The following is a 54,844-nucleotide window of genomic DNA, read 5'->3' as shown; positions in this document are numbered from 1 at the left end:
CAGGTTGGCGCTGTCGACCGGCGATGCGGAGAAGTCGGTCAGCTGGTTGTTCAGCATGATGCCGCGGCTCATGTGGTACGAGCCGAGCGTGGATTCGACCGTGGTCGTCATGGTGACGACGTTGCCTTCCTTGTCGACGATGGTCAGGTGCGTGGTGCCGTGCTCGACCGTGGTATCGATGCCTTGCGGAATCGCGCCCAGCGCGCCGGCCTGCGCCACGCCCATGCTCTTCGAGAAGTCGATGAGGCTGGCACGCGAGCGCATGTACGTCTTGTTGAGCAGCGTGTCGGCGCTGCCGCCGGGCAGCGGCACGTAGTCGGTATCGGCCACGTACTTGTCGCGGTCGGCATAGGCCAGGCGCTCGGCTTCGGACACCAGATGCACGCCCTGAACGGTCGGCTTGCCGCCTTCCAGGTCGATTGCGGTCGGCACGTGGAGAGACATGTTGAAGTTCTCCAGGATGCCAAGCGTCGAGAGCACGCCGATACCACCCGACGACGGCGGCGACATGCTGCAGACGTAATAGGCGCGGTATGTCGTGCAGACCGGTTCGCGGCGCAGTGCCTTGTAGCCCTGGAGGTCGGCCAGCGTGGTCTTGCCGGGCGTGATCACCGAGCCGTCGGCTCCGGTGGTGATGTTGATCTTGGCGACGATGTCGGCGGCGATCGGACCGGTGTACATCGCGTTGGCGCCCTGCGAGGCGAGCGCCCGGAGCACTTCGGCATAGGCCGGGTTGGTGATCTTGGTGCCCAGCGGCTTCGGATTGCCGGCCGCGTCGAGGAAGTAGGCGGCGGCTTCGGCATCGCGCTTCAGGTTGGAGGCCGACGACGCGATGGCGTTGGCCATGCGGCCACCGATGGTGAAACCTTCTGCCGCGAGCCTGGTGCCGTCGCCGAAAAGGTCCTTCCATGCCAGCTTTCCGTGATCGCCCTGCGCGAGTTCGAGCATCCGCATCACGCCCGGCGTGCCGATCGAGCGGCCGCTGGCGCGAGCGCTGGGCACGGGCGTCGTGAGGTTGGAGGCGTCGTCGATGTAGCGCAGGTAATTGGCGGTCGCTGCTGCGGGCGCGGTCTCGCGGCCGTCATAAGCCTGGACCTTCTTGGTCCTGGCATCGAAATAAAGCATGAATGCGCCGCCTGCCAGGCTGCTCGATTGCGGTTCGACCAGGCCGAGCACGGCCTGCACGGCGACCGCCGCATCGGCCGCGCTGCCGCCGGCCTTGAGGATGTCGCAGCCGGCCTTGGTGGCGAGCGGATGGTTGGCGACGACCATGTACGACTTCGCGGTCACGACCTTGTGGCCGAGGATGTAGCCCGATGCGGGTTCCGGTGCGGCCGGGTCGCCAGCGAGGCCGGAGCCCACGACGACCTGCGCGCCGGTCGACGTGGTCGTCAGGCAGCTGTTGTCGACGACGACGGGCGGTGTCACGACGGGTGGCGTGGTGACGACAGGAGTGGAGTCCGAATCCGAACTGCCGCCGCAGCCGGCAAGTGCCAGCGAAAGGGCGAGCGGCGTGAAGAGCCACCAATTAGGTTTGTTTTGCATTGCTGAGAGTTGTTGACCAGGTCGAAATGTGTCGTGGCGCTGGTGCGCCGGACACATTTGTGGAGCATATGTCATGCCAGCGGGGGCGGTAGCGGGGGCGGTATCGGGTGATTCGCGACGCGCGACAATCCCGGCCATGTCCGAAGTGCACTCCGATCAACTGCTCAGCGAAGTCGCGGCCCTGCCGCAATTACCCGGCGTCTACCGCTATTTCGATGCCGCCGGTGCCGTGCTCTACGTGGGCAAGGCCCGCAACCTGAAAAGGCGCGTCGCCAACTACTTCCAGAAGAGCCACGGCGGCACGCGCATCGGCCACATGATCAGCAAGATCGTGCGGATGGAGACCACGGTGGTCCGCTCCGAGGCCGAGGCACTGCTGCTCGAGAACAACCTCATCAAGAGCCTGAAGCCGCGCTACAACATCCTGTTCCGCGACGACAAGAGCTACCCGTACCTGAAGATTGCCGCGCACACCTTTCCGCGGCTGGCCTACTACCGCGGATCGACCGATCGCAAACACCGCTACTTCGGGCCGTACCCGAGCGCCTGGGCGGTGAAGGAGTCGATCCAGCTGCTGCAGAAGGTCTTCAAGCTGCGCACCTGCGAAGACACGGTCTATGCCAACCGCACGCGGCCGTGCCTTCTCTATCAGATCAAGCGCTGCACCGGGCCCTGCGTCGGCTACATCACGCCTGAGGCCTATGCGCACGATGTCGCGAATGCCGAAGCTTTCCTGATGGGCGACACGCAGGCCGTCCTGCACGAGCTGGAAGCACGCATGACGTCGCATGCCGAGAAGCTCGAGTTCGAGCAGGCGGCCGAGCTTCGCAACCAGATGTCGGCGCTCTCGCGCGTGCTGCACCAGCAGACGATCGAGATCGCCTCCGACAAGGACGTCGACATCCTGGCCGTGCTGGTTCAGGGCGGCAAGGCCTGCGTCAATCTGGCGATGGTTCGCGGCGGCCGGCACCTGGGCGACCGCGCGTACTTCCCGGTGCATGTCGAAGACGCCGCTCAGATCTACGAGAGCGAGCAGGCGCTGGAGGCATCGGACGGCGCAGAAGTGGCTGCGCCAGCAGCTTTCGATTCGATCGAGGTCCAGGTCCTCGAAGCCTTCATCGCCCAGCACTACATCGACGTGCCGGCGCCGGCCACGCTGGTGCTGAGCGAGCAGGTGAGTCGCGAACTGATCGCGGCCGTGGCGCAGCAGACCGGCATCCGAATCACGGCGGTGTTCCAGCCGCGCGAGCAACGCCGCCACTGGCTGGAAATGGCGCAGAAGAACGCCGGCCTCCAATTGGCGCGGTTGCTGGCCGAAGAAGGATCGCAGCAGGCGCGCACGCGGGCGCTGGTCGACGCGCTGGAGCTGGCGCCGGACGACCTCGACAACTTCCGCATCGAGTGCTTCGACATCTCGCACACGGCGGGCGAGGCGACGCAGGCGTCCTGTGTCGTCTTCGAGCACCACGCGATGCAGAACCGCGAATACCGCCGCTACAACATCGAAGGCATCACGCCGGGCGACGATTACGCCGCGATGCGCCAGGTGCTGCAGCGCCGCTACGGCAAGCTGGCCGAAGCGATGGCGGCCGAGACGACCGCGCCACCGGCAGGCGATGCGGAAGGCGCCGGTGCCGATGCACCGCCCGCGACGAAGTCGGCACGCATGCCCGAACTGGTGCTGGTCGACGGCGGCAAGGGCCAGGTGTCGATGGCCCGCGAAGTCTTCAGCCAGTTGGGTCTGCCGCTGTCGCTGATCGTCGGCGTGGAGAAGGGCGAGGGCCGCAAGGTCGGTCTGGAAGAGCTGGTGTTCGCCGACGGCCGGGAGAAGGTCTATCTGGGCCGCGATTCGGCCGCGCTGATGCTGGTCGCTCAGATCCGCGACGAGGCGCATCGATTCGCGATCACCGGCATGCGGGCCAAGCGGGCCAAGGTGCGGGTCGGCGGCAGCCAGCTGGAAGACATTCCCGGCATCGGGCCGAAGCGCCGTGCGCGGCTGCTGCAGCGTTTCGGCGGCATCCGCGGCGTGGCTGCGGCGAGCGTGCAGGACATCGCGTCGGTCGACGGGATCGCATCGGATCTTGCAGAGGAAATCTATCGGGCGTTGCACTAGGCCCTTGTGTGTCGGGGAGGTCATTTCCGTCATGCACAATCGATGCATGTTCTGGACCCTGCCGACCATCATGACCTGGACGCGCATCGTCGCGATCCCTTTGATCGTGGGTGTGTTCTATCTTCCGATCGCCGAGCCGATGCGCAACCTGATCGCCACGATCATGTTCGTCGCCTTCGCCGCCACCGACTGGCTCGACGGCTACCTTGCCCGCAAGCTCAACCAGACATCGGCCTTCGGCGCCTTCCTCGATCCGGTCGCCGACAAGTTCCTGGTCTGCGCATCGCTGCTGGTGCTGGTGCATCTCAACCGGGCCGACGTGTTCGTCGCGCTGATCATCATCGGTCGCGAGATCGCGATCTCGGCGCTGCGCGAATGGATGGCGCAGATCGGCGCCGGCAAGAGCGTGGCCGTACACATGCTCGGCAAGGTCAAGACGGTCGTGCAGATGGTGGCGATACCCTTTCTTCTCTACGACGCCGTGCTGTTCGATGTGGTCGATACCGGCTTCTGGGGCCAGTGGCTGATCTGGATATCGGCGGTGCTCACGGTGTGGTCGATGGTCTATTACCTTCAGAAAGCCATACCGGAGATCCGGGCCCGCGCGAAATGACGGCGGTCGCCGGTGGGCGCGACACGGGCGGCACGGTCGGTTGGCTGCGTGCGATGCCGGCGCTGTTCGTGCTGGTCTGGAGCACCGGATTCATCGTGGCGCGCTATGGCATGCCCTATGCGCCGCCCCTCAAATTCCTCCTGGTCCGCTATGCGCTGAGCTTTCTGTGCTTCGGCGTCTGGGCCTTGCTGGCGCGGGCGACCCTGCCGGCAGGACGATCGCAGTGGGGACATCTGGCCGTCACCGGCGTGCTGATGAGCGCGGGCTATCTCGGCGGCGTCTGGGCTGCGGTGCATGCGGGCATGGGCGCAGGGCTGATTGCGCTGATGGTCGGCGTGCAGCCGGTGCTCACCGCTGTCTGGCTTTCCGCGCGAGGTGGCGCGGTGTCGCGCAGGCAATGGGCCGGACTCGCGCTCGGCTTTGCAGGACTTGTACTGGTGGTGTTCCGCAAGCTGCTGCAGGGCGGCGAAGTCAGCCCGGTGACGATGGGTTTGGCGATAGCGGCGCTGCTGTCGATCACGGCCGGCACGCTGTACCAGAAGCGCTTCGTCGAATCCGGTGACGTGCGCAGCGCGAACATGGTTCAGCAAGGTGCGGCTTTCCTGGTGACGCTGCCGTTTGCATTGATGGAAACGGCATCGATCCAGTGGAACGCCTATTCCACAGGCGCCATGGCCTGGTCGGTGCTGGTGCTGACGCTGGGCGGCAGTTCGCTGTTCTACCTGCTCATCCAGCGCGGAACGACGACGGCCGTGACCAGCCTGCTGTACCTCGTGCCGCCGTGCACGGCGGTGATGGCATGGCTGCTGTTCGGCGAGCCGATCACCGCATTGACGCTGCTCGGCACCGCGATGACTGCAGCGGGTGTCGGCCTGGTCGTCAGCGAGGGCAGGACGGCACCGGTCCGGTCTTAGCGGACTCGGAACTCGGGGTTTCGAGCCGTCACGGTTTCCAGGGTTCGGAGCCGAAACGCGCTGCCAGGAAGTCCACCAGCAGGCGCACCCGTTTCGGCGTCTTCGGACGCCAGGGCGCGACCCAGTGGATGTCTGCGTCCGGCATCGCATGCTGCTTCAGAACCCGGATCAGCTCGCCGCTTTCCAGTTGCGCCGCGATGTCCCACAGGCTGCGCAGCATGATGCCCCGGCCGGCAAGGCACCAGTCGCGCACCAGTTCCCCCGAATTGCTCGACAGCGGCCCGGCGACGCGCACGCGCACCACGCCGCCTTCCTTTTCGTGCTCCAGCACCCAGTGCGCATGCTGTCGCGCGGCGGGTGCTTCGTTCTCCAGCACGGCAAGACAGGCGTGCTGCGCCAGGTCGGAAGGCGTTCCCGGCGTCCCGTGCTTCTCCAGATAGGCGGGCGCGGCGACCAGAACCCGCTGGTTGCGTGCCAGCCGCCGCGATGTCCATTGCGAGGCGCGCGCGCCTTGCACCGACCAGAGCCAGACGGCGCCGTCATAGCTCTCGGCGCTCAGGTCGGGCAGATGTTCGGTCAGTTGCAGCTGGATCTGCAGCGCAGGATGCAATGTCTGGAAGTCGGCCAGCGCCGGGCCGAGCCAGCGACGTCCGAAGCCGAGTGTCGCGGCAAGCCGCAGCACGCCACCCAGTTCGCTCTGTCGTTCGCTGAGATCCGCCTCCATTGCCGCAAAACCTTCGAGCAGCTTCTCCGCATGCGCGCAGACCGCGTCGCCTTCCGCTGTCGGGCTCACGCGGCGGGTGGTGCGATCGAACAGGCGCTGGCCGATGCGCGTTTCGATCGCAGCCAGGCGCTTGGTCACGACGGACGGCGCGAGGTCCAGCGCATTTGCCGCTGCAGTCATGCTTCCACGTTGCCGGATGGCCAGGATCAGGGTCAGGTCGTCGCGTTCCATTCATGCCTTGGCGGAAATAATCGATTGCCCGATTGTTTCTTGATTCGAGTCGAAGCGCCATGCACACTCTGGCCGTGCTGAAAGATTTCAATTCATTCGATGTCGTGCGCGACGGCGTGACGCTCCATGGCCGCATCGCCGGCCAGGGCAGGCCGCTGCTCCTGCTGCACGGCCATCCGCAGACCCATGTCATCTGGCATTGCGTGGCACCGGCGCTTGCAGCGCACTTCACGGTCGTGCTGATGGACCTGCGCGGTTACGGCGATTCGGGTCGTCCGCCGGCCGAGGAGGCGCATCGCAACTACAGCAAGCGCGAGATGGCGCTCGATGCGCTGGCCGTCATGCGACACCACGGCTTCGAGCGGTTCCAGGTGTTGGCGCACGACCGCGGCGCGCGGGTGGCGCATCGACTGGCCGCCGACCATGCGTCCCAGGTCGAGCGGCTGATGCTGCTCGACATCGCACCGACGCTCTCGATGTATGGCAATACCTCCGAAGCCTTCGCCCGCGCCTACTGGCACTGGTTCTTTCTCATCCAGCCGCCGCCGCTGCCCGAAGCGTTGCTCGATGCCGATCCGGCGCGCTATGTGCGCAGCGTGATGGGCGGCCGCCATGCCGGCCTCGCGCCGTTCGCGCCCGAGGCGCTGGCCGAGTACGAGCGCTGCGCCGCCATTCCGGGGACATCGATGGCGATCTGCGAGGACTATCGCGCTTCCGCATCGATCGATCTCGATCACGACCGCGAAGACGTTGCCGCAGGCCGTCGCCTGGCGCAGCCGCTGCGCGTGCTGTGGGGTGCGCACGGAGCGGTCGGCAAATGCTTCGACGTGCTGGCGCTCTGGCGCGAGCGCGCGGACGACGTGTCGGGCCGGCCGGTCGATTGCGGCCATTACGTTCCCGAAGAAGCACCCGACGAGATCGTGCGCGAGGCGCTCGGCTTCTTCCGTTACTGAAATAGTTTTCACCTCCTCCATTCCATAAAGAAGGACAACCATGAGCAAGAAAAGAATCGCAGTCATCGCAGGTGACGGCATCGGCAAGGAAACCATGCCCGAGGGCATCCGCGTGATGGAAGCCGCAGCGACGAAGTTCGGCATCGATCTGCAGTTCGACCACTTCGATTTCTCGAGCTGGGACTACTGCGAGAAGCACGGAAAGATGCTGCCCGACAACTGGAAGGACCAGATCGGCGGCCACGACGCGATCTACTTCGGTGCCGTCGGCTGGCCCGAGAAGATCGCCGATCATGTGTCGCTGTGGGGCTCGCTGCTGCTGTTCCGTCGCGAGTTCGACCAGTACATCAACCTGCGTCCGGCTCGCCTGATGCCCGGCATCATCGCGCCGGTGGTGCGCCGCGACGGCACGCCGCGCCAGCCCGGCGAGATCGACATGTACATCGTGCGCGAGAACACCGAAGGCGAATATTCGAGCATCGGCGGACGCATGTACGAAGGTACGCCGCGCGAGATCGTGATGCAGGAAACCGTGATGTCGCGCGTCGGCGTCGACCGGGTGCTGAAATTCGCCTTCGAACTCGCCCAGTCGCGCCCGAAGAAGCACCTGACCAGCGCCACCAAGTCGAACGGCATCTCGATCACGATGCCGTACTGGGACGAGCGCGTCGCTGAAATGGCGAAGAACTATCCGGGCATCACGCTCGACAAGTTCCACATCGACATCCTGACCGCGCATTTCGTGCAGCGCCCGGATTTCTTCGACGTGGTGGTGGCCAGCAACCTGTTCGGCGACATCCTTTCGGACCTCGGCCCGGCCTGCACCGGCACCATCGGCATCGCTCCGAGCGCCAACCTGAACCCGGAACGCACCACGCCGTCGCTCTTCGAGCCGGTGCACGGTTCGGCGCCGGACATCGCCGGCAAGGGCATCGCCAACCCGATCGGCCAGATCTGGTGCGGCGCGATGATGCTGGAGTTTCTCGGCCACAAGGATGCGCACGACGCGATCCTGTCGACGATCGAGAAGGTGCTTGCGCCGAAGAGCGGTGCGCCGCGTACGCCCGACATCGGCGGCACGGCATCGACATCCGACCTCGGACGTGCAATCGCAGAGGCGCTCTGAAAACCGGGTTCGCGAAACACCTCTAAAATCGCGCTCCCCGCTGGGTTGCGCGAAAAAGGCGTCTTGTTGACACCCCGTAGACCAGTGGTTGTAATCATTGCCGGCAGCCTGCTGCCGACACGTCAGAACTGTCATTCTTCCCCCCTTGCGCCGCACGTCCCATCATGGGCTCGGCCATGGCCTGACGACCATCGATCAACCTTTCCCTATGAGGCCCTTGTGAACAAGACCGAACTGATTGAGCACATCGCGAAGAACGCCGATATTTCCAAAGCAGCCGCCACACGCGCACTCGAATCCACCATCGGCGCCATTCGCACCACGCTCAAGAAGGGCAATTCCGTGTCGCTCGTCGGTTTCGGTACATTTGCGGTCGGCAAGCGCGCCGCACGCACCGGCCGGAATCCGCGCACCGGCGAGGCGATTAAAATCAAGGCTGCCAAGATTCCGAAGTTCCGTCCAGGCAAGGCGCTCAAAGACGCGCTGAACTGAATTTCCGTTTTATTCGGGGGTGCTTAGCTCAGTTGGTAGAGCGGCGCCTTTACACGGCGTAGGTCGGGGGTTCGAGCCCCTCAGCACCCACCACCCCGACAAAAAGGCGAACACGTGTTCGCCTTTTCTGTTTGCATCCCGCCGTCGTCACAGAGAGAGTGTCCCAGCATGTTTGAATTTTTCCGCAAGCACACCAAGGTGGTCATGGGACTCTTGTTCTTGCTGATCATTCCGTCGTTCGTGCTGTTCGGCGTGGATCGGTATCAGGGCGATGCCAAGGGCGAGAAGGTTGCTCGCGTGGACGGCCAGGACATCACCCGGCCCGAGTGGGATGCGCAGCACCGCAACGAAGTCGAGCGCATCCGAAGCCAGATGCCCAGCGTTAATCCTGCGTTGCTCGACAGCGATGCCGCCCGTTATGCGACCCTGGAGCGGCTCGTTCACGACCGCGTGCTGGCAGCCGCGTCGGCAAAAGCGCACATGAACGTCTCGGAAGAACGGCTTGCCCGCATGTTCTCCGAAGACACCGGGCTGGCTGCTTTCCGTACGCCGGACGGCAAGTTCGATCGTCAGCGCTTCATGCTCGCGACCGGCCGCACGCCGGAGCAATACGAAGCTTCGGTACGCGCCCAGCTGGCCACGCAGCAGGTGCTTCTGGGCGTCTCAGGCACGGCCTTCGCCACGCCTGCACAAGCAAAGGTCGCGCTCGATGCGTTCTACGACCGCCGCGAAATCCAGGTCGCACGCTTCGAGCCGGCCGCATTTGCCGCAAAGGTGGCTGTGACCGATGCCGACATCGAGGCCTATTACAAGAGCAACGAGGCGCAGTTCCAGGCGCCCGAGCAGGCGAGCATCGAGTATCTCGTGCTCGACCTGGAAGCCGCCAAGAAGAACATCACCGTCAGCGATGCCGACCTGCGCTCTTATTACGAGCAGAATCGCGCCCGTTTCGGCACGCCCGAAGAGCGGCGCGCAAGTCACATCCTCATCACCGCGCCGGCGGACGCCCCGGCGGCCGATCGGGCGAAAGCACGCGCCAAGGCCGTCGAGTTGCTGGCTGAAGTCCGCAAGGCACCGACGACCTTCGCCGCCGTCGCGCGAAAGAATTCGCAGGACCCGGGTTCTGCCGAAAAGGGTGGCGATCTCGATTTCGTGACCCGCGGTGCGATGGTCAAGTCTTTCGACGATGCGATGTTCGGCCTGAAGAAGGGCGATATCAGCGATGTGGTCGAAAGCGACTTCGGCTATCACATCATTCAGCTCAACGACATCAAGCCGGGCATCGTCCAGCCTTTCGAACAAGTGCGCGCAGCGATCGAGAACGATGTCCGCGGCCAGCAGGCGACACAGGAGTTCGCCAAGGCGGCCGAAACATTCACGGACGCGGTCTATCAGCAGCCGGACAGCCTTCAGCCCGCCGCCGAAAAATTGAAGCTGACCATCCAGAAAGCGAGCAATGTTGCGCGAACACCGATTCCAGGCGCGACGGGCGCTCTCGCCAGCCGGAATTTCCTGAATGCGCTGTTTGCACCCGAATCGCTGCAACGCAAGCAAAACACCGAAGCCATCGAGATCGGACCGAACCAGCTTGCTGCGGGACGAATTGCGCAATACGCGCCCGCCCGCACCGTGCCGCTCCCGGAAATCAAGGAAAAGGTCCGCGCGCAGCTGGTGAATGAGCGTTCCTCGGCGCTGGCCAAGGCGGAGGGCGAATCGAAACTCGCGGCCTGGACCGCAAATCCGACGGGTGCGTCTTTCGGTGCTCCCGTGACGATCTCTCGCCTCGAATCCCAGTCGCAGCCAGCGCCGGTCATCGAAGGTGCGTTGCGCAGCGATGCATCGAAGTTGCCGACGCTGGTCGGCGTCGATTTGGGTGCAGCCGGTTTTGCAGTCGTGCGGGTCGTCAAATCGGTACCGCGTCCAGCGCCGGCACCGGATGCGGCAAAGCAGGAAGGCGAACAGTTCGCGCAAGCTGTCTCGGCTGCGGAAAACGCTGCGTACTACGCGTTGTTGAAGCAGCGTTTCAAGGCTGAAATTCTTGTGCCACGTCCGATCGACGCGACGCAGGCGATCGTTCGCTGAATTTTGCCGCTATAATTTGAGGCTCTATGGTGGCTGTAGCTCAGCTGGTAGAGTCCCAGATTGTGATTCTGGTCGTCGTGGGTTCGAGTCCCATCAGCCACCCCAACAACTCTTCAATCAAAACAGGCACTTCGGTGCCTGTTTTGCTTTGTGCTTCTGAAGATTTGCGTCGATCGGCATTTGCGATGCAACTTTTTTACAATGATTCGGCTCACAGGCCATCGCTTCAAGCTTTCTCCTACCTTTTGTATTAATACGTTGGTGGCGACGTGGCGAGAGCATTAAGCGCATCACTTTCGCATTTCATGCGATAGCCCAGGCGTTCAAGACGACATTTTCTTCGATGAACGTCTCCTGAATGACTACATTCCGGTCACAAATTTTCGCGTCGATCAACCTGGCTTTGAGTTCCGCGAAAACCGGTTTTTCAGCTGCTTGCAGATTTTTCTTCGAATTCTTTGCAAGGCTATTGCGTTCTGAATTAGAATTTTGTCTTTCAAACAATCCAAACAGGATCCCTGAATGGCCTCGACCCTCGCTGACATCAATTCCCAGATCCAAAAAAATGAGGAGCACATCGCTCAATTGCGCAAGCAAGCCGAGGAGCTTCGCAATCACGAACGTGCTGGCGTGATCGAAGAGGTCCGCAAGAAGATCGCCGAATACGGATTGACCGCCAGCGACCTGAAGCTTGCAGCAGGTGGTCGTGGCGGCGCTGTTTCCAAGCGCAGCGTCAGCGCAGCTCCTGCAAAGGCGGCTGCCAAATACCGCAGCGAAAGCGGCGAGACCTGGTCTGGTGGTCGTGGTCGCAAGCCACGTTGGGTGACGGAGGCACTTGCTGCCGGCAAGTCCCTCACCGATTACGAAATCAAGTAAGCCGTCTGTACCGTGGCAGCCGAGCTGCCATGGACGTCGACTCAAAGAAAAAGGCCCGCAGATTTGCATCTGCGGGCCTTTTTCATTGAGCGGTCTTCAGTTCACCATGACCAGCTTTCCTTTCACGCCGCGCGAACCCATGTGGGCATAGGCAGCCTTCAATTCGGACATTGGCATGGTTTGATCGATGACGGGTTTGATCTTTCCCTGCGCATACCATCCGGACAACTCGGCCATCATGTCGGCATTGGCTTCCGGCTCGCGGCGCGCAAAATCTCCCCAGAACACGCCAACCAGCGATGCGCCCTTGAGCAGCGTCAGATTGAGTGGCAGTGCAGGAATGCCGCCCGCGGCAAAACCAACCACCAGATAGCGTCCGCGCCACGCAATCGAACGAAATGCAGGTTCGGCAAAATCGCCACCGATCGGGTCGTAGATCACATCGGGTCCATTGCCGCCGGTTGCAGCCTTGATTGCGTCGCGGAACGGGCCCGGCAGCGGATGCGCGGTGTAATTGATTGTCACGTCGGCGCCGATCGATTTGCACAGCGCGCATTTTTCGTCGCTCGATGCAGCTGCAATCACGGTGGCACCTGCGGCTTTGGCAATCTGTATGGCGGCAGTTCCTACACCTCCCGCTGCGCCCAATACCAGTACCGTCTCGCCGGCTTTCAATTGACCGCGGTCGATCAGCGCATGCCATGAAGTTGCATAGATCATGATGAATGCCGCTGCATCGACATAGCTGAATCCATCGGGCAAGACCATGCACCGCGAAGCGGGCGCAATCACATGCGTGCCGAAGCCGCCGGTACCCGACAGGCAGGCTACGTCCTGCCCGACCTTCGGGTGTACGACGCCTTCTCCGACAGCGCTCACGACACCTGCGTATTCGGATCCCGGCACGAACGGCAATGCAGGCTTGTGCTGGTATTTGTTTTGAACGATGAGCAAGTCTGGAAAATTGAGACTCGCGGCCCTGATCTCGATCAACACTTCCCCCGGACCCGGCAGCGGCGTCGGCAATTCGGTCCAATTGAGGGCATCGACCCCGGTAGGGTTCTCGCAAAGCCAGGCGTGCATGAGGCGTCTCCTTTTAGGTAGATTGATCGCGGGTCATGGTAGGGGTCGGCCGGAGCTGTCGTTGTCACAGCCGGGACCAAGCTGCCGCCTACAATCCGCCGATTCCGAGACGCCAATGAAGATACTTATTTCCAACGACGACGGTTTCCAGGCACCCGGCATCGTCGCGCTGCATGAAGCGCTTAAGGACATCGCCGATGTCGAGGTGATCGCACCAGAGCACAACAACAGCGCCAAATCGAACGCGCTCACGCTTTCGGCGCCGCTGTACGTACATGATGCCCATAACGGGTTCCGCTACGTCACCGGAACTCCCGCCGACTGCGTGCACATCGCGCTGAAGGGCTTGCTCGACTACCGTCCCGATCTGGTGGTCTCCGGCATCAATAACGGAGCGAACATGGGCGACGACACGATCTATTCCGGCACGGTCGGTGCTGCGATGGAGGCTTACCTGTTCGGAGTCCCGGCAATCGCTTTTTCGCAGACGGAAAAAGGCTGGGGTCATGTCGATTCAGCGGCTCGCGTCGCACGTCGACTGGTACAGCAGATCGAACGCGAGCGCATGACGGAAGGGCCGGCCTGGCTTCTGAACGTCAATATCCCGAACCTGCCGTTCGATGAACTGAAGCCGGTCCAGGTCTGCCGCCTGGGTCGTCGACATGCATCGGAGAAAGTCATCGTTCAGGAGAGCCCTCGCGGCGATAAGATGTACTGGATCGCCGGCGCCGGTGGTGCGAAGGACGGCAGCGAGGGCACCGACTTTCATGCGACGGCGGCGGGTCATGTCGCACTGACGCCGCTGCAGATCGATCTGACCGACCATGCCAATCTCGGTCAGTGGCGCGCGACGGTGGCGCGTCCTCTGGGATGAGCACCCGCCCGGGCTTCCCAGTCAGGCTGACGCCGATCGCTTCCGCCGCCACGCGCGGAAAACTGCCGGCGACGCCGAGCACACCGCTTGTTCACTCCACACCGTCGATGGCGTCGGCCGCCGTCAGGAAGCGCATGGTCGACCGCCTGGCCGCACAAGGCGTCGTCGATGCCCGCGTGTTGCACGCCATGAACACGGTGGAGCGACATCTTTTCGTCGACAGCGCACTGATGAATCAGGCCTACGAAGACACCAGCCTGCCGATCGGACTCGGGCAGACGATTTCCAAGCCCAACGTCGTCGCCCGGATGATCGAGCTGCTGCTCGATGCGCCCGCGCTGGCGAACCAGCCGGAAGGGCGCCTGGGTCGGGTACTCGAAATCGGCACAGGCTGCGGTTATCAGGCGACGTTGCTGAGCCACGTCGCGACCGAGGTCTACAGCATCGAGCGGCTGCGCGGTCTGCACGAGCGAGCACGCGCCAACTTGCGGCATTTCCGCCTCGCGACGGTGCATCTGCTGCTCGGCGACGGAATGCTGGGTTTTCCAAAAGGTGCGCCTTACGCGGGAATCATCGCGGCGGCGGGTGGCGACGCCGTTCCGCAGACCTGGATCGACCAGCTCGCCGTGGGCGGTCGCATCGTCGCTCCGACCCGGAACGCCGACGGCGGACAGGTGCTGGTGGTGATCGACAAAAGTGCCTCGGGCGTGCAGCGCCGCGTCCTGGAGGCAGTTTACTTTGTCCCTCTAAAATCGGGGATTGCTTGAAGGATGAACACATGCAGGGTATCGGGAATCGGAGCTGGCTTGCCGGCGTGACGCTGGCGTTGACGCTCGCGATTGCGGGATGTACCGCACCTCCCAGAGGTCCTGCGCCGGTCGAGGACCGCGGCACCATGACCCGCGCTCCAGGTGCATCGACGGCCATGCCGGGCGCATCCGGAGTTTCGCCGCTCACGGTCGACGCCTCGGGCAAGCCGTTGCCGGGCATCGAGAACTACGGCAAGCCCGGTTATTACGCAGTGCGGCCCGGCGATACGATCCGTCGCATCGGCAACGAAACCGGCCAGACCTGGCAGAACATCGTCCGCTGGAACAACCTTGAGAACGCCGACCTGATCGAGGTCGGTCAGGTCTTGCGCGTGATTCCGCCGGGCGAAACGGGCAGTGTGGTCGCCCGACCTGTGACGCCGCAACCCGCAATCGTTCCTGCTGTTCCTGCTGTTCCGGCTGTTCCGGGCACTCCCGGCGCGTCCGGTAATGGTGCCGTGGTCGCGGCGACGCCGTCCGCTCCTGCCAAATCTCCGGTCGCTGCCGGCGGCGATGAAGAACTCGGCTGGATCTGGCCGGCACGCGGTGCGCTGATCGCGGGCTTCGACGAAGCCAAGAACAAGGGCTACGACATCGGCGGCAAGGCCGGCGATCCCGTGATCGCCGCGGCGGACGGTCGTGTCGTGTATGCCGGCGCCGGATTGCGCGGTTACGGCAACCTGATCATCCTGAAACACAACAACACCTACCTCACGGCGTATGCGCACAACCAGTCGCTGCTCGTCAAAGAGGACCAGTCGGTGCAGAAGGGTCAGAAGATCGCCGAAATGGGCAGCAGCGACGCCGATCGCGTAAAGCTGCATTTCGAGATTCGCCGTCAGGGCAAGCCTGTTGATCCGTCGCGCTATCTGCCGTCGCGCTGATCCGGTCTTTCACCGTTCTTTCCTTCCTTTTTTGACAAGGCCTGCGCGGTTGCGCAGGCCTTGCGCATTCCACGGCCCGCAAACATCCGATCCGCCGCATGACGAAAACGAGACATTCCAAGAGAAGAGCGGCGCCGCTGCCGCCGGCCAGCGACGAATGGCTCACGATCGAGTCGCTCGATCTCGAAGCCCAGGGCGTCGCGCGCAAGCCGGACGGCATGGTGGTCTTCATCGAGGGCGCGCTGCCCTTCGAGGAAGTGCAATACGACGCCCAACGCAGCAAGAACAACTGGGAGCAGGGCACCTTGCGCGCCATCCGCCGCGAATCGTCGCAACGCGTGAAACCCGGCTGCCCGCATTTCGGGCTGCACCCCGGCGCCTGCGGCGGTTGCAAGATGCAGCATCTGGACGCATCCGCGCAGGTCGCGGTCAAGCAGCGGGTTCTCGAAGACAACCTGTGGCATCTGGGCAAGATGCGTCCCGATGCATTGCTGCGACCGCTGGAAGGCCCGACCTGGAACTACCGCTACCGTGCGCGGCTTTCGGTGCGCTACGTCGCCAAGAAGGGCACCGTGCTGATCGGCTTCCACGAACGCAAGAGCCAGTACCTGGCCGACATGAAGGTCTGCCCGGTACTGCCGGCTACCGTCAGCGCGATGCTGATGCCGCTTCGCGCGCTGATCGGCTCGCTCGAGGCACGCGACACCTGCCCGCAGATCGAGCTGGCCTGCGGCGATGCGCCCGACGATGCCGGTATCGCTCGGCTGGGCGTGATCGCACTGGTGCTTAGGCATCTTCAGCCGCTTTCGGATGCGGACCTGCAACGTTTGCGTGATTTCGCCGCGCAGCATGCCGGCGTGCAGTGGTGGCTCCAGTCCAAAGGGCCTGACACGGTCAAGCTGCTCGACGAAAGCGGTCCGGTGCTGTCTTACGAACTGCCCGAATTCGGCATATCGATGCCGTTCAGGCCGACCGATTTCACGCAGGTCAACCCGCACATCAACCGGGTCCTGGTCGGGCGCGCGCTGCGGCTGCTCGACGTGCAGCCGCACGAACGCGTGATCGACTGGTTCTGCGGCCTCGGCAATTTCACGCTGCCGCTGGCGACGCGCGCGCGCGAAGTGCTCGGCATCGAAGGCAGCGACACGCTGGTGGAGCGGGCCACGGCCAATTTCGAGCGCAACCGGGAAGCCCGGAGCGGCCATCGCACTTTGTCACCGACACGCTTCGTGGTGCGCGATCTGTTCGAGATGACGCCGTCGATGCTGGTCGCCGACGGTATTGCCGAAAAATGGCTGGTCGATCCGCCGCGCGAAGGCGCTTTCGCGCTGGCCAAGGCGCTGGCCGACCTGCATGCGCAGCAGACCGGTGGCGAGATGCAGGGCGAGCCGGTCGAAGAGATCGGCGAGTGGCGCTTGCCGAGCCGCATTGTCTACGTCAGCTGCAACCCGTCGACCTTGGCGCGCGACGCCGGTCTGCTGGTCAATCACGCCGGCTATGTATGCACGTTCGCCGGTGTGGTGAACATGTTCCCGCACACGGCGCACGTCGAATCGATCGCCGTATTCGACCGGCTGGAGACTGTCCAGGCGGTTTGAATGCAGTGCTGAACAGATGCGATGAACAAACCAAAAAAAAAAAAAGGGCCCGCGTGGGCCCTTTCTCTCGAGCGATGCAGCACCGCCGCATCGTGTCGTTCGATATCAGTCGCGCTGACCGCCGGCGATACCCAGCAGGGCCAGCAGACCCTGGAACACATTGAACAGGTCGAGGTACAGGGCGAGCGTGGCGCTGATGTAGTTGGTCTCGCCGCCGTCCATGATGCGCTTCAGGTCGTACAGCATGAATGCCGAGAAGATCGCGATCGTCGCGACCGAGATCGCCATCATGCCTGCGGTCGAGCCGACGAAGACATTGATGATCGCGCCGACCATCAGCACCAGTGCACCGACCATCAGGAACTTGCCCATGCCCGACAGGTCGCGCTTGATGATCGTCGCCAGCGAAGCCATCACCAGGAACACGCCGGCGGTACCGCCGAATGCCGTCATGACCAGTTCGGCGCCGTTCGAGTAGCCGAGCACCATCGCGATCATGCGCGACAGCATCAGACCCATGAAGAACGTGAAGCCCAGCAGCACCGGAACGCCGGCTGCCGAATTCTTGGTCTTTTCGATCGCGAACATGAAGCCGAACGCGCCGGCGAGAAAGACGATCATGCCCATGCCGCCGGTAAGCGCACGAGTGATGCCGGTTTCGACGCCGATCCAGGCGCCGAGCACGGTAGGCAGCAGGCTCAGCGACAGGAGCCAGTAGGTGTTGCGCAGAACGCGATTGCGCTCGGCCTGCGGCAGCACCTGGCCGTAGCCAGTGGAAGTGTCGAGGGTGGTAACGCGATCGTTCATAAGACAAAACTCCTGAAGTAGGTCTGCTGTCAATGCTGCAGATCGGGTCATTCTAGGGTTGCGCAAGCGCCACGCGTGACAAAAACCGCATTGCGTGTTCCGGTATTAAAAGGTAGTGACGCAAGTGGGTCGACAAAACAGCGGCGGGGGTGGGCGGTATGCTCGGCGCTTTACCAGGAACCACGAACAGGTCACTCATGAAGACAAAGTCCTTTCTCGAACTCGCCGATGTCAAGCTCGTCGCCGCCGCTGCCGAGGCCGAAGCGCTCCAGAACAACTGGGCCGTGACGATCGCGATAACCGACGATGCAGGCAATCTGCTCTGGCTGCAGCGTCTGGACGGCGCCGCTGCGCTGTCTTCGCATATCGCGCCGGCAAAGGCGCACACGGCTGCGATGGGCCGCCGTGAAAGCAAGGGCTACGAGGACGTCATCAACGGCGGTCGCACGGCTTTCCTGACAGCTCCCGGTATTCAGGGCCTGCTCGAAGGCGGCGTACCGATCGTGAAAGACGGTCACGTGATCGGTGCCGTCGGCGTCAGCGGCGTCAAATCGAACGAAGATGCGCAGATCGCCAAGGCCGGAATCACGGCATTGGGACTCTGATCTGCAAGCCGACGACGAAAGTCGTCGCAATGCAAAACGCCGACTCGAGGGTCGGCGTTTTCGTTTGGCAGGATCGGTGTGGAAAAAAGTGCTTGGCTAGTCGGCGAACCGTTGGCTAGCAAAAAACGACTTTCGGAGAGTGATCTCCTCGGTCGCCCCACGATGAAACCTTGAAATTAGGGAATGCTTCGGCTGACTTGCTTACTTGGTGAGGATCAATTTGCCGAGCTTGGTCGTCTGAAGACGATAAAGCGAGCCGTTGTGTCTGATGCTGATCGACTTGCCGCCGCGCAGCAATTCGATGCTTTCCACCTGGTTGTCGGCACGCGCATCCGATGCTGCCGCCTGGCCAGTGCCCGCCTGGTCGAGCGACGGATGGCTCAGCACGGAAGAGACGTTTGGTTTGGGTTGCTGCATTTCGGATCCTTTGGAAGAAGCGTTGATGTAATGATAATGATTCGCAATTAAAAGTCAATCGTCGCGATCGATTTTTTTGATTGGCGATTCATTTCATTGCGGGCTACTTCGCTGCGTCCGGTTCCGTGATGAAGCCGATCTTGCGCACGCCGGCCTCGCGCGCAGCCGACATGGCCTGCGCGACGCGCTCGTACCGCACGGCCTTGTCGCCACGGATGTGCAATTCAGGTTGCGGATCCTTGGCGGCTTCGGCGGCGAGCATCGGCTTCAGCGCCGTGTCGTCGATCCTGTTTTCGTTCCAGTAGTAGCTGCCGTCGGCGGCTATCGTGAAAAGAACGTTCTGCGGCTTGCTCTGCTCCGGCTCGCTCGTTGCCTGGGGCAGGTCGATGTTCACCGCGTGCTTCATCACCGGCACGGTGATGATGAAGATGATCAGCAAGACCAGCATGACGTCGACCAGCGGCGTCATGTTGATCTCGTTCATCACCTCATCGGGCTCGTCTTGGGTTCCGAAAGCCATGGCGTTCAGCCTTTCTTCAAGGGCACGATGGTGGCGTCGGTCGATTGGACGCGTGCGCCGGTCACGAAGTAGGCATGCAGGTCGTGCGCGAAGCTGTTGAGCTTGGTCAGCACGAACTTGTTGCCGCGCACCAGTGCGTTGTAGCCCAGCACGGCCGGAATCGCGACTGCCAGACCCAGCGCCGTCATGATCAGCGCCTCGCCGATGGGACCGGCGACCTTGTCGATCGTGGCCTGGCCAGCGGAGCCGATGCTCATCAGCGCGTGATAGATGCCCCACACCGTGCCGAACAGTCCGATGAACGGTGCGGTCGAACCGACGGACGCCAAGACGGCCAGGCCGGTTTGCAGACGTGCGGTGAATTCGTCGATGCCGTTGCGCAGTGCGCGCGTGATCCAGTCGCTCACATCCAGTGCGTCATGCAGGTGCACCTTGGTGTTGCGGTGATGCGCGGCGGCTTCGCGGCCTTCGAGCGCCAATGCGCGAAACGGATTGGCGTCGTCCTTGCCGAGCTTGTTGAGCGCGGTGGCGAAGTCTTCGCTGTGCCAGAAGTCTTGCGAGTTGCGCGCCATGCGCTTGTACTTGATGACGTCCAGCGCCTTGATGAAGATGACGATCCAGGACGCGAGTGACATGCCGACCAGCAGGACGGCGACGAACTTGGTGACGAAGTCACCCTGACTCCACACGTTCATCAGGCCAAATTGGGATTCCATACGAAGCTGCTCCAGAGAAAAATTAATTGAGAACCCAGTTGATCGGCACGTTGAACTCCATCGGTTCCACGACCCCGTTGCGTTTGCCCGGCACGTAGCGCCAGCTCATGACGGCGACTCGCGCCGCTTCGTCGAGCCGGTCGAAACCGCTCGACTGCCGGATGCTGGCGCTCTGCGGCATGCCGTCGATGCCGATCAGCACCCGGACGATGGTCTTGCCTTGTTCGCCGAGGCGCTTGCTCATCGCCGGATAGACCGGCTTCGGATTGTTGAGGTAGTCCGCGTTCGACGACGGCAGCTGCACCGCGGGCGGTGCCGGAGGTGCGGGTGGGGGCGCCGGCGGAGCGGGTGGTGCAGGAGGCGCGGGCGGCGTCAGCGGTGGCGCGGGCGGCTGCGGTTCGGTCACGCCGACCGGCGCGTTGGGCGCGGGTGCAGGCGTCCGAACGGCCATCGGGCGCGGCGGCGGAGGCGCCTTCGTTTCTTTCGGGCGCGGTGCCGGCGGCGGTGGCGGCGGAGGAGGGGGCGTTTCCTTCGGCTTGGGCGGATCGATGAACTCGCTCAGGATCTGCACCGGAATCACCACTTCGGCGGCCTTGCGTATCAGCCCGCTCTGGAGCGCCCAGAGCGCTGCGACGTGGAAGAGGACGACACTGCCGGCAATCACCGCGTTGCGGGACAGCCCCATCACGGAGGTGGGGGGTGAAGAAAAGCGGTCAGACACGGTTCACCATTCGAATGCAGGTTCGTGCGGTGACGACCCTCCCAGCAGCAAAGACCGTGGGTTACTTATGAAAAATCCACCAGACCGAGCCGGTGACGAAGATCAGACTGCCCGCGAGTGCCGAGAAGAGTTCCATGCTTTGCTGTCCTGGATGGAGTTGGCAAGCTGGATGGTCATCGCGCCGTCTTCGCGGTGAAGTGCCGCGACGGGATGCGATGCGCTGCACTGGGCAACGACGTCTCTGGCGCAACCTTCGCAACGTCCGCACTGAGTGGCGACACCCAGTTCGAACTGCACTTCGTCGAAGGTCATTCCGGCACGCGCGTGGCGGGCAATGTCTCGGTCTGACACTCGGCGGCACACGCAAACGATCATGGCGGAACGGCTTTGGCTGGCTGGTTGATGATGCGTGATTATAAATACGAATTTGTCGCATTTGCAATAACTATCGGCCACCTACGGTCATCGGGCACGTTTCTGGTGCAGTCCCCGAAAAAAAAGACGCAAAAAAAACGGGACCGATGTCCCGCTTCGATTCGATGGTGGAAGCCGAATTATTCGATCTCGCCCATCTGCGACTGCAGGTAATTCTGCAGTCCGACCTTGCCGACCAGATCAATCTGGGTCTCCAGGAAGTCGATGTGCTCTTCGGTGTCGTCGAGGATCTTTTGGAGCAGGTCACGCGAAACATAGTCGCGGACCACCTCGCAGTGCGCCATGCCTGCCTTGATCGTCGCCTGGGCGCCGTATTCCAGCCCCAGATCGCACGTCAGGATCTCCGGGACGTCCTCGCCGACATTGAGCTTCGCAAGGTCCTGCAGGTTGGGCAGGCCGTCGAGCATGAAGATGCGGTCCATCAGCCAGTCGGCATGCTTCATCTCGCCGATCGATTCGGCGTATTCCTTCTTCGCCAGCTTGTCCAGGCCCCAGTGCTTGAGCATCCGGTAATGGAGGAAGTACTGGTTGATTGCAGTCAGCTCGTTCTTGAGCTGCGCCTGCAGGTGTTCGATGACTTGTGGGTCGCCCTTCATGATTTCTTCCTTATTCTTAAAAACGCGATTGTCCGTGTCGCGACAAGGGTCGTGCAAGCAATCCCCATGCTCGGTCGGTCTGCATGCGTGTGAGGGTGATAGGCGTTCGCAATGGCGATCGCTTTTTCGCCTGTGTTCGAAGGGATGTCATCCTCTGAGATGACATCCGGGCCATTGCCCTGGCGGAGACTCCGGTGCATTCGCAAACCCCGTTCCTGCCTTTGGAGAGACATCGATGCTTCGCCGAAAACTGCTTGCACTTCCGCTCACCGCAGCCATCGCTGCAGCGTTGCCCTTCGCGTCGTTTGCCGAATCGACCACCTTCCCGGACCGGCAGATCCGGTTGATCGTTGGTTTCCCGGCAGGCACCGGTCCCGATGTCGTCGCGCGCACCGTCGGCCTGAAGCTCGCGGACATCCTTAAGCAGCCAGTTGTGGTCGACAACCGCGCCGGTGCCGGCGGGCAGATCGGCGCGCAGGCGGTCGCGAAAAGCCAGCCGGACGGCTACACGCTGCTGCTCGGCGAAGTCGGCTCGATCAGCATCGCGCCGGCGTCGTATTCGAAGCTTTCCTACGACCCGGCGCGCGAGCTGGTTGCGGTTTCGGAGCTGGTGCGTTCCGACTTCATTCTCGTGGTGCCTGTGACTTCGCCGTATCGCAGCGTGAAGGAACTGGTCGCAGGTGCCGCGGGCAAGGGCGATCGCGTGAACTTCGGAACTTTCGGCGCCGGCACGCCGGGACATTTCGGCGCCGAGATGTTTGCCAGCGAGGCCGGATTGAAGATCGAGCCGGTGCACTACCGCGCGACGGGCGACGCCATCACGGCGCTGGTTGCCGGCGACGTGCAGGCCGCCTTCGTAACCACGGCGCTGGCTGCGCCGCAGATCAGAGGCGGCAAGCTGCGTGCCCTCGCGACCACCGGAGCCGTGCGCTCGGCGCTGCTGTCCGACGTGGAGACCATGACCGAGGCCGGCTTTCCGAAAGTCGATTTTTCGGCATGGTTTGCGCTGTTCGCGCCGGCCGGTACGCCTGTTGCCACGCTGGACCTGCTCAACAAGGCTGCCGTCGCCGCGATGCAGACGACGGAGGTCAAACGCGTACTGCAGGATGCCGGCTTCGCGCTGTCGGGCACTGGCCGTACCGACAGCGAGCGGATGGTGAAAGCCGAAGCCGTGCGCTGGGCGGCGGTGGTCAAGGCCTCAGGATTCAAGGCCGATTGACGAAGATCAGGCGTGCGTCGGCGCGACGAACAGCGCGAAGAGCTCACTCTTGAAATGGATGTCCAGCCGCTCGAATGCGCGGGCGCGGTAGGTTTTCACTGTGCAGACGCTCAGCTGCATGTCCGCGGCGATGCCGTCGTAGGTGATGCCCTTCAGCAGGCGCTCCAGTACGTCGAGTTCGCGATCGGTCAGGGCGGGGCAGCGGTTCCGCAACGCGTCGCGCGTGCTCGGCGGCGGTGCGGCCACCGCTGCAGCCGTCCATTCGACATGCCGGGCCACAACGGCGATCAGTGTCGATGCGATGTCGCCGAAGCGTTCGGCCATCGCCTCGCCGGAGCAGCGCGCGGCATCGTGGCTGTAGGCGTTGACGGCGAGCAGCGAACCGTCGGCTTCCGCCCGGGCGACCGACACGCGCTCGACCATGCCGTGGTTGCGGTAGATGGCGTCGCGATGCTCGGTGTTCGGTGCTTCTTCGGCCCGCATGTGCAGCATCACCGCTCGGCCGGTGACGCCGTCGCGCCGCACCGCCTCGAAACTCGAATCGCGCAGGTAGAGCCGGCGGTCGCGGTAGATGGAGAAGCATTCGCCGGTCGTGTCCACCAGATCCCGGCTCGCCGACAGATGCATCACCGGCGGACGGTCGCGCCAGAGACGGTAGACCGACCACGATCCGATGCCCATCGCGCGCGAAAGGCTTGCGAGCGCGCTGGACGCGAAGTGGTCGCGTCCCATCGCGTCGATCACGTCCGCCATGGCGGCATGCGCATCGTGCGTCGAGGTGCGGGTGGCCGGTTCGAGGCCCCGGAAATTCATCTTTTTGTGTCTCCAGCCGAGGTGCAGGCGCCTGAAGGCACTCTTTTTCGAGCTTAAACCCGTGTTTCCGGGCGCCGGCTAGCGCTAACCCTGAACCCTCAACCCTGAATCCGGGACGTCAGGTCAGCCGATACACGTCGAGCAGCACGCGCGTCGCCTCGCGCGTTCCGCGGGCGATGGCCATGGTCGCGTTCAGATGCTTCCAGCGTTCGGCGCCGGTGGTGAAGCGGATCAGGGTGCGGAAAAAATAGGCTTCGGCGGGCACCGCTTCGCCTCGGGCGAGGCGCGCCATCACCTCGGGCGGTCCGTGGCGCAGACCGCTGCTGACGACTTCCACCAGTGCGCCGTCGTCCAGGCGCAGCACGTAGTGCGCCTCGATCTCCAGCACGCCGTCGGCGCGCAGCAGTTGCCAGTCGACGCCGCCCTCGACCAGCCGGCCGTTCAATTCCGGCCCATGTACCGTGCCGCCGCCGAGCGGCACGTAGCGACGCTCGCCGCGCGGTGCAGCGCCCAGGGTTGTCAGCGGACCGACCTCGCACACGATCTTCGTCATCGGCAGCAGGGCGGGCGGCATCGGGGAAAAAGCTTCGGGTCCGGCGCGATGGTTCATGGCGTGACGATACGTCGTCCGGCAGCAGGCTCGCGTCCCCCCAGAGGATGACAGGCAGTGCTGTCAACCTCTGGGATGACATGCCGAGGTGCCTCGCGGGGTCACACTTCTCCCAGGATCCACAGGAGTCGACATATATGAAGGTACTGATCGCGGGGGCCGGCATCGCCGGACTGGTGCTGGCGCTGAAACTCCAGCGCATGGGCATCGAGGTGGAGGTGTTCGAGACGTCGCGCGAGATGCGCCCGCTCGGCGTCGGCATCAACCTGCTGCCGCATGCGGTGGCGGTGATCGAGTCGATCGGGCTGCGCGATGCGGTCGGCGAGAAAGCGATCGAAACCTCGTCGCTGCACTATTTCAACAAGTTCGGTCAGCCGATCTGGAGCGAGCCGCGCGGGTTGGCTGCCGGTTATCCGGTGCCGCAGTTCTCGGTGCATCGCGGTGAATTCCAGATGCTGCTCTACCAGACCGCGCTGGAGCGCCTGGGCGTCGGTGCCATCCGGCTCGGCCATTCGTTCATCGGTTTCGTCCAGGACGCCGGCGGCGTCACGGTCACTCTGCGACGGGAGGACGGTTCCACCGTCGAAGCGCGTGGCGACGTGCTGGTCGGCGCCGACGGCATCCATTCGGCGGTGCGCAAGTTCCTCTACCCTGAAGACGCGCCCAACCGCTTTGCCGGCCGCATGCTCTGGCGCGGCGTGACCGAAGCGCCGCCTTTCCTCGACGGCCGGACGATGTTCATGGCGGGTCATCAGGACCAGAAGTTCGTCTGCTACCCGATCTCGGAACCGTTGCGCCGCGAAGGCCGCTCGCGCATCAACTGGATCGCCGAGCTTCGTGTGCCGGGCGACACGCCCGCACGCAGCGACTGGAACAGGAAGGTCGATAAATCCGTCTTCGCTGGTGCTTTCGCAGACTGGAAGTGGGACTGGATCGACATTCCGGCGGTGATCGAAGGCGCCGCTGCGGTTTACGAGTTCCCGCTGGTCGACCGCGACACGCTTCCCAGGTGGACTTTCGGCCGAGTTACGCTGATGGGCGACGCCGCGCACGCCATGTATCCGATCGGCTCTAACGGGAGCGCGCAAGCGATCATCGATGCGGCGTACTTCGCGGAATGCCTGGGGCTGCTTCACGAGAAGCGCTTGAGTTCGATCGAGCACGCGCTGCTCGAATACGAGGCCGACCGCCTGCCAAAGACCACAGGCATCGTGCTGCGCAACCGCCTCAACGGCCCCGAGCAGGTGATGCAGGTCTCTGAAGAGCGCGCGCCGCACGGCTTTTCAAAAGTCGAGGATGTGATTTCCCGAGCGGAGCTGGAAGAGATCGCTGCGCGCTACAAGCGGGTGGCCGGCTTCGACGTGGAGCGCCTGCGAACCTGAACACGTCCGGAAGGACGTTGAAATCTCTATAGGTATGACCAATGCAATTGATAGCTTTTGGCTATCTCACATTACATATTGGTAGTTATACTAATGGCTCGCACTTATCTTTCATGCTGTGTTTTCAGCGCAGCAAGCCAACCCAGGGGATCCAATGTCCGTCATCAACACCGCAATCAAGCCTTTCAAAGCCAGCGCCTATCGCAACGGCAAGTTTATCGAAGTGTCGAGCGACGACCTGAAGGGCAAGTGGGCTGTGTTCTTCTTCTACCCGGCCGACTTCACTTTCGTCTGCCCGACCGAACTCGGTGACGTGGCCGACCATTACGAGTCGTTCCAGAAGATGGGCGTCGAGATCTACTCGGTCTCCACCGACACGCATTTCACCCACAAGGCATGGCACGACTCGTCGGAAACCATCGGCAAGATCACCTACACGATGATCGGCGACCCGACCGGCACCATCACGCGCAATTTCGAAGTCATGCGCGAAGCTGAAGGCCTGGCAGACCGCGGCACCTTCATCGTCGATCCGCAAGGCGTGATCCAGGCGATCGAAATCACCGCCGAAGGCATCGGCCGCGACGCCAGCGACCTCGTCCGCAAGGTCAAGGCCGCCCAGTATGTCGCTGCCCACCCGGGCGAAGTCTGCCCGGCCAAGTGGAACGAAGGCGGCGAGACGCTCAAGCCATCGTTCGACCTCGTCGGCAAGATCTAAGCGCCCAGGCGCTGCACCAGCGCTGTAGAGCTACAGCGCTGTGCCCAAGGCCCGGGCGGGTTCGTCCGGGCCTTTTTTTCTTCAAATTCTCAAGGTGAATCACATGCTCGACGCCGGCACCAAAGCACAACTCAAAAGCTATCTCGACCGCATTTCGCAACCGATCGAAATTCTCGCGTCGCTCGACGACACCAAGGCGTCCAGCGACGTGCTCGCGCTGCTGAAGGATGTGGCCGAATCGTCGCCGCTGGTGAAGCTCACCGAGAGCCGCGAAGACATCTTTCGCAAACCTTCTTTCTCCATCAACCGTCCCAACGAAAATCACGGCCCGCGCTTCGCCGGCCTGCCGATGGGTCATGAATTCACGTCGCTGATCCTCGCGCTGCTGCAGGTCGGCGGCTATCCGCCGAAGGTCGACCAGGCCGTGATCGATCAGATCCGCGCACTCGACGGCGATTTCGAGTTCGAGATCTACGTCTCGCTTACCTGCCACAACTGTCCGGACGTGGTCCAGGCGCTGAACGTGATGGCGGTCCAGAACCCGCGCATCAAGGCCACGATGATCGAAGGCGGCACTTTCCAGGACGAGATCAAGGAACGCCAGATCATGGCCGTGCCGACCGTGTTCCTGAACGGTACCGAGTTCGGCCAGGGCCGCATGAGCCTGGAAGAAATCCTGGCCAAGATCGACACCAGCGGCGTCGAGCGTGAAGCAAAGAAGATTGACCAGAAGGCACCGTTCGACGTGCTGATCGTCGGCGGCGGTCCCGCAGGTGCGGCGGCCGCGGTTTACGCGGCGCGCAAGGGCATCCGCACGGGCGTGGCGTCGGAGCGTTTCGGCGGCCAGGTGCTCGACACGCTGGGCATCGAGAACTTCATATCGATCAAGGAAACCGAAGGGCCGAAGTTCGCGATCGCGCTCGAAGAACACGTGCGCCACTACGACGTCGACATCATGAATCTTCAGCGCGCATCGGCCCTCGTGCCGGGCGCCGAGTACATCGAGGTCAAGCTGGAAAGCGGCCCCACGATCAAGAGCCGCACGGTCATCATCTCGACCGGCGCGCGCTGGAGGAACGTCAACGTTCCGGGCGAACAGGAATACAAGAACAAGGGCGTGGCGTACTGCCCGCATTGCGACGGCCCGCTGTTCAAGGGCAAGCGCGTCGCGGTGATCGGCGGCGGCAACTCGGGCGTCGAAGCGGCGATCGATCTGGCCGGCCTGGTCGGTCATGTGACGCTGATCGAGTTCGACAAGCAATTGCGTGCCGATGCCGTGCTGCAGCGCAAGCTCCTGAGCCTGCCGAACGTCACGGTGCACCTGAATGCGCAGACGACCGAAATCACCGGCGATGGCCAGAAGGTGAACGGACTGGTCTACAAGGACCGTGTCGGCGGCGAAAGCGTCAACGTACCGCTGGAAGGCGTGTTCGTGCAGATCGGTCTGGTGCCGAACACCGACTGGCTCAAGGGCACGGTCGCGCTGTCGAAGCACGGCGAAATCGAAGTCGATGCGCGCGGCCAGACGTCGGTGCCGGGCGTGTTCGCTGCCGGCGATGCGACGACAGTGCCGTTCAAGCAGATCATCATCGCGGCCGGCGACGGCGCGAAGGCGGCACTCGGTGCGTTCGATCACCTGATCCGCACGCCGGCACCGGTCGCCGAACCGGCAGAGGCAAAAGAAGAAGCCGTCGCTGCCTGAGTGGCGGTCTAGATGAGAATTATTCTCATATAATCGGCGGCCCGGGCAGCAGTCCGGCAACCGCCAGCCAGATGCCATGCGCAGCCACAGCAGCCGCGCGACAGGCAAGTCCAGCGAGCAGTTCTATTCAACTGTTTCCTGGACTTCGCCTTGGCTCATCTCTCGCTCCTTCCTCCTCGACTCTCTTCACTGCCGCCGTTCGCGCGCTGCAGCGTGTCCGCCGCCTGGCTGATCGCAGCCGGCGTGGGTCTGACGACGCCTGCGTATGCGCAGTCTTCGGCGGCGGGTGCCACGCGCGTTGCTGCGCTCGGCGAAGTGGTCGTGAGCGGTTCGCGCACGGAGCAGAAGAAGGACGATCTGGCCGCCAGCATCGAGCTGATCGACCGCGAGACGATCGAGTCGAAGCAGATCAACGACATCCGCGATGCCGTGCGCGACCTGCCGAACGTTTCGGTCAAGCGAGCGCCGGCACGCTTCGGGCTCGCTTCCGGCAACACCGGGCGCGACGGTAACGCCGGCTTCAACATCCGGGGGCTCGACGGCAATCGCGTGCTGCTGCTGACCGACGGCATCCGCAGTCCGCGCAGCTACGTCTTCAGCGCAAACGCCTTCGGACGCGACTATTTCGACATCGGCTTGGTCGAGCGGATCGAGATCGTCAAGGGGCCTGCTTCCGCGCTTTATGGGTCCGATGGATTGGCCGGTCTGGTGAACTTCATCACGCGCGAGCCGGCTTCGTTTCTGCAGGACGGCAAAAGCTTCGGCGGCAGCGCCAGCGCTGGCTACAGCGGCGACGACAACGGCTGGCACACGGGCGTCACGCTGGCCGGGAAGGCGAGCGATACGGTGCAATGGCTGATTTCGGCCAACGCGAATCGCAGCAGCGAGCTGGAAAACAAGGGCAAGAATCTCTCCGCCAACACCGACCGCACCGCGCCCAACCCCGAGCGCGACCGTGGCAACTCATTGCTGGGCAAGGTCATCCTGACGCCCAACGCCGACCAGAAACACACCTTCACCTTCGAGCATGTCGAGAAGACCGCGCGCTACGACCTGCTCTCGGGCATCGCCAAGCCGCCGTACGCCGCCGCGTCGGTCATCGGCCTCGATGCCAAGACCGACCAGCAACGCGACCGCCTGACCTGGGACGGCCGGCTGCGGGTGAACAGTGCGCTGGCCGACAACCTGCAGGCCGTGATCAGTTACCAGAAAGCGAGCTCGCGCGAATACATCGCCGAAGACCGCTTCACCTCTGCCGACCGTGTGCGCGACGTCACCTACGACGAGAACACCTTGCAGCTCGGACTGATGGCCGACAAGACATTGCGCTTGAACAATGACTGGTCGCAGCGCATCACCTACGGCGTCGACTACACGCTGGCGAAGATAGAAAACCTGCAGACCGGCGTGGTGCCGCCTGCCGGCGAAACCTATCCGCTCAAGCGCTTTCCCGATACACGCGAGCGCACCAGCGCGCTCTATGTACAGGACGAATTCATCCACGACCGCTGGAGCATCACGCCCGGCGTGCGAATCGATCACTTCAGCATCGACGCCGACCAGGCCGGCTTCAACGCCACGGCCGTGTCGCTGTCGGACTCGGCGGTCTCGCCCAAACTGGGCGTTCTGTTCCGTGCCACGCCGCAGTGGAGCGTCTACGGCAACTACGCCGCGGGCTTCAAGGCGCCCAACGCGTTCCAGGTCAACAACTTCTTCGAGAACGTGACCTCCGGCTACAAGACGATTCCTAACCCGAACCTCAAGCCGGAGAAGAGCCAGAACTTCGAGCTCGGCGTGCGCGGGCGCACCGGTATCCTGAACTTCGACGTTGCGGCCTTCACCGGCGACTACAAGAACCTGATCGAGAACGACCGTCTGGTGAGCGGCAGCGGCATTCCGCGCATCGATCCGCTGATCTACCAGTCGGTGAACATCGGCCGCGCGCGCATCAGCGGCTTCGAGTTCAAGGGCGAGTTGGACTGGACAGAGAACGGCACCGGCTTCTCGCTTCCCTTCGCCTACGGCCAGACACGCGGACGCGACCGCACCGCCGACGTGGCGTTGAATTCCGTCGATCCGCAGAAACTCTACGCCGGCATCAAGTACCAGGCGCCGTTGTGGAGCCTGCGTCTGGACGCCGTGCGCCATTCGGCGAAGAAGGGCTCGGACATCGACAACAGCGAGATCGTCGCCGCCACGCGCGTCGCTTCGGCCACCCAGTTCGCGACGCCCGCATCGACCACTTTCGACCTGAGCGCGCAATGGCGCATCCGCAAGAACCTGCGGCTGAACGCGTCGATCGTGAACCTGACCGACAGGAAGTACTGGATGTGGAGCGATGTACGCGGTGTGGCGACGAGTTCGATCACCCGCGACGCCTACACCCAGCCGGGGCGCCACTTCAACGTGTCGCTCGTGGCCGATTTCTGATCCCCACTGCACAAGGACCGCACCGATGAACATCACCGACATTCCGACCCGTTTCGCCGCCCTGCGCGCCGGTGGCCAGCGCCACAAGGATGCGGCCGAGTCGCTCGGCCTGAGCGAAGGCGCAGCCATTGCCGCACACACCGGAACGCATCCGCACGCCTTGAGGGCGACGCCGTTGCGCGGACCCTGGCTGGCGCTGCTGCAGGCGCTGGAGTTCTGCGGGCCGTTGCTGGCGCTGACCCGCAACGCATCGACCGTTCACGAGAAGACCGGGGTCTACCAGAAGCTCTCCGGCGGCGACGCGATGGGCCTGGCGTTGGGAGAAGACATCGACCTGCGGCTGTTCTTCAGCAAGTGGCACGCCGGCTTCGCGGTCAGCGAAGCGGCCGCCAATCCCGGCCTGCCGCCTTCGATGAGCCTGCAGTTCTTCGATGTCCACGGCGTGGCCGTGCACAAGATTTTTACGCGCGAGACCACCGACCGCGAAGCGCTGCAGGCCGTCATCGACGCACATGCCGACGCATCGCTGACGCCGGTTTTCGACGCGCCGGAACCCACGAAAGCGCCTCGTTCGGATTCGGAAATCGACGCCGACGCCTTCTGCACCGCCTGGAGCGCGATGCAGGACACGCACGAATTTTTCGGCCTGCTCAAGAACTTCGGCGTCGAGCGCCAGCAGGCGTTCCGCCTGGCCGAAGGCCGCTTCACGCACCGCGCGCCGACGAGCACCGTTCGCAATCTGCTGAATGCCGCTTCGTTCGACGGCGTGCCGATCATGGTGTTCGTGGGCAATCCGGGCTGCATCCAGATCCACACCGGCACGGTGATGCGCATCGAGCCGATGGAGATTCGCGGCATGCAGTGGCTCAACGTGCTCGATCCGAACTTCAACCTGCACCTGCGCGAAGACCTGATCGACGCGGTCTGGATCGTCGAGAAGCCGACCAGCGATGGCATCGTGACATCGGTCGAAGCCTTCGACCGCGAGGGCGGCGTGATGGCGATGTTCTTCGGTGCCCGCAAGCCCGGCGCGCCGGAGCGCGAGGCATGGCGCGCAGTGGTGCGGACGCTCGAACGCATCGGCGTGTCGACGGAGGCGTCGGCATGACGCGTCCCGATCGGCTGGCAGGGCGCCGTACCGCGCTGCGGCTGATATCGGCGTCGGCGCTCGGGTACGCAGGATCGACGCTGGCGCAGGGCAAATCGTCGGCGCCGCGGCTGGTCACCATCAGCGGCGCCATCACCGAAGTCGCCTATCTGCTCGGCGCAGAGTCGCAGCTGGTCGGTACCGACACCACCAGCCTGTATCCGGCTGCGGCGCAGAGGACGCCGAAGGTCGGCTACATGCGCCAGCTTTCCGCCGAGGGTCTGCTGTCGCTGCGACCCGATGCGGTGATTGCGACGACCGAATCCGGCCCGCCGGTGGTGCTCGACCAGTTGCGCTCGGCCGGCGTCAAGGTCGAGCTGATCGAGGCGGACCACAGCTGGGGCGAAGTGCAGCGCAAGGTCGACGCCGTCGGCCGGCTCGCCGCGCGCGAAACGCAGGCCCGCGCGCTGAGGCTGCGCCTCGATGCCGAATGGGCGACGCTGCAGCAGCAGATCGCCGCCGCGACATCGGGCGCGGGTACGGTCGGTCGCAAGCCGCGCGTGCTTTTCGTGATGGCGCAAGCGGCCAGTCCGCAGGTGGCCGGCGAAAAGACCGCGGCGCATGCCGTGATCGGTTTCGCCGGCGGCGTGAACTGCATGGGCGGCTTCAACGGCTACCGGCCCATGACGGCCGAAGCGTTGGCCAAGGCCGCACCGGACGTGATCGTGACGACCACGCAGAGCATCGAGGCGCAGGGCGGCGTCGACCGCTTCTGGCAACGTCCCGAACTGGCGCTCACGCCCGCCTTCGGCAAACGCGCGCTGATCGTGCAGGACGCGATGCTGCTGCTCGGCTTCGGCCCGCGTCTGCCGGAAGCCATCCGCACGCTGCACGCGCAACTGCGCGCGGCGTGAGTCGGTCGATGCGGTCGACCCGTTCTCGCTGGTCCGGACGTTCGGTGATCGGTGCGGGCGTCGGCTTGCTGATCGTGACTTTCGTCGTTGCTGCTTCGTCCGGCGCTTATGCGATCAGCACATCGCAACTGCTCGGCGTGGCCGGCGATCTCTGGCGCGGCACCGACAGGCCGTCGCCCGAGCACATGGTTTTCGTCAACATCCGGTTGCCGCGACTGCTGCTCGGTGTGGCCGCCGGCGCGGGGCTCGGACTTTCGGGCGCGCTGATGCAGGGGCTGTTCCGCAATCCGCTGGCCGATCCCGGACTGATCGGCATCAGCAGCGGCGCCGCGCTTGCGGCAGGCGTGACGATCGTGCTCGGCGCGGCGTTCCTCCCTGCGCTGCCGCGCACGCTCGGCAGCTGGACGCTGGTGGCGACGGCGTTCGGCGGCGGCTTTCTCGTGACGATGCTGATCTACGGTCTGTCGCAGGGCGGCGGCGGTACGCGCATGGCGCTGATGCTGCTCGCCGGCATCGCGATCAACGCGCTGGCCGGTGCCGGGCTCGGCTTTTTAAGCGTGATGGCGACCGACGAACAGTTGCGCAGCCTGCAGTTCTGGTTGCTCGGCAGCCTCGGCGGCGCGCGCTGGAGCGCGGTGGCGCTGGTCGGGGCTGTGGTCGCGCTCGCGCTGGTCGCCGGCATGGCGCTCGCGCGACCGCTGAATGCCATCGCGCTGGGCGAATCGCAGGCGTCGCTGCTGGGCGTCGACGTGGAGCGAACCAAGCGGAGGGCGGTTCTGGTGACGGCTTTTGCAGTCGGTGCGGTGACGGCGACGACCGGCATCATCGGTTTCGTCGGCCTGATCGCGCCGCATTGGGTGCGCATGCTGGCCGGGCCGGACCATCGCATCGTGCTGCCGGCTTCTGCGCTGCTGGGCGCGGCGCTGATCCTCGCGGCCGACACGGTCGCGCGAACCGCGATGGCCCCAGCCGAACTGCCGCTGGGCGTACTGACGGCTTTCATCGGCGCGCCGATGTTCCTGCTGATGCTTCGGCACTTTCGGGGACGGATGTGAGTCGGGCGCTCGAATGCGTCGGCGTTTCGGTCTGCATGGCCGACAAGGTATTGCTTGCATCGACGACCGCGTCATTCCAGCCCGGCCGTTTTGCCGCCATCCTCGGGCCGAACGGCGCAGGCAAATCGACGCTGCTTTCCGTGCTCGCCGGGCAGCGCGTGCCGACGCAGGGCGAAGCGCGGCTCGACGGCCGGCCGCTCGCCGATCACGCACTGGTTGCGCTGGCGCGACGCCGCGCACTGATGCCGCAGGAGAGCGCAGTGGCGTTCGATTTCACTGCCGGGGAAATCGTGGCGCTGGGGCGCTACCCGCACCGGGGATTCCAGAGCATTCCGGCACAGGACGACGATGCCATCGTCGCCGCAGCGATGACGCTGACCGACGTTTCGGCGCTGGCCGATCGCGTCCTCAACAGCCTTTCAGGCGGCGAGAAGGCCCGCGTCCACCTTGCACGTGCGCTCGCGCAACTCTGGGCGTCGCTTCCCGACGGCGCCGTGCGCTGGCTATTGCTCGACGAACCGACCGCCGCCCTCGATCTTGCGCACCAGCATGCCGCCATGCGACTGCTGCGAGACCGCAGCCGTGAAGGAATGGGCGTGATCGCAGTGCTGCATGACCTGAATCTGGCCCGCAGGTATGCCGATGAGGTGCTGATACTCGACGGCCAAGGCGGCATGCACCGAGGCGCCGCATCCGAACTGCTCCAGCCGCCGCTGATCGAGCAGATCTGGCGCATGCCCTGCCAGCAGGTCGAAAGCGCCGACGGAACGCCGCAATTCCTGTTCGGTTGAAGAAGCAGTTGCACTCTGCTCATAAAACACCGCGGAACGGGCTTTGCCCGGCCGCTGGTGTTGCCCCCGGCAGGGGGTAGGCGAAGGCGACACGCAGTGCGCCGCAGCCTGGGGGCGAGCCTAGTAAGTCAGGCGCTGCGGTTGCAGTTCCTGGAGGATCGTCGTCGCGATTTCCTCGATCGACTTGGTCGTCGTCGACAACCACCGGATGCCCGCGCGCCGCATCATCGCTTCGGCTTCGCTGACCTCGTTGCGGCAATTCGCCAGGCTGGCGTAGCGCGAATCGGGCCGGCGTTCGTTGCGGATCTCGCTCAGGCGCTCCGGAAGGATCGTGAGGCCGAAGATCTTCTTGCGATGCGGCAGCAATGCCGGCGGCAACTGGCGACGGTCGAAATCCTCGGGGATCAACGGATAGTTGGCCGCCTTCAGGCCATGCTGCATCGCCAGATAAAGCGAAGTCGGCGTCTTGCCGCTCCGGCTCACGCCCACCAGGATCACGTCGGCGCCGGCCAGGTCGCGGTTGCTCTGGCCGTCGTCATGCGCAAGGCTGAAATCGATCGCCGCGATGCGCGCGTTGTACTCCTTGCTCTTGCTGACGTCGCTGAAGCGGCCGATGCGGTGGTTCGACTTCATCGCCAGTTCGATTTCGAGCGGGCGCACGAAGGTGCCGAACATGTCGAGCAGCATTCCCTTGCAGCCGGTTTCGATCACGGCCAGCACTTCCATGTTGGCCAGTGTCGTGAAGACGATCGGGCGCTGGCCCTCGACTTCGGCCGTGTGGTTGATCTGCCGCACCGCCTGATGGGCCTTGTCGACGGTGTCGGTAAAGGGCAGCCTGATGTGGCGCGGCTTGATCTCGAATTGGGCCAGCACGGCATTGCCGAAGGTTTCGGCGGTGATGCCGGTGCCGTCGGAGACGAAGAATACGGAGCGAATGGTCATGTCTGGCGGCCTTGTCCTTCGACGCGAAAACCGGTGTCGCGCCTACAATTCCGCACATTATCGGGAATTCGGAATGGTCCTAATCGGTCTTTCCGACAATCGATCTGTCTAATTCTGTCCGATGCAAGCCGCCCCCGCACCCAGAGCAACGACAACGATCGTGCCGCGCCGCCTGCATCCGACACCGTTTTTAACTTCTGGAGCTTTCCCATGTCTGCACTCTTCGAAGCGACCGCCCTGGTCGTACCGTTCGAAAACCTGAGGATGACCGACGTCGAGTCGGTCGGCGGCAAGAACGCCAGCCTCGGCGAAATGATTTCCCAGCTGCCGCAGGGCGTTCGCGTACCGACCGGCTTCGCGACCACGGCGCATGCGTTCCGCCAGTTCCTGGCACACGACGGCCTGGCCGATCGCATCAGCAAGCGCCTCGCCGTGCTGGATACGGAAGACGTCCGTGCCCTCGCCGTCGCCGGTGCCGAGATTCGCACCATGGTCGAAGCGCAGCCGTTTCCGGCCGATCTGCAGGCAGCCATCGGCGAAGCATTCGCCACCCTGAGCGCCGGCAACCCGGCCGCCTCGTTCGCCGTGCGCTCGTCGGCCACCGCCGAAGACTTGCCGGACGCCTCGTTCGCCGGTCAGCAGGAAACCTTCCTCAACGTGGTCGGCATCGACGACGTGCTGCACAAGATGAAGGAAGTCTTCGCATCGCTGTACAACGATCGAGCCATCAGCTACCGCGTCCACAAGGGCTTCGAGCACGATATCGTCGCGCTGTCGGCTGGCGTGCAGCGCATGGTCCGTTCCGACCTCGGAGCTGCCGGCGTGATGTTCACGATCGACACTGAGTCTGGCTTCGAAGACGTGGTCTTCATCACCTCCAGCTACGGCCTGGGCGAGACGGTGGTGCAGGGCGCGGTCAATCCTGACGAGTTCTACGTCCACAAGCCGATGCTTCGCGCGGGCAACCGTGCCGTCATCCGCCGCAATCTGGGTTCCAAGCTGATCCAGATGGAATTCGCGACGCCGGAAGAAAAGGCTGCGAGCGGCAAGCTGGTGAAGACCACCGACGTGCCGACCGAGCAGCGCAACCGGTACTCGCTGTCCGACGAAGATGTCGAATTGTTGGCCAAGTACGCCCTGGTGATCGAAGAGCATTACGGCCGCCCGATGGACATCGAGTGGGGCAAGGACGGCACCGACGGCCATCTCTACATCCTGCAGGCTCGCCCCGAGACGGTGAAGAGCCAGCAGCAGGGCAAGGCCGAGCAGCGCTACAAGCTGCTGGGTCGCGGTTCGGTGCTGGCCGAAGGCCGCGCGATCGGCCAGAAGATCGGCACCGGCCCGGTCCGCCTGGTCTACAACATCAGCGAAATGGACAAGGTCCAGGCCGGCGATGTGCTCGTGACCGACATGACCGACCCGAACTGGGAACCGGTGATGAAGCGCGCGGCCGCCATCGTGACCAACCGCGGCGGGCGCACCTGCCACGCGGCCATCATCGCGCGCGAACTGGGTATTCCTGCCGTCGTCGGTTGCGGCGATGCGACCGATCTGCTGAAGGAGGGCACGCTCGTGACCGTGAGCTGCGCCGAAGGCGACACCGGCTTCATCTACGACGGTCTGCTCGAAACCGAAGTGACGGAAGTCGAACGCGGCGAAATGCCATCCGTCGACCTCAAGATCATGATGAACGTCGGCAATCCGCAGCTGGCTTTCGACTTCGCGCAGTTGCCGAACCACGGCGTGGGTCTGGCGCGGCTCGAATTCATCATCAACAACAACATCGGCGTGCATCCGAAGGCAATCCTCGACTACCCGAACGTCGATGCCGACCTGAAGAAGGCGGTCGAATCGGTGGCCCGTGGCCATGCCTCGCCGCGCGCGTTCTACGTCGACAAGGTGGCTGAAGGCATCGCCACCATCGCTGCGGCTTTCTGGCCGAAGCCGGTGATCGTGCGTCTCTCGGACTTCAAGTCCAACGAGTACCGCAAGCTGATCGGCGGCAGCCGCTACGAGCCGGAAGAAGAGAACCCGATGCTGGGCTTCCGCGGTGCCGCACGCTACATCAGCGCCGAGTTCCGCGAAGCATTCCTGATGGAATGCGAAGCGCTCAAGCGTGTCCGCAACGACATGGGCTTGACCAACGTGCAGATCATGGTGCCGTTCGTGCGGACGCTGAAGCAGGCGGAGCGCGTGACCGGTCTGCTGGCCGCAGAAGGCCTGAAGCGCGGCGAGAACGAACTCAAGATCATCATGATGTGCGAAGTGCCGAGCAACGCGATCCTGGCGGACGAGTTCCTCGAATTCTTCGACGGCTTCTCGATCGGTTCCAACGACCTGACGCAGCTCACGCTAGGTCTGGACCGCGATTCCGGCCTCGAGTTGCTGGCTGCCGATTTCGACGAGCGCGATCCTGCTGTCAAGGCCATGCTGAGCCGCGCAATCACGGCCTGCAAGAGCAAGGGCAAATACGTCGGCATCTGCGGCCAGGGCCCGAGCGACCATCCGGACTTCGCGCTGTGGCTGGCGGAGCAGGGCATCGAGTCGATCTCGCTGAACCCCGACAGCGTCATCGACACCTGGAAGCAGCTTTCGGCACGTTGAGACAGCAGCGAACACGGGCGGCAAACGCCTCTCGTGTTCGCAACGATAAATTTGCGACAAACGCGGGTTTATAAGTATCAAGAAGACGCATTTGCAACAAATTGCAATTTTGGTGTCCAATTTGGTGATCCAGGCTTTCACGCCGGTTGGAGATCACCATGATTCTTGTCAAGACGGAAGCCGGGCAGCAGGTATTCAGAGACCGCTCGGTTCGGCTGACGCCGCGTCAGCGCTCGGCTTTCATCCTCTTCGACGGCAGACGTTCCACCCACGAAATCCTTCAGGCCTGCGACGGTGTTGCCGACACAGACATCGAGACCTTGCTCACGCTGGGTTTGCTGGATCGCGCTGTTTCCTCGCCAGGTCCCGCGTCGGCACCGTTGCAAACCGATGCGCAAGCGTCGGTCGGCGACAGGCAGCAGCGTTACAAGGATGCATATCCGGTGGCCATGCGGCTTGCAGGCTCGCTCGGACTGCGCGGTTTCCGTTTGAATCTCGCGATCGAAGGCGCGACTTCCTTCGAGCAGTTGCTGGCGCTCGCGCCACGCATCCGCGCTGCGGTCGGGGATGAGAAAGCGGCAGTACTCGATGCTGTTTTAGGCATCTGAGCACGCACTGCTATAATCGCAGGCTTTGCCTTGCCACACTGCGCCGACGCTGCGGGTGGCTTTTATCCCTTCTACGGAAGATCCATAAGGAGTGCCATGCGTCACTATGAAATCATTCTGCTGATCCATCCCGATCAGAGCGAGCAAGTTCCGGCCATGCTGGAGCGTTACAAGGGTCTGATCACGACCGGCGGCGGCAAGATCCACCGCGTCGAAGACTGGGGCCGTCGTCAGCTGGCCTATCAGATCAACAAGCTCAACAAGGCCCACTACCTGTGCGTCAACATCGAGGCTGAACAAGCCGTGATGGGCGAACTCGAGCACGCGTTCAAGTTCAACGACGCCGTGCTGCGCCACCTGACCGTCGTCAAGAAGAAGGCCGACACCGGTCCCTCTTCGATGATGAAGACGGTCGAGCGCGAAGAGGCCCGCAAGGTCCAGCAGGCCGAATACGCCGCAAACAACAACTGATGATGTGAATGGCACCTCGACCGCGAAGGCAGTCAACCAGCTTCTGCTGACTGCCACCGTCGTCGAACTCGGTGCCTTGCGTTTCACCCCCGCGGGATTGCCCGCCCTGGACCTGAAGCTCGAACACGAGTCGATCGTTCAGGAGGCCGGAAAGCCCAGGCAGGTGAAGGCGGTCGTGAAGGCTGTTGCGTTCGGCGCAGTGGCCGAACGGCTCGCAAGGCAGGTGATGGGCAGTCTCTGGCATTTCCAGGGGTTTCTCGCCACTTCCGGGACGGCGAAGCAGCCGGTGCTGCACATCCAGGATTTTCAGCAAGATTAATTTTCGAAGAGAGGTCCCTCCATGGCCACGTTCAAGAAATTCAACAAAGACAAGCGCCCGAAGCGCAACACCCAGTCGCTGCTGTTCAAGCGCAAGCGCTTCTGCCGCTTCACCGTCGCCGGCGTCGAAGAAATCGACTACAAGGACATCGACACCTTGCGCGATTTCATCAGCGAAAACGGCAAGATCATCCCCGCGCGCCTGACCGGCACGCGCGCGATCTATCAGCGCCAGCTGAACACCGCGATCAAGCGTGCGCGCTTCCTCGCGATGGTTCCGTACAGCGACCAGCATCGCGTCTAAGCAGTAGGAAGAAACATCATGCAAGTCATTCTTCTGGACAAAGTCGTCAACCTCGGCACCCTCGGCGAAATCGTCCGTGTCAAGGACGGTTACGCACGCAACTTCCTGATCCCGTCGGGCCGCGCTCGTCGCGCCACGGAAGCCAACAAGGCTGAATTCGAAGCCAAGCGCGTCGAACTCGAAAAGGCCGCAGCTGCAAAGCTGGCCGATTCGCAAGCGCAGGGCGAAAAGCTCGGCGGCAGCAGCGTCAAGATCACGCAAAAGGCTGGCGTCGACGGTCGTCTGTTCGGCTCGGTCACCAACCATGACATCGCCGACGAGCTGAACAAGCAAGGCTACAAGGTTGCGAAGTCGCAAGTGCGTTTGCCGAACGGTCCGATCAAGATCGTCGGCGACAGCACGGTCAGCGTCGCGCTGCACACCGATGTCGTGGTCGACATCACTGTCACGGTCTACGGCGAGACCGCCTGATCATCTCACGCGCTTCTTGCGCGCCATGAAAGCCGCCTTCGGGCGGCTTTTGTTTTTTCTGCGCCGCGAAGTTATCCCTCGCGCTGCACAGTCAAGTCACCGGTTGTCCACAGCGTTATCCCAAGGCGCGGTCCATCTTCGGCCGTAGCATGGAACGTTCTTCCCGAGAAAAAACCATGTCTGCCGTCTTTTCCTACGCCGAGAACGATCCCATGTCCGATCGCGAGGTCGCCAAGCTGCGAATTCCTCCCCATTCCATCGAAGCCGAGTCCAGCGTGCTCGGCGGTTTGTTGCTCGACAACGGTGCGTGGGACCGCATGGGCGATCTGCTGGTCGATGCCGATTTCTACCGGCACGAGCACAAGCTGATCTACGCCGCCGTCGGCACGCTGATCAACGCCTCAAAGCCGGCAGACGTCATCACGGTTTTCGAGCAGCTCCAGAACTTGGGGAAGTCCGATGAAGTCGGCGGCCTGATGTACCTGAACTCGCTCGCGCAGTACGTGCCGAGCGCGAGCAACATCCGTCGCTATGCCGAAATCGTTCGCGAGCGTTCGATCCTGCGCAAGCTGGTCGCGGCAGCCGACGAGATCGCGACCAACGCCTTCAACACCCAGGGCAAGGCGGTCGACAAGATCCTCGACGAGGCGGAGCAGAAGATCTTCAACATCGGCGAGGAAGGTTCGCGGATGAAGCAGGGCTTCCAGGGCATGGACTCGCTGGTGGTCGAACTGCTGGACCGCGTGACCGAGATGGCCGACAACCCGAACGACATCACCGGCGTGCCGACCGGCTTCATCGACCTCGACCGCATGACGTCGGGCTTCCAGGCCGGCGACATGATCGTGCTGGCCGCGCGTCCGTCGATGGGCAAGACCGCGCTGGCGATCAATATCGCCGAGCACGTCGCGCTCAACGAAGGTCTGCCGGTGGCGGTGTTCTCGATGGAAATGGGTGCGTCGCAGCTGGCGGTGCGTATCGTCGGCTCGATCGGCCGCATCGACCAGACGCACCTGCGTACCGGCAAGCTGACCGACGAGGAATGGCCGCGCCTGACCGAAGCGATCGAAAAACTGCGCAACATCTCTCTGCACATCGACGAGACGCCGGGCCTGACCACCAGCGAACTGCGCGCCAATTCGCGACGCCTCGCGCGTACCTGCGGCCAACTCGGACTGATCGTCGTCGACTACCTGCAGCTCATGAGCGTGTCGACGGCCATGAACGACGAGAACCGCGCAACCGCCGTGGGTGAAATCTCGCGCGGCCTGAAGATGCTTGCCAAAGAACTGAAGTGCCCGGTGATCGCGTTGTCGCAGCTGAGCCGTGGCGTCGAGTCGCGCACCGACAAGCGCCCGATGATGAGCGACCTGCGCGAATCCGGCGCGATCGAGCAGGACGCGGACGTGATCATGTTCATCTATCGCGACGACTACTATGACAAGAACAGCAAGGAACCCGGCGTCGCCGAAGTCATCATCAGCAAGCAGCGTAACGGCCCGACCGGCACCGTCAAGCTGGCCTTCCTGAAGTCGATCACGAAGTTCGAAAGCCTGGCGATGGGCGGCGGCGGCAGCAACTTTTGAGCGCCTTGCCAACGGCTTCGGGCCGGATCCCACAACCGCCCCGCTTCGTTCCGCAGTCGCTCGTACCGACGATCGAGCAACTCGCGATCCAGACGGCAACCGAGAACACGGTCGTCGTCGAAGCGAATGCCGGCGCCGCGAAGACGACGACGCTGGCGTTGCGAATGGCGGAGTCGTGGGCGCGCGGCATGCATCCCGCGGACTGTCTTGCCCTGACCTACACCGTCGAGGCGCGGGAAGCGCTCGGTCTTTCGCTGGGCAAGATCGGTGTGCCTTCGGCGGTCATCAGGCAATTCGGTATCGAGACCTTCGAGTCCTTTGCGCGCACGGTACTGCGTGGACTCGACGGTGTCCCGGTGCCGGTGAAAGCCGATGCCGAAGCGTCGAAGTCGTCGGTCTGGGAGGCAATCGAATCCGTGGCCAACGACGACACCGAGCGCTGGCGCGAAGCACTCGTCATTCCGTCCGTCGGCGACAACGCGACGATCGAGGCCTTTCTCCAGGTCGACCTGAACGTCAAGGGCCGGATGCTGCTGGAGTTCGTTAAGGACGAGGGCCCGCTGAACCCGGATTTTGCCGCGTCGATCGGCTGCGATTACACGCTGCTCAAGGTCTTCAAGGCCTACGAGCGCATCCGTCGCGGCGGCCATCCCGACCATCCGGTGTTCCGCGGTTCTTTCGACGCAACCTACGATCTGGCGCGGCTCATCCTCGACGGCGAAGTGCCCGATACGCTGGCGGTGTGGCCGTCGCGCGTAAAGATGTTGCTTGTCGACGAGATGCACGACATGAACCAGGCGATGTACCTGATCCTCGAGAAGCTGCTGGCCGGCAAATGCTTCTTCTGCGGTGTCGGCGACAAGGACCAGGTCATCTACTCGGCTGCGGGTGCCGATCCGCGCTTTCTCGGGGAAGAAATTGAGCGCACGAGCACGAATGCCCGCCGCATCAAGCGCTATCCGCTGACCGCCAGCTTTCGCTATGACGCTTCGCTTGCCAACGCCGTGGCCCGCTTCAAAGAGAAGAAATGCAGTTCGGCGAGCGAGCATGCGACCGCGATAGCGACGCTGCGCTACGACGACGAAGGCACCCAGAGTTGCGAGAGCCTGGTCGTGGCCGAGATCCGGAAGTGGAAGGTCGCGCGAAAGAAGCAGCCGGCGTTTGCTGTTCTTTTGCGCCATCCCGACCAGTCCGTGGCACTGGAAAACGCATTGCTGGCAGCCGACATCGCCTACACGACACGCGGCTTCGACAGCTACCTGATGCGTCCGGAGATCCTGCTGATCCGCGGTTTGCTGGCCGTGGCGGCAGATCGGTTCACGAGCATCGACGATCCTCAGACGCGGCGCCGCGTGGTCGAGGCCTTCGTGTTCTTCTGCGACGTGCAGATCACGGCAACCGGCCATGCGCACATGACGCAGCGAGAAATGCTCGACGATGCGATCCGGCACGTCACCGACAACCCGCTGATCCTGGCATCTTTCTTCGACAACCAGGTGTTGAACGGCGTGGCGCCGGTGGTGGCCCACCGTCTTCGTGCCGCCGTGCAGATCGCGAAGACGGAGTCGGGCCCGCATCTGCTCGACAAGGTGGTGGAAGCGCTGCGCATGGACCTGCTGGCGGCCGGCGCTTTCGTGCGGCAGGCGCGGCGCGAGGAAGTGCAGGGCAATCTGGCCGGCCTCCGGCATTCGGCAGAGCGCTTCGACACGCCGGCCGATTTCTTCCAGAGTCTGAACGATGCCGAGATCAAGCAGCGCACGCTGCGTACCGGATCGGCCGGCGTGCTTCTGGCCGATGTGGCTTCGGTCAAGGGTCTCGAATTCGAGCATGTCGCGATGCCGTATCTGCGGCAAGGCGAATTTCCGGGGCCGCGTGGCACTTTGGTGGAGGAAGAGAACCTGTTCTACGTCGGCATGACGCGGGCCAGGAAATCGCTGAGTCTCTACGCGCACCGCGAACGCCCCAGTGCATTCGTGGCGCGGATCGGCTAGACCGGTTCGATAAAAAAGCCCGCAGCGCTTGTGGCGCTGCGGGCTTCGGATAGCTTGTAGAAAACGCCTGGCGGGTCAGAGCACTTCGCTTGCGAAGTCGGCAAGGCGCGACCTTTCGCCGCGTGCCAGCGTGATGTGTCCGCTATGCGGCCAGCCCTTGAACTTGTCGACCGCAAACGTGAGGCCCGACGAACCTTCGGTGAGGTAGGGCGTATCGATCTGCGCCAGATTGCCCATGCAGATGATCTTCGTGCCCGGACCCGCGCGCGTGATAAGCGTCTTCATCTGTTTGGGCGTCAGGTTCTGCGCCTCGTCGATGATCACGTATTTGTTCAGGAACGTGCGTCCGCGCATGAAGTTCATGCTCTTGATCTTGATGCGGCTGCGGATGAGTTCGTTGGTCGCGGCGCGGCCCCATTCGCCGGCACCGCCGCCGTCGCCCTTGGCCAGAAACTCAAGGTTGTCGTCCAGCGCACCCATCCACGGTCCCATCTTTTCCTCTTCCGTGCCGGGAAGGAAGCCGATGTCTTCGCCCACGCTCACGGTCGCGCGGGTCATGATGATCTCGGTGTAACGGCGGTCGTCGAGCACCTGCGTCAGGCCGGATGCGAGCGCCATCAGCGTCTTGCCGGTACCTGCAGTGCCGGTGAGGGTGACGAAATCGATTTCCGGGTCCATCAGCAAATTCATCGCGAAGTTCTGCTCGCGATTGCGCGTGTTGACGCCCCAGATGGCGTTCTTGACCGAGCTGTAGTCCTTGAGTGTCTTGAGCACCGCGGTCTTGTCGCGGATTTCCGTGACGCGCGCGTACATGCTCGGCTCGCCAGGCGCTTCGAAGAACACGAACTGGTTGATGTAGAGGTTGGGCACGATCGGGCCGCTGATCCGGTAGAACGTGCTGCTGCCGCTCTGCCAGCTCTCGACCGTCTTGCTCTGGCGCGTCCAGAAATCGGGCGGCAGCGCGAGCGATCCGGCATAGAGCAGGTCGCCGTCTTCCAGCGTCTTGTCGTTCTGGTAGTCGTCCGTCGCCAGGCCGAGTGCACGTGCCTTGACGCGCATGTTGATGTCCTTCGACACCAGCACTACTTCCTGCTTCGGCTGACCCGGCCGGTCTTCGGCATACAGGTCGCGCAGCGCATGCACGACGCCCAGGATCTGGTTGTCGGCCTTGCCTTGCGGCAGGCTGGCGGGCAGCGAGTAATCGAGCTGCGCCGTCTGGAAGAACAGCTTGCCGCCAGCCCCGCGATGGCCGGTGGTGTCGAGTTTCAGGCCCTTGGCGATGTCAGCGCCCTGCGCGCCTGCAAGCGCGTCGAGCGTGCGGCTGGTCTGACGACCGTTGCGCGCGACTTCGGTAGTGCCTTTCTTGTGGCCGTCGAGTTCCTCGAGCACGATCATCGGCAGAAAGATGTCGTGTTCCTCGAAGCGGAACAGGCACATCGGATCGTGCAGCAGCACATTCGTGTCGAGCACGAAAAGCTTGGCCGGGCCGGTCGACTTGTTGCGGCGGGGGCGTGGGCTCGGCGCCGAAGCGACGACAGGTGCAGGCGCGGGCGCAAGCGCGGGAGGTGTCTCGGCGCGTACTGCGGGCGCTCGCGAAACCGACCGCGGCTTGGTCTCGATCTGTCGGGCCGGTTCGGTCGTCGTGATCGGTGTCGATGCAAAGGATGCCGGCTGTGCGGCGGCTTGGATCGGAGAGCCGCCTACCGCGCTGGTCTCGCGCTCGTCCGAGAGTTCGAGTGCCCGCGGGCGCGCAGTACGCGCCTCTTCATTGGCCCGTCCGCTACGGCGCGACGCCTTTTGCGGTGACTGGGCCGGCGCGTCGACCGCATCCGGTGAGAGAAGGGCTGCGCGTTTCGTGGGTGCGGGGGGCAATGGCATGTGGCAGTTTGCTCGCAGATGGAAAGGGGCCAGAAAGCGAAAAAGCCGCCTGTATGCCAGGGCGGCTTTGTTCGGTGGATGCGGTCTCGGAGCTCAACGGCATGCGTTCATTATGCACAACGCCAAAGGCATCCGAGAAAGCGCGGGAGAAGAGCGTTCAGGCTGCTTTCTTGAGTGCCTTGACGGCTTTCAGCACGTCGTCGACATGGCCCGGCACCTTGAGTCCGCGCCATTCGGCCTTGAGAATGCCATCGGCGCCAACGAGGAAAGTGCTGCGCTCGATGCCCTTCACCTTCTTGCCGTACATGATCTTGTTCTTGACCACGCCGAACATGTGGCACATCTTCTCTTCGGTATCGGCGATGAGTTCGAAGGGCAGCTCGAGCTTGGCCTTGAATTCGTCATGCGACTTCATGTTGTCGCGGGAGACGCCGAACACGGTGGCGCCGGCCTTGACGAAATCCTTGTAACGATCGCGGAATTGCATCGCTTCGGTGGTGCAACCCGGTGTATTGTCCTTGGGGTAGAAGTACATCACCAGTACATGGCCGAGGTGCGAAGTGTTCGAGACCTTGAGACCGCCGGTGGCGGTAGACTCGAATTCGGGAATGGGTTTGTTGACAACGATCGCCATGAAACTTGTTTTCTCCGTTGAGTTCCATCGTCAATCAAGGCGTGCAGCCTGAACGATGGAAGATTTGTCGTTGCTGATCGAGGGCGCATCGCCGGGCTCGCAACCTGCGATTTTAGCTTGAAATGGTTATAGATCGCCAATCACGGCGACTCGACCAACAATGCGGCAAGCACATGACGCCCCTCGCTGGCGAGGATGTTGTACGTACGGCAGGCCGCAGCCGTATCCATCGTTTCCACCCCTGTGCGCTGCGCCATGAGTTGCTGCAGCCATGACGGGTGCGGAAATCTGATGCGCTTGCCGCTGCCGAAGATCACCAGTTCCGCGCCTTGCGCTGCGAGCAAGGCGAACTGATCGGGGCCGAGATCCTCGAAACGCGCGCAATCCCAGTCGAAGCGTTCGCCGTGCGAGCCGATCACGACGCTTCGCTCGACGCGCTCGTTGTTGATGGCGACCCAGCCCGGGCCGTGTGCGGTGAGGGTCTGGACGTCGGATTTGTCAGGCTGGAGCTTCATCGGTGGACCCTGGGAACTGTGGTCAAATTATAGGTTTTCCCCTATGTAGGCGCCCCCTGGAGGGACTTTGAAGCTGCTCAAGAAATCGGCCAAGCTGGCCAACGTGCTCTACGACATCCGCGGTCCCATCATGGACGCCGCGAAGCAGATGGAGGAAGAGGGCCAGAAGATCATCAAGCTCAACATCGGCAACCTCGCCGTGTTCGGCTTCGATGCACCCGAAGAGGTCCAGCAGGACATGATCCGCAACCTGCCCGCGTCTGCCGGTTACTCGGACAGCAAGGGCATCTTCGCTGCGCGCAAGGCCGTCATGCACGAGACGCAGAAGCAGGGCATCGCCGGCGTCACGCTCGACGACATCTACCTGGGCAACGGCGCCAGCGAGCTGATCGCGATGTCGACGAACGCTCTGCTCGACGATGGCGACGAACTGCTGCTTCCCGCGCCCGATTACCCGCTGTGGACCGCCGTTGCCAGTCTTTCGGGCGGCAAGCCGGTGCACTACATCTGCGAGGAAGAGAACGGCTGGATGCCGAGCCTGGAAGACATCCGCGCCAAGATCACGCCGCGCACCAAGGGCATCGTGGTGATCAACCCGAACAACCCGACCGGCGCGCTGTATTCCGACGAACTGCTCAAGGGCATCGTCGCCATCGCACGCGAACACAACCTCGTGATCTTCGCCGACGAGGTCTACGACAAGGTGCTCTACGACGGCGCCAGGCACACCGCCATTGCCAGCCTTTCGACCGACGTGCTGACGCTGACCTTCAACTCGCTGTCGAAAAGCTATCGGTCGTGCGGCTACCGCGCCGGATGGCTTGTCGTTTCCGGCGACAAGAAGCCGGCGCGCGACTACATCGAGGGCCTCAACATGCTCTCGAACATGCGTCTTTGCGCCAACGTTCCCGGCCAGTGGGCGATCCAGACGGCTCTCGGCGGCTACCAGAGCATCAACGACCTGGTCGGCAAAGGCGGTCGCCTTCGCCGTCAGCGCGACCTGGCCTACGAACTGATCACCGCCATTCCCGGCGTGAGCTGTGTCAAGCCCGCGGCGGCGCTGTACATGTTCCCGAAGCTCGACCCCAGGATCTATCCGATCGACGACGACCGGCAGTTCTTCCTCGAACTGCTGAAGGAAACCAAGGTGATGCTGGTGCAGGGTACCGGTTTCAACTGGGCCACGCCGGACCATTTCCGCATCGTCTTCCTTCCGCACGAAGAAGATCTGCGCGAGGCGGTGAACCGCATCGCCAAGTTCCTCGAGCGCTACCGCAAGCGCGCGGCAGCCTGAACGCATTTCCCGCTTTTTGACCTCACTGTGATTCCCATGAAACCCATCCAAGTCGGCCTTTTCGGCATCGGCACCGTCGGCAGCGGCACGTTCAACGTGCTGCGCCGCAATCAAGAAGAGATCAAGCGCCGCGCCGGCCGAGGCATCGAGATCACGATGGTGGCCGATCTCGACACCGCGCGCGCCAAGGCAGCCGTCGGTGACGGCGTGAAGGTCGTTGCCGATGCGCGCGAGATCATCGCCAACCCCGACATCGACATCGTCATCGAACTGATCGGCGGTTACGGCATCGCGAAGCAGCTGGTGCTGGAGGCCATCGCGGCCGGCAAGCATGTCGTCACGGCCAACAAGGCGCTGCTCGCGGTGCACGGCACGGAAATCTTCGCGGCGGCCCAGGAAAAGGGCGTGATGGTCGCCTTTGAGGCGGCAGTGGCCGGCGGGATCCCGATCATCAAGGCGCTGCGTGAAGGCCTGACGGCCAACAGCATCCAGTGGATCGCCGGCATCATCAACGGCACCACCAATTTCATCCTGTCCGAGATGCGCGACAAGGGGCACGACTTCGCGACCGTATTGAAGGAAGCGCAGCGCCTGGGCTATGCCGAGGCGGACCCGACCTTCGACATCGAAGGCGTCGACGCCGCGCACAAGGTCACGCTGATGAGCGCCATCGCGTTCGGCATTCCGGTGCAGTTCGACAAGGCGCACGTCGAGGGCATCACCAAACTTGCCGCGCAGGACATTAAGTACGCCGAACAGCTCGGCTACCGCATCAAGCTGCTCGGAATCACGCGCCGTGCTGCGGGCGGCATCGAGCTGCGCGTGCATCCGGCGCTGGTGCCGGCAAAGCGCCTGCTGGCGAATGTCGAAGGCGCGATGAACGCGGTCGTGGTGCACGGCGATGCGGTCGGCACCACGCTGTACTACGGCAAGGGCGCGGGCAGCGAGCCGACGGCCAGCGCGGTGATCGCCGACCTGGTCGACATCACGCGCCTGCATTCGGCCGATTCGGCGCAGCGCGTGCCGCACCTGGCCTTCCATCCCAACGCGATGAGCGACCACCTCGACATCGTGCCGATGCGCGAAGTCGTGACCAGCTACTACCTGCGCCTGCGCGTCGCCGACGAAGCCGGCGTGCTGGCGAAGGTAACGGGTTTGCTGGCCGAAGCCGGCATCAGCATCGACGCGGTGCTGCAGCGCGAAGCCGACGAAGTCGGCGGCGAAGGCTCGACCCAGACCGACGTCATCATCCTCACGCATGAAACGCGCGAAGGCACGCTCGACGATGCGATGGTGCAGCTGCAGGCGCTGCCATCGGTGCTGGCGCCGATCGTGCGCATCCGCAAGGAGGAGCTGAGCTGATGCGCTACATCTCCACCCGTGGCGACAAAACACAACGCAGCTTCTGCGACATCCTGCTCGAAGGCCTCGCGCCCGACGGCGGCCTGTATCTTCCAGAGCACTATCCGCAAGTCGACGCCGCAATGCTCGCGCAGTGGCGCAACCTGCCGTATGCCGAACTCGCCTACGAAATCCTCTCGCTCTACATCGACGACATTCCTGCCGAAGAGCTGAAGGCGCTGTGCGCGAAGACGTACACGGCCGAGGTGTTCGGTACCGACGAGATCGTGCCGCTGCGCGAGCTCGAAGACGGTACCTATCTCGAAGCCCTGTCCAACGGCCCGACGCTGGCCTTCAAGGACATGGCGATGCAACTGCTGGGCAACCTGTTCGAGTACGAACTGGACCGTCGCGGCGAAGCACTCAACATCCTCGGCGCGACCAGCGGCGACACCGGCAGCGCCGCCGAGTACGCGATGCGCGGCAAGAAAGGCGTGCGCGTCTTCATGCTGTCGCCGGACGGCCGCATGAGCCCGTTCCAGCAGGCGCAGATGTTCAGCCTGCAGGACGCCAACATCCACAACATCGCGATCGACGGCGTGTTCGACGACTGCCAGGACATCGTGAAGGCGGTTTCGAACGACTTGGCCTTCAAGCATGCGTACAAGATCGGCACGGTCAATTCGATCAACTTCGCTCGCTTGCTGGCGCAGGTCGTCTACTACTTCGCCGGTTATTTCCAGGCGACGGGTTCGAACGACAAGCAGGTCAGCTTTTCCGTGCCGTCGGGCAACTTCGGCAACGTCTGTGCCGGCCACGTGGCCCGCATGATGGGCCTGCCGATCCGCACGCTGGTGGTCGCGACCAACGAGAACGACGTGCTCGACGAGTTCTTCCGCACCGGCGTCTACCGCGTGCGCACAGCCGCCGACACGCACGAGACATCGAGCCCATCGATGGACATCTCCAAAGCCAGCAACTTCGAGCGCTTCGTGTTCGATCTGCTGGGCCGCGATGGCGAACGCACGCGCGCGATGTTCGAAGGCGAACTCGGCCGCAGCGGCCGTTTCGACCTCGGCGCCGACCCGCTCTTCGCCCAGGCCGCGACGCGTTTCGGCTTCGTTAGCAGCCGCAGCACGCATGCCGATCGCCTGGCAACCATCCGCGATACCGACAAGCGCTTCGCCACGCTGATCGACACGCACACCGCAGACGGCCTGAAAGCAGCGCGCGAGCACTTGTCGCCGGGTGTGCCGATGATCGTTCTGGAAACCGCGCTGCCGATCAAGTTCGCCGAAACGATCGTCGAAGCGCTCGGCCATGAGCCCGATCGTCCGGCGCGTTTCGAAGGCATCGAGGCCCTGCCGAAGCGTGTCGTTAAGCTGGCTTCCGATGTCGACGCCATCAAGGCGTACATCGCGCAGCACTGCGGCTGACAGTGATGAAAGTCGTCGGATTCGCCGGCTACTCCGGCGCCGGCAAGACCACGCTGGTCGAAAAGCTGATCCCGGTGCTGAAGCAGCAGGGTCAGCGCGTGTCTGTGGTCAAGCATGCGCATCACAAATTCGACATCGACCATCCGGGCAAGGACACCTACCGCCATCGCGAGGCCGGCGCCTTCGAGGTGGTGGTGGCTTCCGACCGTCGGCTGGCGCTGATCCGCGAGTTCGAGCAGCCGGTGGAGCTGTCTGTGCACGACCTGATCGACGAACTCGACACGGGCGTCGACTGGGTGCTGGTCGAAGGCTTCAAGCACAGCGACCTGCCGAAGATCGAGGTCTGGCGTCAGGCCCAGGCCGGCGATGCGACACGGCCGTTGCGCTATGTCGACGATGCGCTGGTGGTCGGCATCGCCACCGACGTTCCGGAGGCACTTCCGCAGCCGACGTCGCTGCCGGTGTTCGATGTCAACGATGCGGGCGCGGTCGTCCGCTGGCTGCGGGACAACGCGGAACGCTTCGCATACAACCGCTAGCACCATGTCTGCATTGCCCGAATCTTCCTCGCGCCCGGCGCGCCCTTCGCTTCTTCCGCTCGACGAAGCCATCGCCAGCCTGCTGGCCAAGGCGACTTCGACGCTCGGCACCGAAAGCGTGTCGACCTTCGAAGCCGACGGCCGCGTGCTGGCCGAAGACGTGGTGTCGGCGCTTACGGTGCCGCCGCGGGACAACAGTTCGATGGACGGCTACGCGGTCCGTGCCGCGGATTGTTCAGGTGAAACCGAGCTTGTCGTGTCACAGCGCATCCCCGCCGGCAGCGTCGGCAAGCCGCTGGCCGCGGGCACTGCCGTGCGCATCTTCACGGGTGCGCAGATTCCCGACGGCGCCGATGCGGTCGTGATGCAGGAAGATGCCAGCGCGATCCCGCACGCGCCGTCCGACGCCGGCACGCTCGGGCGGGTGCGCATCGACACTGCACCGACGGTCGGGCAATGGATTCGACGCGCCGGTGAAGACGTGGCGAGCGGCGATGTGGTTCTGGCGAAGGGAACGCGGTTGACACCCGCCGCACTGGGCCTGGCCGCGAGCGTCGGGCGTGACCGGTTGCTCGTCTCGAAGCGCCCGCGCGTCGTGCTGCTTTCGACCGGCGACGAACTCGTGATGCCCGGCGAAGTCGCGCCCGACGCGATGCAACCCGGCGCGATCTACAACTCCAACCGCTTCTTCATGCGCGCCTTGCTGCACCGGCTCGGCTGCGAAGTGACCGATCTCGGCATCGTCCCGGACAACCGCGAGGCGACCATCGACGCGCTGCGCAAGGCCGCGGAGAACAACGACCTGATCGTCACCACCGGCGGCGTGTCGGTCGGTGAAGAGGACCACATCAAGGGCGCGGTGCAGGCGCTCGGCGAACTGCAGATGTGGTCGCTGGCGATGAAGCCCGGCAAGCCCTTCGCGTACGGCCGGATCGGCGATGCGCATGTCACCGGACTGCCCGGAAACCCGGTGTCGAGCTTCATGACATTCGTGCTGCTGGTGCGACCGTTTCTGCTGGCGTTGCAGGGCGCGACCCACGCCGCACCGGCGACTGTCGCGATGCGTGTCGACAGCGACTGGCCGCGCGCCGACCGCCGCCGCGAGTTTCTGCGCGCACGACGCAACGCGGAAGGCGGTCTCGATCTGTTCGCCAACCAGAGTTCGGGTGTGCTCACGTCGGCCGTCTGGGGCGACGGCGTGATCGACAACCCGGCCGGTCAGTCGTTCCGGAAGGGCGACACCGTGCATTTCATTCCGTTCGCCGCATTGTTGGCCTGATTTCCTGTCGATTCGATGACCCAGAAGACCATCCAGATCCGCTACTTTGCCTCGGTTCGCGAGGCGCTGGGCAGCGAAGAGACGCTTTCGACCAACGCTGCCACGCTGCAGGAATTGCGCGATGAACTCATCGCGCGCGGCGAGCCGCATGCCGGCGCGCTGGCCCGTGGCAAGGCCGTGCGCATGGCGCTCGACAAGGTCATGAGCAACGAAGGCGCGGCACTTTCTGACGGCAGCGAAGTCGCGTTCTTTCCGCCGGTGACCGGCGGTTGAGCAGGACCGCACGATGACATCGCCGCGCGTTTCCGTCCAGACCGAAGACTTCGACCTTCAGCGCGAAATCGATGCGCTGCATTGCAACGACCGACGCGTCGGCGCCGTCTGCAGCTTCATCGGCACCGTGCGCGATCGCAACGACGGCAGCGATGTTTCGTCGCTTGAACTCGAACACTATCCCGGCATGACCGAGCAGGCGATCGAAACGATGATCGATGCGGCGCATGCGCGTTTCGACATTCTCGGTGCCCGCGTCGTACATCGCGTGGGGCTGTTGCAGCCGCTCGACCGGATCATGATGGTCGCGGTCATTTCCGCACACCGCGGCCAGAGTTTCCAGGCCTGCGAATTCCTCATGGATTACCTCAAGACGCAGGCACCGTTCTGGAAGAAAGAGCAGACGCCCGAAGGCGCTCGCTGGGTCGATGCGCGCGTGGCCGACGATGCCGCACTTGCACGCTGGGGCATCGAAGCCTCGAACGCCAACACCCGTTCGGACTGAGCCTGTCGAGGCCTTGCACGTAGTCAGACCGCCTTGAATCCGCTGGCCTGAATGATTCGTTGCCAGGTCTGCGTGTACGTCCGCACCCGTCCGGCGAACTGCCCCTGCGTTTCATAGCCGACGGTCAGTCCCATCGAGATCAGTTTCTGCCGCAGATCCGGCATCGCCAGTACTTTCTCCAGCGCGGCGTCGAAACGGTCGATCGCGGCTTGGGGCGTACCCACCGGTGCGAACACGCCGTAGTAAGGCAAGTCTTCCAGGTTCGCAAACCCGAGTTCGGCGAAGGTCGGCACCTGCGGCAGCAGCGGCTGGCGCTTCGCTCCCAGCGTAGCGACGATACGCAATTTGCCAGCGCGGTGGTTCTCGATGAAATCGGGCACCGACGCGATGCCCGCGCTGATCTGGTTGCCAAGCATGTCGGCCATCATCGGCGCGCTGCCGCGGTAGGGCGCCGACTGGATGTCCAGCCTGTAGCGCTCCGCAATCATCTTCACCATGAATTCCGGGATCGATGCCGGTGCCGGTATGCCGATGGTTTCGCGCCCGGCGCGCCGGTTTTTCACCCAGGCGATGTACTCGTCGACGCTGCGCGCGGGCGTTCCGCCGGACACGGCCAGCACGTTGGCGAAGGTCGCAAATCCCGCGACCGGCACGAAATCGACGGCCGGGTTGAAGCCCGGGTTGCGGATCACCTGCGGCAGGATCGAGATCGTGTGGTCGTGCGACAGCATCAGCGTGTGGCCGTCGGCAGGCGACGCCTTGAGGATCTGTGCGGCAAGCTGGCCGCCGGCACCAGCGCGGTTGTCGACGATGACAGGCACGCCGAGCACATCCTTAAGCTTCTCGCCCAGCGCGCGGGCGATGGCGTCGGTGCCGGCGCCGGCCGGAAAGCCGACCAGCAGGCGCAACGGCGTGCCGTTCTGTTGTGCGTACGCACTGCGGCCTGCGCCGGTGACGAGCGCGGCTGCGCCTGCAGTCATGAGCGCGCAGAGGTCGCGGCGGCGTGCGGATGCAGGGGCGGCGTCGGCGGCACCACGGCTTGAAAAAAACATCGTCGAACTCCAGAGAGAACCGGTAAATCGGGAAATCGGGAAAGCCAGTGAAAGGGGTGCAGCGCATCATGGGACTTGAATCGCCGCGCCACGGTCCCATTTTGAATGCAGGAAACACACCATGCGCCAAGACAAACTCACCACCAAATTCCAGGAAGCGCTCAGCGACGCCCAGTCGCTCGCGCTCGGCAATGACAACGCCTACATCGAGCCGGTGCACCTGCTCGCGGCCATGCTGCGCCAGGACGAAGGGCCGCGTGCGCTGCTGGAGCGGGCCGGTGTCAACGTTCCGGGGCTGACCCAGGCAGCCGAGGCGGCGATCAAGAAGTTGCCGCAGGTGCAGGGCGG

The 54,844-nt window shown here is 63.6% G+C and carries 55 protein-coding genes and 2 tRNA genes (2 of these 57 only partly in view); 40 read left to right on the top strand and 17 right to left on the bottom strand.

The genetic code is table 11. The features are described 5' to 3' along the window. Nucleotides 1-1,545, bottom strand: partial view of a gamma-glutamyltransferase family protein gene (locus ACSFA3_RS07470; RefSeq protein ID WP_435504730.1) — the 5' portion only. Its footprint begins 453 nt before the window's first position; the window shows 1,545 of its 1,998 coding nt (coding positions 1-1,545); its start codon is at nt 1,543-1,545; its stop codon lies off the left edge, out of view. A 136-nt stretch (nt 1,546-1,681) separates the two neighbouring features. Here ACSFA3_RS07470 and uvrC point away from each other — a divergent pair, with 136 nt between their 5' ends. Genes uvrC through ACSFA3_RS07455 form a run of 3 tightly spaced genes read left to right on the top strand, consistent with a single transcriptional unit; the run spans nt 1,682 to nt 5,185 of the window. Beyond that, entirely contained in the window at nt 1,682-3,658 is a 1,977-nt protein-coding gene (gene uvrC / locus ACSFA3_RS07465; RefSeq protein WP_435504729.1) for an excinuclease ABC subunit UvrC, read from the top strand. Nucleotides 3,659-3,704: 46 nt separating this feature from the next. After that, a complete protein-coding gene (gene pgsA, locus ACSFA3_RS07460; RefSeq protein ID WP_435504728.1) occupies nt 3,705-4,271 on the top strand; it encodes a CDP-diacylglycerol--glycerol-3-phosphate 3-phosphatidyltransferase in 567 nt (188 codons plus the stop codon). After that, entirely contained in the window at nt 4,268-5,185 is a 918-nt protein-coding gene (locus tag ACSFA3_RS07455; RefSeq protein WP_435504727.1) for a DMT family transporter, read from the top strand. Before pgsA ends, ACSFA3_RS07455 begins: the two co-directional genes overlap by 4 nt. A gap of 28 nt (nt 5,186-5,213) precedes the next feature. Here the strand turns inward: ACSFA3_RS07455 and ACSFA3_RS07450 are convergent, their stop codons facing one another. Beyond that, nucleotides 5,214-6,140, bottom strand: coding sequence for a LysR family transcriptional regulator (locus ACSFA3_RS07450; protein WP_435504726.1), 927 nt, complete (start codon nt 6,138-6,140; stop codon nt 5,214-5,216). Nucleotides 6,141-6,199: 59 nt separating this feature from the next. On the opposite strand from ACSFA3_RS07450, the gene ACSFA3_RS07445 reads away from it, so the two are divergent. The 7 genes from ACSFA3_RS07445 to ACSFA3_RS07415 all read left to right on the top strand — a co-directional run bounded on the left by ACSFA3_RS07445 (nt 6,200) and on the right by ACSFA3_RS07415 (nt 11,669). Then, entirely contained in the window at nt 6,200-7,093 is an 894-nt protein-coding gene (locus ACSFA3_RS07445; RefSeq protein ID WP_435504725.1) for an alpha/beta fold hydrolase, read from the top strand. 40 nt (nt 7,094-7,133) lie between these two features. Further along, nucleotides 7,134-8,219, top strand: a complete 1,086-nt coding sequence (locus ACSFA3_RS07440; RefSeq protein WP_435504724.1) for a tartrate dehydrogenase — start codon at nt 7,134-7,136, stop codon at nt 8,217-8,219. A gap of 219 nt (nt 8,220-8,438) precedes the next feature. Next, nucleotides 8,439-8,711, top strand: coding sequence for an HU family DNA-binding protein (locus ACSFA3_RS07435; RefSeq protein ID WP_183023946.1), 273 nt, complete (start codon nt 8,439-8,441; stop codon nt 8,709-8,711). A gap of 17 nt (nt 8,712-8,728) precedes the next feature. Then, nucleotides 8,729-8,804, top strand: a tRNA-Val gene (locus tag ACSFA3_RS07430). 75 nt (nt 8,805-8,879) lie between these two features. Beyond that, nucleotides 8,880-10,793 (top strand): SurA N-terminal domain-containing protein, encoded by a 1,914-nt coding sequence (locus ACSFA3_RS07425; protein ID WP_435504723.1) that lies wholly within the window; start codon nt 8,880-8,882, stop codon nt 10,791-10,793. Nucleotides 10,794-10,822: 29 nt separating this feature from the next. Then, nucleotides 10,823-10,898: transfer RNA gene (locus ACSFA3_RS07420), tRNA-His, on the top strand. 417 nt (nt 10,899-11,315) lie between these two features. Then, complete coding sequence (locus ACSFA3_RS07415) at nt 11,316-11,669, top strand: H-NS histone family protein (RefSeq protein ID WP_435504722.1); 354 nt, start codon at nt 11,316-11,318, stop codon at nt 11,667-11,669. A 96-nt stretch (nt 11,670-11,765) separates the two neighbouring features. On the opposite strand, the gene ACSFA3_RS07410 is transcribed toward ACSFA3_RS07415, so the two are convergent. Continuing rightward, nucleotides 11,766-12,752: an NADPH:quinone oxidoreductase family protein gene (locus ACSFA3_RS07410; protein WP_435504721.1), complete on the bottom strand. Its 987-nt coding sequence runs from the start codon at nt 12,750-12,752 to the stop codon at nt 11,766-11,768. A 115-nt stretch (nt 12,753-12,867) separates the two neighbouring features. On the opposite strand from ACSFA3_RS07410, the gene surE reads away from it, so the two are divergent. The 4 genes from surE to rlmD all read left to right on the top strand — a co-directional run bounded on the left by surE (nt 12,868) and on the right by rlmD (nt 16,917). Next, nucleotides 12,868-13,626: a 5'/3'-nucleotidase SurE gene (surE, locus tag ACSFA3_RS07405; RefSeq protein ID WP_435504720.1), complete on the top strand. Its 759-nt coding sequence runs from the start codon at nt 12,868-12,870 to the stop codon at nt 13,624-13,626. Further along, nucleotides 13,623-14,393, top strand: coding sequence for a protein-L-isoaspartate(D-aspartate) O-methyltransferase (locus tag ACSFA3_RS07400; protein WP_435504719.1), 771 nt, complete (start codon nt 13,623-13,625; stop codon nt 14,391-14,393). The genes surE and ACSFA3_RS07400 overlap by 4 nt, the downstream gene beginning before the upstream one ends. 11 nt (nt 14,394-14,404) lie before the next feature. Next, nucleotides 14,405-15,319 carry a peptidoglycan DD-metalloendopeptidase family protein gene (locus tag ACSFA3_RS07395; RefSeq protein ID WP_435504718.1) on the top strand — a complete coding sequence of 305 codons (915 nt, stop codon included), beginning with the start codon at nt 14,405-14,407 and terminating at the stop codon, nt 15,317-15,319. 98 nt (nt 15,320-15,417) lie between these two features. Next, the gene (rlmD, locus tag ACSFA3_RS07390; RefSeq protein WP_435504717.1) at nt 15,418-16,917 is read left to right on the top strand and encodes a 23S rRNA (uracil(1939)-C(5))-methyltransferase RlmD; all 1,500 of its coding nucleotides are present in this window, start codon (nt 15,418-15,420) and stop codon (nt 16,915-16,917) included. A gap of 105 nt (nt 16,918-17,022) precedes the next feature. On the opposite strand, the gene ACSFA3_RS07385 is transcribed toward rlmD, so the two are convergent. Further along, nucleotides 17,023-17,724 (bottom strand): Bax inhibitor-1/YccA family protein, encoded by a 702-nt coding sequence (locus tag ACSFA3_RS07385; protein ID WP_435504716.1) that lies wholly within the window; start codon nt 17,722-17,724, stop codon nt 17,023-17,025. Between the two features lie 197 nt (nt 17,725-17,921). On the opposite strand from ACSFA3_RS07385, the gene ACSFA3_RS07380 reads away from it, so the two are divergent. Continuing rightward, nucleotides 17,922-18,329, top strand: coding sequence for a GlcG/HbpS family heme-binding protein (locus ACSFA3_RS07380; protein WP_435504715.1), 408 nt, complete (start codon nt 17,922-17,924; stop codon nt 18,327-18,329). A 201-nt stretch (nt 18,330-18,530) separates the two neighbouring features. Here ACSFA3_RS07380 and hemP read toward each other — a convergent pair whose 3' ends face one another. From hemP to bfr, 6 genes are all read right to left on the bottom strand, one after another. Next, entirely contained in the window at nt 18,531-18,746 is a 216-nt protein-coding gene (gene hemP / locus ACSFA3_RS07375) for a hemin uptake protein HemP (RefSeq protein ID WP_435504714.1), read from the bottom strand. 103 nt (nt 18,747-18,849) lie between these two features. After that, nucleotides 18,850-19,266 (bottom strand): ExbD/TolR family protein, encoded by a 417-nt coding sequence (locus tag ACSFA3_RS07370; RefSeq protein ID WP_435504713.1) that lies wholly within the window; start codon nt 19,264-19,266, stop codon nt 18,850-18,852. Between the two features lie 5 nt (nt 19,267-19,271). Beyond that, nucleotides 19,272-19,982, bottom strand: coding sequence for a MotA/TolQ/ExbB proton channel family protein (locus ACSFA3_RS07365; RefSeq protein ID WP_435504712.1), 711 nt, complete (start codon nt 19,980-19,982; stop codon nt 19,272-19,274). Between the two features lie 22 nt (nt 19,983-20,004). Further along, nucleotides 20,005-20,667: an energy transducer TonB gene (locus ACSFA3_RS07360; RefSeq protein ID WP_435504711.1), complete on the bottom strand. Its 663-nt coding sequence runs from the start codon at nt 20,665-20,667 to the stop codon at nt 20,005-20,007. 138 nt (nt 20,668-20,805) lie between these two features. After that, nucleotides 20,806-21,078, bottom strand: a complete 273-nt coding sequence (locus ACSFA3_RS07355) for a (2Fe-2S)-binding protein (protein ID WP_435504989.1) — start codon at nt 21,076-21,078, stop codon at nt 20,806-20,808. Nucleotides 21,079-21,257: 179 nt separating this feature from the next. Continuing rightward, on the bottom strand, nt 21,258-21,734 hold the full coding sequence (bfr, locus tag ACSFA3_RS07350) for a bacterioferritin (protein WP_435504710.1): 477 nt from the start codon (nt 21,732-21,734) through the stop codon (nt 21,258-21,260). 235 nt (nt 21,735-21,969) lie between these two features. Here bfr and ACSFA3_RS07345 point away from each other — a divergent pair, with 235 nt between their 5' ends. After that, entirely contained in the window at nt 21,970-22,953 is a 984-nt protein-coding gene (locus ACSFA3_RS07345; RefSeq protein ID WP_435504709.1) for a Bug family tripartite tricarboxylate transporter substrate binding protein, read from the top strand. Nucleotides 22,954-22,959: 6 nt separating this feature from the next. Here the strand turns inward: ACSFA3_RS07345 and ACSFA3_RS07340 are convergent, their stop codons facing one another. Together ACSFA3_RS07340 and ACSFA3_RS07335 are read right to left on the bottom strand one after the other, a co-directional pair. Then, nucleotides 22,960-23,766: a helix-turn-helix transcriptional regulator gene (locus ACSFA3_RS07340; RefSeq protein ID WP_435504708.1), complete on the bottom strand. Its 807-nt coding sequence runs from the start codon at nt 23,764-23,766 to the stop codon at nt 22,960-22,962. A 118-nt stretch (nt 23,767-23,884) separates the two neighbouring features. After that, a complete protein-coding gene (locus ACSFA3_RS07335; RefSeq protein ID WP_435504707.1) occupies nt 23,885-24,340 on the bottom strand; it encodes a DUF3237 domain-containing protein in 456 nt (151 codons plus the stop codon). A 173-nt stretch (nt 24,341-24,513) separates the two neighbouring features. On the opposite strand from ACSFA3_RS07335, the gene ACSFA3_RS07330 reads away from it, so the two are divergent. The 8 genes from ACSFA3_RS07330 to ACSFA3_RS07295 all read left to right on the top strand — a co-directional run bounded on the left by ACSFA3_RS07330 (nt 24,514) and on the right by ACSFA3_RS07295 (nt 34,455). After that, nucleotides 24,514-25,758 carry a flavin-dependent oxidoreductase gene (locus ACSFA3_RS07330; RefSeq protein WP_435504706.1) on the top strand — a complete coding sequence of 415 codons (1,245 nt, stop codon included), beginning with the start codon at nt 24,514-24,516 and terminating at the stop codon, nt 25,756-25,758. Nucleotides 25,759-25,912: 154 nt separating this feature from the next. Next, nucleotides 25,913-26,476 carry an alkyl hydroperoxide reductase subunit C gene (gene ahpC, locus ACSFA3_RS07325; RefSeq protein WP_435504705.1) on the top strand — a complete coding sequence of 188 codons (564 nt, stop codon included), beginning with the start codon at nt 25,913-25,915 and terminating at the stop codon, nt 26,474-26,476. 103 nt (nt 26,477-26,579) lie between these two features. Next, nucleotides 26,580-28,178 carry an alkyl hydroperoxide reductase subunit F gene (gene ahpF / locus ACSFA3_RS07320; RefSeq protein WP_435504704.1) on the top strand — a complete coding sequence of 533 codons (1,599 nt, stop codon included), beginning with the start codon at nt 26,580-26,582 and terminating at the stop codon, nt 28,176-28,178. 213 nt (nt 28,179-28,391) lie between these two features. Then, on the top strand, nt 28,392-30,608 hold the full coding sequence (locus ACSFA3_RS07315; protein WP_435504703.1) for a TonB-dependent hemoglobin/transferrin/lactoferrin family receptor: 2,217 nt from the start codon (nt 28,392-28,394) through the stop codon (nt 30,606-30,608). Between the two features lie 25 nt (nt 30,609-30,633). Continuing rightward, a complete protein-coding gene (locus ACSFA3_RS07310; protein ID WP_435504702.1) occupies nt 30,634-31,716 on the top strand; it encodes a hemin-degrading factor in 1,083 nt (360 codons plus the stop codon). Further along, complete coding sequence (locus ACSFA3_RS07305; protein WP_435504701.1) at nt 31,713-32,609, top strand: heme/hemin ABC transporter substrate-binding protein; 897 nt, start codon at nt 31,713-31,715, stop codon at nt 32,607-32,609. Before ACSFA3_RS07310 ends, ACSFA3_RS07305 begins: the two co-directional genes overlap by 4 nt. An 8-nt stretch (nt 32,610-32,617) precedes the next feature. Continuing rightward, the gene (locus tag ACSFA3_RS07300) at nt 32,618-33,664 is read left to right on the top strand and encodes a FecCD family ABC transporter permease (protein WP_435504700.1); all 1,047 of its coding nucleotides are present in this window, start codon (nt 32,618-32,620) and stop codon (nt 33,662-33,664) included. After that, nucleotides 33,661-34,455: a heme ABC transporter ATP-binding protein gene (locus tag ACSFA3_RS07295; protein ID WP_435504699.1), complete on the top strand. Its 795-nt coding sequence runs from the start codon at nt 33,661-33,663 to the stop codon at nt 34,453-34,455. The genes ACSFA3_RS07300 and ACSFA3_RS07295 overlap by 4 nt, the downstream gene beginning before the upstream one ends. Nucleotides 34,456-34,575: 120 nt before the next feature. Here the strand turns inward: ACSFA3_RS07295 and ppsR are convergent, their stop codons facing one another. After that, a complete protein-coding gene (gene ppsR, locus ACSFA3_RS07290) occupies nt 34,576-35,397 on the bottom strand; it encodes a posphoenolpyruvate synthetase regulatory kinase/phosphorylase PpsR (RefSeq protein WP_435504698.1) in 822 nt (273 codons plus the stop codon). Nucleotides 35,398-35,607: 210 nt separating this feature from the next. Here ppsR and ppsA point away from each other — a divergent pair, with 210 nt between their 5' ends. The 8 genes from ppsA to ACSFA3_RS07250 all read left to right on the top strand — a co-directional run bounded on the left by ppsA (nt 35,608) and on the right by ACSFA3_RS07250 (nt 43,750). Continuing rightward, on the top strand, nt 35,608-38,001 hold the full coding sequence (gene ppsA / locus ACSFA3_RS07285; RefSeq protein ID WP_435504697.1) for a phosphoenolpyruvate synthase: 2,394 nt from the start codon (nt 35,608-35,610) through the stop codon (nt 37,999-38,001). A 146-nt stretch (nt 38,002-38,147) separates the two neighbouring features. Next, nucleotides 38,148-38,609 carry a hypothetical protein gene (locus ACSFA3_RS07280; RefSeq protein ID WP_435504696.1) on the top strand — a complete coding sequence of 154 codons (462 nt, stop codon included), beginning with the start codon at nt 38,148-38,150 and terminating at the stop codon, nt 38,607-38,609. 96 nt (nt 38,610-38,705) lie between these two features. Continuing rightward, nucleotides 38,706-39,080: a 30S ribosomal protein S6 gene (gene rpsF, locus ACSFA3_RS07275; protein ID WP_435504695.1), complete on the top strand. Its 375-nt coding sequence runs from the start codon at nt 38,706-38,708 to the stop codon at nt 39,078-39,080. 4 nt (nt 39,081-39,084) lie between these two features. Continuing rightward, nucleotides 39,085-39,399 carry a primosomal replication protein N gene (gene priB, locus ACSFA3_RS07270; protein ID WP_435504694.1) on the top strand — a complete coding sequence of 105 codons (315 nt, stop codon included), beginning with the start codon at nt 39,085-39,087 and terminating at the stop codon, nt 39,397-39,399. Between the two features lie 21 nt (nt 39,400-39,420). After that, a complete protein-coding gene (gene rpsR, locus ACSFA3_RS07265) occupies nt 39,421-39,702 on the top strand; it encodes a 30S ribosomal protein S18 (protein ID WP_007830781.1) in 282 nt (93 codons plus the stop codon). An 18-nt stretch (nt 39,703-39,720) separates the two neighbouring features. Beyond that, nucleotides 39,721-40,173 carry a 50S ribosomal protein L9 gene (gene rplI / locus ACSFA3_RS07260; protein WP_435504693.1) on the top strand — a complete coding sequence of 151 codons (453 nt, stop codon included), beginning with the start codon at nt 39,721-39,723 and terminating at the stop codon, nt 40,171-40,173. A 176-nt stretch (nt 40,174-40,349) separates the two neighbouring features. Beyond that, nucleotides 40,350-41,759 carry a replicative DNA helicase gene (gene dnaB, locus ACSFA3_RS07255; protein ID WP_435504692.1) on the top strand — a complete coding sequence of 470 codons (1,410 nt, stop codon included), beginning with the start codon at nt 40,350-40,352 and terminating at the stop codon, nt 41,757-41,759. Between the two features lie 5 nt (nt 41,760-41,764). After that, nucleotides 41,765-43,750 carry a UvrD-helicase domain-containing protein gene (locus ACSFA3_RS07250; RefSeq protein WP_435504691.1) on the top strand — a complete coding sequence of 662 codons (1,986 nt, stop codon included), beginning with the start codon at nt 41,765-41,767 and terminating at the stop codon, nt 43,748-43,750. 75 nt (nt 43,751-43,825) lie between these two features. Here the strand turns inward: ACSFA3_RS07250 and ACSFA3_RS07245 are convergent, their stop codons facing one another. From ACSFA3_RS07245 to ACSFA3_RS07235, 3 genes are all read right to left on the bottom strand, one after another. Next, on the bottom strand, nt 43,826-45,628 hold the full coding sequence (locus ACSFA3_RS07245) for a PhoH family protein (RefSeq protein ID WP_435504690.1): 1,803 nt from the start codon (nt 45,626-45,628) through the stop codon (nt 43,826-43,828). Between the two features lie 157 nt (nt 45,629-45,785). Next, nucleotides 45,786-46,262: a peroxiredoxin gene (locus tag ACSFA3_RS07240; protein WP_435504689.1), complete on the bottom strand. Its 477-nt coding sequence runs from the start codon at nt 46,260-46,262 to the stop codon at nt 45,786-45,788. Nucleotides 46,263-46,402: 140 nt separating this feature from the next. Further along, nucleotides 46,403-46,777: an Mth938-like domain-containing protein gene (locus ACSFA3_RS07235; protein ID WP_435504688.1), complete on the bottom strand. Its 375-nt coding sequence runs from the start codon at nt 46,775-46,777 to the stop codon at nt 46,403-46,405. A gap of 67 nt (nt 46,778-46,844) precedes the next feature. On the opposite strand from ACSFA3_RS07235, the gene ACSFA3_RS07230 reads away from it, so the two are divergent. From ACSFA3_RS07230 to ACSFA3_RS07200, 7 genes are read left to right on the top strand one after another with little or no spacing between them, the layout of a single operon-like run. Next, complete coding sequence (locus tag ACSFA3_RS07230) at nt 46,845-48,071, top strand: pyridoxal phosphate-dependent aminotransferase (RefSeq protein ID WP_435504687.1); 1,227 nt, start codon at nt 46,845-46,847, stop codon at nt 48,069-48,071. A gap of 36 nt (nt 48,072-48,107) precedes the next feature. Then, nucleotides 48,108-49,433, top strand: coding sequence for a homoserine dehydrogenase (locus ACSFA3_RS07225; RefSeq protein WP_435504686.1), 1,326 nt, complete (start codon nt 48,108-48,110; stop codon nt 49,431-49,433). Next, entirely contained in the window at nt 49,433-50,848 is a 1,416-nt protein-coding gene (gene thrC / locus ACSFA3_RS07220; RefSeq protein ID WP_435504685.1) for a threonine synthase, read from the top strand. The genes ACSFA3_RS07225 and thrC overlap by 1 nt, the downstream gene beginning before the upstream one ends. A gap of 5 nt (nt 50,849-50,853) precedes the next feature. Then, entirely contained in the window at nt 50,854-51,387 is a 534-nt protein-coding gene (mobB, locus tag ACSFA3_RS07215) for a molybdopterin-guanine dinucleotide biosynthesis protein B (protein WP_435504684.1), read from the top strand. Nucleotides 51,388-51,391: 4 nt separating this feature from the next. Next, on the top strand, nt 51,392-52,666 hold the full coding sequence (locus tag ACSFA3_RS07210; RefSeq protein WP_435504683.1) for a molybdopterin molybdotransferase MoeA: 1,275 nt from the start codon (nt 51,392-51,394) through the stop codon (nt 52,664-52,666). A gap of 15 nt (nt 52,667-52,681) precedes the next feature. Further along, complete coding sequence (moaD, locus tag ACSFA3_RS07205; RefSeq protein WP_435504682.1) at nt 52,682-52,939, top strand: molybdopterin converting factor subunit 1; 258 nt, start codon at nt 52,682-52,684, stop codon at nt 52,937-52,939. Nucleotides 52,940-52,952: 13 nt separating this feature from the next. Next, the gene (locus ACSFA3_RS07200) at nt 52,953-53,444 is read left to right on the top strand and encodes a molybdenum cofactor biosynthesis protein MoaE (protein ID WP_435504681.1); all 492 of its coding nucleotides are present in this window, start codon (nt 52,953-52,955) and stop codon (nt 53,442-53,444) included. A gap of 23 nt (nt 53,445-53,467) precedes the next feature. On the opposite strand, the gene ACSFA3_RS07195 is transcribed toward ACSFA3_RS07200, so the two are convergent. Further along, nucleotides 53,468-54,424: a Bug family tripartite tricarboxylate transporter substrate binding protein gene (locus tag ACSFA3_RS07195; RefSeq protein WP_435504988.1), complete on the bottom strand. Its 957-nt coding sequence runs from the start codon at nt 54,422-54,424 to the stop codon at nt 53,468-53,470. A gap of 193 nt (nt 54,425-54,617) precedes the next feature. Here ACSFA3_RS07195 and clpB point away from each other — a divergent pair, with 193 nt between their 5' ends. Then, nucleotides 54,618-54,844: the 5' end (the start) of an ATP-dependent chaperone ClpB gene (gene clpB / locus ACSFA3_RS07190; RefSeq protein WP_435504680.1), read on the top strand. It continues 2,395 nt past the right edge of the window; the window shows 227 of its 2,622 coding nt (coding positions 1-227); the start codon lies at nt 54,618-54,620; the stop codon falls past the right edge of the window.

Source organism: Variovorax glucosi (assembly GCF_051216695.1).
Taxonomy (GTDB): domain Bacteria; phylum Pseudomonadota; class Gammaproteobacteria; order Burkholderiales; family Burkholderiaceae_C; genus Variovorax.
The sequence above is the reverse complement of the archived record's forward strand: the minus strand, read 5'-3'. Positions and strand labels throughout refer to the sequence as shown.

Excerpts from the sequence above, each read along its gene's own strand:
- ACSFA3_RS07235 (WP_435504688.1), bottom strand. The coding sequence starts at position 46,777 with ATGAAGCTCCAGCCTGACAAATCCGACGTCCAGACCCTCACCGCACAC.
- ACSFA3_RS07395 (WP_435504718.1), top strand. The coding sequence starts at position 14,405 with ATGCAGGGTATCGGGAATCGGAGCTGGCTTGCCGGCGTGACGCTGGCG.
- ACSFA3_RS07305 (WP_435504701.1), top strand. The coding sequence starts at position 31,713 with ATGACGCGTCCCGATCGGCTGGCAGGGCGCCGTACCGCGCTGCGGCTG.
- ACSFA3_RS07360 (WP_435504711.1), bottom strand. The coding sequence starts at position 20,667 with ATGGGGCTGTCCCGCAACGCGGTGATTGCCGGCAGTGTCGTCCTCTTC.
- ACSFA3_RS07455 (WP_435504727.1), top strand. The coding sequence starts at position 4,268 with ATGACGGCGGTCGCCGGTGGGCGCGACACGGGCGGCACGGTCGGTTGG.
- bfr (WP_435504710.1), bottom strand. The coding sequence starts at position 21,734 with ATGAAGGGCGACCCACAAGTCATCGAACACCTGCAGGCGCAGCTCAAG.
- ACSFA3_RS07340 (WP_435504708.1), bottom strand. The coding sequence starts at position 23,766 with ATGAATTTCCGGGGCCTCGAACCGGCCACCCGCACCTCGACGCACGAT.
- ACSFA3_RS07355 (WP_435504989.1), bottom strand. The coding sequence starts at position 21,078 with ATGATCGTTTGCGTGTGCCGCCGAGTGTCAGACCGAGACATTGCCCGC.
- dnaB (WP_435504692.1), top strand. The coding sequence starts at position 40,350 with ATGTCTGCCGTCTTTTCCTACGCCGAGAACGATCCCATGTCCGATCGC.
- uvrC (WP_435504729.1), top strand. The coding sequence starts at position 1,682 with ATGTCCGAAGTGCACTCCGATCAACTGCTCAGCGAAGTCGCGGCCCTG.
- ACSFA3_RS07445 (WP_435504725.1), top strand. The coding sequence starts at position 6,200 with ATGCACACTCTGGCCGTGCTGAAAGATTTCAATTCATTCGATGTCGTG.
- ACSFA3_RS07370 (WP_435504713.1), bottom strand. The coding sequence starts at position 19,266 with ATGGCTTTCGGAACCCAAGACGAGCCCGATGAGGTGATGAACGAGATC.
- ACSFA3_RS07365 (WP_435504712.1), bottom strand. The coding sequence starts at position 19,982 with ATGGAATCCCAATTTGGCCTGATGAACGTGTGGAGTCAGGGTGACTTC.
- mobB (WP_435504684.1), top strand. The coding sequence starts at position 50,854 with ATGAAAGTCGTCGGATTCGCCGGCTACTCCGGCGCCGGCAAGACCACG.
- rpsF (WP_435504695.1), top strand. The coding sequence starts at position 38,706 with ATGCGTCACTATGAAATCATTCTGCTGATCCATCCCGATCAGAGCGAG.
- ACSFA3_RS07450 (WP_435504726.1), bottom strand. The coding sequence starts at position 6,140 with ATGGAACGCGACGACCTGACCCTGATCCTGGCCATCCGGCAACGTGGA.
- ACSFA3_RS07380 (WP_435504715.1), top strand. The coding sequence starts at position 17,922 with ATGAAGACAAAGTCCTTTCTCGAACTCGCCGATGTCAAGCTCGTCGCC.
- ppsR (WP_435504698.1), bottom strand. The coding sequence starts at position 35,397 with ATGACCATTCGCTCCGTATTCTTCGTCTCCGACGGCACCGGCATCACC.
- pgsA (WP_435504728.1), top strand. The coding sequence starts at position 3,705 with ATGTTCTGGACCCTGCCGACCATCATGACCTGGACGCGCATCGTCGCG.
- ACSFA3_RS07425 (WP_435504723.1), top strand. The coding sequence starts at position 8,880 with ATGTTTGAATTTTTCCGCAAGCACACCAAGGTGGTCATGGGACTCTTG.
- ACSFA3_RS07245 (WP_435504690.1), bottom strand. The coding sequence starts at position 45,628 with ATGCCATTGCCCCCCGCACCCACGAAACGCGCAGCCCTTCTCTCACCG.
- rplI (WP_435504693.1), top strand. The coding sequence starts at position 39,721 with ATGCAAGTCATTCTTCTGGACAAAGTCGTCAACCTCGGCACCCTCGGC.
- ACSFA3_RS07200 (WP_435504681.1), top strand. The coding sequence starts at position 52,953 with ATGACATCGCCGCGCGTTTCCGTCCAGACCGAAGACTTCGACCTTCAG.
- ACSFA3_RS07410 (WP_435504721.1), bottom strand. The coding sequence starts at position 12,752 with ATGCACGCCTGGCTTTGCGAGAACCCTACCGGGGTCGATGCCCTCAAT.
- ACSFA3_RS07415 (WP_435504722.1), top strand. The coding sequence starts at position 11,316 with ATGGCCTCGACCCTCGCTGACATCAATTCCCAGATCCAAAAAAATGAG.
- rpsR (WP_007830781.1), top strand. The coding sequence starts at position 39,421 with ATGGCCACGTTCAAGAAATTCAACAAAGACAAGCGCCCGAAGCGCAAC.
- surE (WP_435504720.1), top strand. The coding sequence starts at position 12,868 with ATGAAGATACTTATTTCCAACGACGACGGTTTCCAGGCACCCGGCATC.
- ACSFA3_RS07240 (WP_435504689.1), bottom strand. The coding sequence starts at position 46,262 with ATGGCGATCGTTGTCAACAAACCCATTCCCGAATTCGAGTCTACCGCC.
- ACSFA3_RS07440 (WP_435504724.1), top strand. The coding sequence starts at position 7,134 with ATGAGCAAGAAAAGAATCGCAGTCATCGCAGGTGACGGCATCGGCAAG.
- rlmD (WP_435504717.1), top strand. The coding sequence starts at position 15,418 with ATGACGAAAACGAGACATTCCAAGAGAAGAGCGGCGCCGCTGCCGCCG.
- ACSFA3_RS07385 (WP_435504716.1), bottom strand. The coding sequence starts at position 17,724 with ATGAACGATCGCGTTACCACCCTCGACACTTCCACTGGCTACGGCCAG.
- hemP (WP_435504714.1), bottom strand. The coding sequence starts at position 18,746 with ATGCAGCAACCCAAACCAAACGTCTCTTCCGTGCTGAGCCATCCGTCG.
- ACSFA3_RS07300 (WP_435504700.1), top strand. The coding sequence starts at position 32,618 with ATGCGGTCGACCCGTTCTCGCTGGTCCGGACGTTCGGTGATCGGTGCG.
- moaD (WP_435504682.1), top strand. The coding sequence starts at position 52,682 with ATGACCCAGAAGACCATCCAGATCCGCTACTTTGCCTCGGTTCGCGAG.
- ACSFA3_RS07310 (WP_435504702.1), top strand. The coding sequence starts at position 30,634 with ATGAACATCACCGACATTCCGACCCGTTTCGCCGCCCTGCGCGCCGGT.
- ACSFA3_RS07210 (WP_435504683.1), top strand. The coding sequence starts at position 51,392 with ATGTCTGCATTGCCCGAATCTTCCTCGCGCCCGGCGCGCCCTTCGCTT.
- ACSFA3_RS07400 (WP_435504719.1), top strand. The coding sequence starts at position 13,623 with ATGAGCACCCGCCCGGGCTTCCCAGTCAGGCTGACGCCGATCGCTTCC.
- ACSFA3_RS07225 (WP_435504686.1), top strand. The coding sequence starts at position 48,108 with ATGAAACCCATCCAAGTCGGCCTTTTCGGCATCGGCACCGTCGGCAGC.
- ACSFA3_RS07330 (WP_435504706.1), top strand. The coding sequence starts at position 24,514 with ATGAAGGTACTGATCGCGGGGGCCGGCATCGCCGGACTGGTGCTGGCG.
- ahpF (WP_435504704.1), top strand. The coding sequence starts at position 26,580 with ATGCTCGACGCCGGCACCAAAGCACAACTCAAAAGCTATCTCGACCGC.
- thrC (WP_435504685.1), top strand. The coding sequence starts at position 49,433 with ATGCGCTACATCTCCACCCGTGGCGACAAAACACAACGCAGCTTCTGC.
- ACSFA3_RS07335 (WP_435504707.1), bottom strand. The coding sequence starts at position 24,340 with ATGCCGCCCGCCCTGCTGCCGATGACGAAGATCGTGTGCGAGGTCGGT.
- ACSFA3_RS07345 (WP_435504709.1), top strand. The coding sequence starts at position 21,970 with ATGCTTCGCCGAAAACTGCTTGCACTTCCGCTCACCGCAGCCATCGCT.
- ppsA (WP_435504697.1), top strand. The coding sequence starts at position 35,608 with ATGTCTGCACTCTTCGAAGCGACCGCCCTGGTCGTACCGTTCGAAAAC.
- ACSFA3_RS07195 (WP_435504988.1), bottom strand. The coding sequence starts at position 54,424 with ATGACTGCAGGCGCAGCCGCGCTCGTCACCGGCGCAGGCCGCAGTGCG.
- ahpC (WP_435504705.1), top strand. The coding sequence starts at position 25,913 with ATGTCCGTCATCAACACCGCAATCAAGCCTTTCAAAGCCAGCGCCTAT.